The organism is Neochlamydia sp. AcF65 (assembly GCF_018342435.1).
GTDB lineage: Bacteria > Chlamydiota > Chlamydiia > Chlamydiales > Parachlamydiaceae > Neochlamydia.
In genome coordinates this window covers 1-47274 of sequence record NZ_JAEMUE010000028.1, presented here as the reverse complement: position 1 = coordinate 47274, position 47274 = coordinate 1, and the positions used below count along the sequence as shown (strand labels likewise).

The window sequence follows — 47274 nt, the reverse complement described above, 5'->3', positions numbered from 1 at the left end:
GTTTGCTTAATTGGGAGCGGTATGAATTGAAAGGTTCCTGTACCGTTCTAAGAGAGGCTTGTGGGGAAGTTCCACAGGTCGACTCACCATATTGACCACCCGCGCCCTAAAGCTCGATACCCTTTAAACCCATGGAATCTGCGAAAGGTTTCATCAGGCCATCCGGAACGAATTTTATGCCCTAGCTTTTAGGAAGAAAGTGTTTAAAAATGTTGAAGAATTACAAGAGGATGTGGATAAATAGATAAATGAATATAATAGCGAGAGAACATATACAGGAAAGTATTGTTTTGGTAAGACGTCTTTACAAACATTTTTAGATGAAAAACACTCGTGCAAGGAAAGATGCTAGATAAGTTACAACTGGCAGAAAGAGTATCTGCCAGGTAACCCATGTTTGTCAATTCCCATACTATTTATGGCAATTCAATTGAAAACTTGCTAACAGATGTTTTATAAAGATTGTGCCACTTTACATTAACACCTTGCTTTTTTATAGAGGACCACCTTGCTTGACGAGCTGATCCCAGTATTGGCACATTTCAGGAGACAAGTAGGGGCGTATGCTTTTGAAATCAGGATCTCTAAAAGGATACTCAGTGTCAATAAAAGCAAATTTTCCTGATAAAGTATAAGGAATGTTATCAGGTCTATAGCTTGATCCATTGGCGCGACTGATAATAATATAGAGTTCATTGAGTATCTCAGGCGTTACCTTACTTCTCCATGCTAAATAATTTTGTTCCTTAGGAACAAGCTGCATGTCTTGTACGATCAATATGGCCACTTTTGGGTCTACTCCGGCCGCTTTAGCAGGTGCATGGAAAGAGGGCAATACATAAATATATTTCTGGGGCACAGTAAAATGTTGAATATTTTTTTTCTTTATTACTTTTCTTACTAAATTAGCGCCTGCACACCGTCGAGCAAACCATTTCCAACCAGGAACATTACGTTTAATGCGAAGTTCAGTATCAAAATAAAGCTTAATCAAATAATCGGGTAAACTAGGATGTTTAGCTACAATGATAAAGCTTCTAGGTTGCTTGTAAAGTATGCTGAAACCTGCTTCCACTAATGTTTGCGAATTAAAGGTAACCCGAGATGTTTGGAAGATTTGATCTGCAATGGCGGTAATTTTTGAGTTAACGGGTAATAGGTAGGGAGCCAGTTCTTTTTTAATTTTATTGTTTAGCAGAGGATTATCTACAATATTTTTGCAGCTATAGGTTCGCTCTGCTAAAGTCTTATTCAATGGCTCTGAGAAGAGCTGATGTTCATCATTCAAACTTAACCATATTGAATGCACTTCTTTCTCGCATCTTTTTAACTTATCTTCATCATTTATATAATGAGCTTTCTCATATGCTTCTTTTAGAGGAAAGAGAGCAGGATAGAAAGCTACGGCTCGTGTCCATAAGAACTCAATCTCCGCAGGCTCAAATTTAAGGGGAGAATCCGAGGAATCTTCTTGACTGGTAGATTCAATATTTTCTTTCATATAAAAGAGTAAAGAAGCAATCGCTTGAATAGTTTGATCTTTTGTATCCTCAATAGCAGTGGAGACTTCAGCAAAAAGCGCCACGCAATGAAAAAGAGGTACAAATAACATAAGAAAGGCAAAAGAAGATTTAGGCTTTGTAAAGAATACCATGGTTACCATCTTATTAATAGTGAGTTGCTTAGTCTATTTTTTGTTTTGTGTCATTCACGACTATATATTTATAAGTTTTTTAAAAGCAAAAAATAAGTGACTCAAGAAGAAAATATGAATACCTAGCTGCCTTCTTTCAGAAAGCGGAGGAGCCTTAACGCTATGAATATTGGAAAAAGGGATAGGCTTTTTTTCTTAATTTTTGATTAACTATCAGGCAAGAGGGGTTTTAGCCTTGCATGCAAAATGTTTTTAGAAACAATTGGCTAGCCTTTTCTTTTATAATCTCTATTTTCTTCTCAAGTCAACCCCATCATGGCGGTACGATTGGCTACAAAAGATAGCTTCCTTTAAAAGGTCCACGCAATCGAAGCGATTAGAATAACACTCCTCCTTAGCTGGTTAACGCAATAAGAAGAGAAGCTAGGAAGACGCCAACCTAAAAGCCATTTTTCCTGGCAGACAAGGAACGTAGAAATAGATAAACCTCAACCGTTCTATCTTCTTAGAAGCAGTAACTACTCTTTTGGTACTTCTTAAAATAGCTTGATATAGAAAGAAATGCTAAGATTATTCACTATTGAAAATGGCTAGATAAAACTGCAATTATTAATTCAGGTAAGCATAGCAATAGGCTTTCCTATAGACCTAGGCAAGAACCAGTATTAATGAAGCGATAGATTATCAACTTGTTAATTTAATTATTAAAATTAAGGTATCCATTTAGGTTTTCAGCCGTAGGTTCCCTCAGACTCATCAGATACCATCCAAGTCATTTTACTGCTAAAAAAGGTTAAAATATTTAAAAAAGCAGGTAAGAATAGAGAAAAGTGAAGGTATTTACGCTTGCATACCATTCCTTCACCTTATGTTCTTCGAATGCCTACACTTTTTTAAGAGAGATTAGAAGCTATAATTTAGCATCTAGAAGCAGCTTTTCAGCTTCAGCTTCTATTTCCCATTTTTGAGCAAGCTTTAAAGCGGTGTTAATTAGTAATAACTGAGGAGATAGGGGAGAGAGAGTAGCATCATTTAAATTTTCAATTGCATCTAAAATATGCTCTCTAATTGATTCATAAGCAGCTAATTTAGAAGATGTTTGTTTAGCTACTTCGTAATATTTTTTTACTATTAAATCATGTAAAGCATCGAAATAACAATCAGCCTTAGGGCTAATATGTTGTAAGCGTCTATAAACTAGTTCAGACTTTCCTGCTGCCTCTTCTCTTGCAGAAGTGAGACAAGCTATTCCTACAATACTTGCTATTTTATTCTTTTTCTCTTGGGACAAATTAGTTTCTATTTGCTCATGCAAATTATATCCTTCGTCTACTAGATTTATAATTATAGAGTTTGCATAGCCTAATGTTTTTTTGTCTAAAGGCTCTAACAGGAAGGTTAAAAATTGTGAGATGGTACCAAATGACTCAAGCCAGGGTCGCGGAGAATCCATTAAAAAAGAGGAAGAATTTCTTATGGTTTCCTGATAAGTTCTAATGATTTTAATTAAATTAGCCAGCTCTTTTTGAGTGTAGACAAGCAATCTAGGCACTAATACCTGCTGCTCATACATTTTTTTTAAAGACAACCTTGCCATTTCTACACTTGTCCGATCGAGAGAATTTTCTATTATCTCATTATAAATGATTGCTGCTGTTAACAGGCAGGCGGGCCAATTTTTAGACTCTTTAGAATAAATATAAGCTTTGTCGATATATATACGAGAGAGTAGATGATTTATTTCATAAGTTGGCAGGGAGCTGTAGTAGAGCTCTAAAGGTGTACGGCCGTTAACCTGATAAACCTCTAGATCAGTCGATAAATACTTAATAGCTTTGTCATAACATTCATTAGCTCGCAATGAATTTTTCTCTATTTTGTTATTATCGCCTACTGCCCAAACTTTGCCTGCATGAAAGGCTGCTACACTAGCTAGATAAGGAGGGCACTGAGGATAGCTTTGAAGTTTATAATATAATTTTAAGAGAGAAGTTGTCCTGCTATCATCTTCACTTTTAGCCGAATATAAAGATTCGGCTAAGCAAAAAATTAATAATATCGCTTGTTCAGGACAGAGCTGGTCAATAATTTCATCCACCACTGCAAGGTCGCTCAGTTCATTTCTTAACATACCCATCAATATTAAATTTAACTTAGATTGAAGGATGACTTCAGGAGGGTAAGATAAATCTTGCACAATTTCTTCAAATAATTTCTTTATAAACTCTAGATTAAGTCCTCGATTTAATGGATTGAAAAAGTTTTTAAAAGCTTCTTCAGCCTGGTAGTAAATATTAATTTTTTCCAAAAAGGAAACAGGGACTACCGGAGAAAAGTGGTAAAATGTGCTTGCTTGCATTGTTTCAAATACTCACGCTAAATTTAAGCTTTAATTTTCGGCTAATGGTGTAGATTATTTTCTCAAACATTTTAAGAGAAAAAAGAGAAAAAATTTTTCTACTTTATCTAATCCTCGTCTTTTGATTTTTTCTTCCAAAAAAACTAGGCTTTAAATACATAGATGCTTTCTTAAACAGAAGCATAACAAAGCTCATTAAATTAATCTATTTCTTTTTACAGGGCGTAGAGCAAGGAAATTTACTTGTTTAGCTAATACTTTTTACTAGATTTTATGGAAAAATTAATTAATCTAATTAGCTTAGAGACATTCTCTGAATTATTAAAATCGTTTAAAATGTAGGCTGTTTAACCAGGAGCCTAATATGATAAGAAAACCTTATCCTAGCGATTTAAATAATCAAGAATGGCAAGTGCTTGAACCTATAATATGCAAGAAAAAAGCTGGCAAGCCACCTAAGCACGCTAGACGAGAGATGCTTAATGCCATCTTTTATGTTTTAAGGACAGGTTGCCAATGGACAGATCTTCCTCATGATCTACCTCCTTGGAAATCGGTCTATTCTCAGTTTTTAAGATGGAAACAGAGTAATTTATTTGAACAGATTAATACTTATTTAAGGCGATCGCTTCGCCAAAGCTTAGGCAAGTTAGCGGAACCTAGCGCAGCTATAGTTGATAGTCAAAGTGTCAAAACAACTGAAAAAAAGGGCTCTGCGGCTATGACGGTGGCAAGAAAATTAAAGGTAGGAAAAGGCACATAGTGGTGGATCACTTGGGACTGTTAATAGCAGTCATAGTAAGTAGCGCAGCTTGTAGCGACAGAGATGGGCTAAAAGCGCTATTTTATTATTTCCAGGGAAAAGTTTTATGGCCAAAAAAAATGTTTGCCGATACAGGATATAGCGGGGAAGAGATGAGATCAGAAGCAGCTTTACATGGTATTGATTTAACAATCATTAAAAGATCTAAGCTAAAAGGATTTCATCTACAAGCAAAAAGATGGATAGTAGAAAGAACATTTGCCTGGTTTGGCAAATGCCGCAGATTAAGTAAGGATTATGAGACCTTACCAAACACCAGCCAAGCGTTTCTCTACTTAGCTATGATACGTCTAATGGTAAGAAGAATAGCGCAATAAATTAATTCAGAGAATGTCTCTTAGATCTTGCTTAAAATTAGTTATCAAAGCTATTCATAGCTAAAAAAATTGTTTGTATTCTCCTAAGCTAATCCATTCTTAAGAGCCATGCTTATTATTTAAAAAATAAATTTATAACTTATATAGTATTCATGGTAGGAGGGCTTAGCTTTATCTATAGACCTTAGGAAGTATTGATAGAAGGAGCAAAGAAATTATTATTTCTTGCTCTACTCACTGAGTTATCTGGAGTCTTTGCCTTCTGCAGGATGATTTTAATGAGCTGAAAAATAGAGCGTATGTTCATTTAAAGCAGGCACAACTCACTAACACTTTTTTAAGCTCTATCCTCAGCCTAAAACATCTCTAATTTTCTTTTATTTTGAGTGAAAAACTATATTTTAATTACTTTGAAAGAATAAGCCCTCTTTGTATAGCAAATAAGTGGAGCTGCTATCAATATCTCTTTCCCTATTTAAAACAGCATCTCTTACTCCTTTTTCCTTGCATAACTCATTTCAGTTTGCCAAAATAATCTCATTCAATGAATTTAAAAGATTAAATAAATTATGAATACCTCCTCTTTTGATATAAGTTCTGAATTTAAAGTTTCACCTATGATGAGCCAGTGGCAAGCTTGCAAGCAAGCAGCAGGGGAAGCTGTTTTACTTTTTCGCCTAGGGGATTTTTATGAAGCCTTTGATGCGGATGCTGTTTTAATTGCTAAGGAATTAGATCTTACGCTTACTAAAAGAGGCGAGATTCCTATGGCAGGCATCCCTCATCACACGAGTGAGGCTTATATAGATAGATTAGTATCAAAAGGCTTTAGAGTAGCTGTGGCCGAACAAATAGGGGATCCTAAAACCACTAAAGGAATAGTAAAAAGGGAAATCGTTAGAGTTGTCACCCCTGGCACTGTCATTAATTCTACTTTATTATCCGATAAATCAAACAATTTTTTTGCTTCTATTCATCGCGTAGGAGAAGTTTTTGGACTTTCTTTTATTGATTTGACCACTAGCGAATTTAGAGTGGTAGAGTTTGAAAATGAACAAGAACTACTTAATGAAATTTTTCGTTTGCGTCCTTCCGAATGTTTGGTCTCCCACAAATTTCAATCCAAACATCAAGACTTATTAAAAAATCTTCGACAGGCGCAAGATTTTCTTTTAACAGCCCAGGAAGACTGGCGTTTTGAACATCAAACCGCTTATAACTTTTTAATCAACCATTTTGGCGTTCATAATTTGGATGGTTTTGGCTTAAGAGGTATGCTAGCCGGCATAAATGCAGCCGGAGCTATTTTAAATTATCTTCAGGACAATTTGTGCTTATCGATCGAGCATATTCAGGAGGTTCGCACCTATTCTACTTCGCAATTTATGTCTCTTGATCGTATCACGCAAAGAAATTTAGAGATTACAGCCAGCTTATATGATGGCTCTAGAAAAAGTACTCTTTTAAACATTTTAGATAAGACTTGCACTCCTATGGGTGCGCGTTTGTTGCTCAACTGGATAAAGCTTCCACTTCTTTCCATAGAAGAAATTAAGCGCCGCCAAGATGCTATAGAAGCTTTTTTTAATAATAAAGCAGCTATTGATCTAGTTAAACAATTGCTAGGGAAAGTCAGAGACTTAGAAAGATTAATGATGAAAATCAGCTCTGGCTATGCCTCACCTCGAGATTTGGTAGCTTTAAAATGTTCTTTTGAGGAATTTCCCCAGCTTAAGCAAGCCTTACAACGTTTAGCTATTTACTCAACCTTATTAGAGCAAGAAGAACAGAAACTAGAAAATCCGAGCGCAATGACAGATCTAATCGCCCGTGCTTTAGTCGATGAGCCCCCTTTAAAAATCAGTGACGGGCAGGTATTTCGTGAAGGCTATCATAATGAATTGGATGAATTGCGTTCCATCCGCCAAGATAGTAGAGCTTGGTTAGCTAATTATCAAACGCGTTTACGTGAGGAGACAGGAATTAAAACCTTAAAAGTAGGTTTTACACGCATGTTCGGTTATTATATAGAGGTGAGCAAAGGCCAATCCGATCGTATGCCCACAACTTTTCAGCGAAGACAAACTTTGGTCAATGGGGAACGTTATATCACCTCAGAGCTCAAGGAATTTGAGCAGAAAGTTTTAAATGCCGAAGAACGTATTTTAGCTATCGAAACAGGGCTATTTAATGCCCTGCGTGAAGAAATCACCAAGTATACAAAGCAAGTCTTTAGCATTGCTCAAGCTATAGCCAAAATTGATGCCCTACGTTCATTAGCAGAAGTAGCACTTTTCTATGATTATACACGGCCTATCGTAGATCATAGTAGCATTTTACAAATCATTAATGGCCGGCATCCTGTCATTGAAGCCATTAATACGGGAGAAAAATTTGTCCCTAATGACACTCTCATGGATAATGAGGCTAATCTTTTACTGCTTATTACAGGTCCTAATATGGCTGGTAAGTCTACCTATATTCGTCAGGTAGCTTTGATTACCATTATGGCGCAAATAGGTTCTTTTGTTCCAGCTAAAAGCGCTCATATTGGTATCGTCGATAAAGTGTTTACACGCATAGGAGCTAGCGATGACCTTTCCCGTGGCCAATCCACTTTTATGGTTGAAATGACTGAAACAGCAAATATTTTAAATAATGCTACTGCCAGATCTTTGGTCATTTTAGACGAGATTGGAAGGGGGACAAGTACCTATGATGGAATTTCAATCGCTTGGTCAGTAGCTGAATATTTATTAACAACGGAAGGCAGCCAAGCTAAAACTCTATTTGCAACCCATTATTGGGAGCTAACAAAATTAGAAGAACGAGTACCTGGAGCAGTCAATTATCACGTAGCCGTGCATGAAGCCGAGGATGTCATTGTTTTCCTCCGCAAAATCGTGCGAGGAAGTACAGATAAAAGTTATGGAATTCATGTAGGCCGTCTAGCAGGCCTTCCTTTACAAGTTATTGGAAGAGCTAAAGAGATTTTAGCTCATTTAGAAGAAAATGCTAATCAAAAAAGCGTTTTTGAACCTTCCAAGCCTAAAAGACAGCTGCCGGCAAAGAAAAACAAGTTTAACGAAAGGCAAATGACTTTTTTTGGATGATTTCCACTAGAAATTACGTTATTGATAATTAAATTTTTAAATATATGTTTTTATATATTTTTAATTTTAATTTGACAGATTAGCGAGTAATATGCGAATAAGAAGATGTCCTTAAAAATAAATTCTTAGGAGGTCTCTTATGGATACAAAAAAACAACATCAACAAAAAAATTCATCCCAACAATCTAACGCAAAAACCAATTCTTCCTCGCAGAAACAAGAATCGCATCAACAAAATAAAAATACTTCCACAAGTAAAAAATAAATTTCTAATGTGTTAGTGATTCCAGGAGCGTTTCTCGCTCCTGGAAGCGCATGATTTGGCCTCAATCTAATCGTCTATTTTCTTATCCCTATCCAAAGAATTTAAGTTACATAATTTTTTAAATAATTATAGATAATAACATAGATGCTAATTTGCATTTATTTAAATATTAAGATAAATTTTGATTCTCTTTAATATAATCATAATAAATTAAAAAATTCGACTAAAAGATTATCAAAGATACGAAAGATAAATTTTTTACAAAGATTGCCTTTATAAACTAAAGAGCAGTATTGCTATTTTTATATTTATTTTAAAAATTTACTGTTTAGCTTTGAAGTGCAAGCCTATCTTTAAGTTAAGTCTACCCAAGTAAAACCGCACCATGCAAACGGGCTCAAAAAAGTTCTTTTTTTAAAGAAAGATTAAAGGCTAACCAAAAGAAAAATCCAAACGTAAAAAATCTGGTTAAGCTTTATTGAGTTCGTATGTTATCGTGGATGCATGAGTAAAAAATTTTGTAGTTTAATAGCTCTTGATATTGATGGAACTCTAGCAGTAAAAATGCAACACATTCCACCGCTAGTGATTCATTATCTGACAACCCTACATCAGCAAGGAGCTATGTTTGTTTTTGTAACAGGACGAACATTTGAGTTTGGCTATCAGGTACTGAAAGAACTTCCCTTTAATTATTATTATGCCGCTCACAATGGAGCTATACTTCTGTCCATGCCGGAGCGCAGAGTCATTATTAAAAACTATTTAGACTCCTCTATTCTTCATTCCCTGGAAAAAATTTGTGAAAGCACCTTTACTGATGGGGTAGTCTATACGGGCCTAGAAGGAAACAACCTATGTTATTACCGCCCCAACCATTTTTCTCAAAACCTTCAATACTATTTAGAAAAACGCCGTCAAAGCTTGAATGAAGAGTGGATTGCTGTAGCAAATTTTAAGGAGGTTTCTTTTAAAGAATTTCCTGCCGTTAAATGTTTTGGCGATGAGAAGACAGCTCAATATGTTGCAGAAAGGATGGAAAAAAGCTTAGAATTGCATGCGCCTGTTATTAAAGATCCCTTTGGTGAGGGTTATTATATCGTTCAAGCCACTCACTCACAAGCTAATAAGGGCTATGCCCTTCGCCAGCTAATTGATCAAGCAGGATATGAAGGGGTCGTTATTGCTGCTGGCGATGATCTAAATGATCTAACTATGTTTGAACAAGCACATATTAAAGTGGCTATGGCTGATGCTCCTTTGCAGCTTAAAGCCAAAGCAGATATTATTGCTCCACCTGCTTCATCGTTAGGAATCATAAGAGGTTTAAAGGAAGCGCTTGCCCAGTAAATGAAAATATCGAAAAACACTCATCTATATCCTCTTGTTACTGTGGGAGCTCTAATTGTAGCCGATGACGGTGATATCTTGCTCGTGCACTCTTTTAAATGGAAGGTAGGATTTACCATTCCAGGAGGAAAAGTTGAGCTGGGAGAGTCCAGAGAGCAAGCGGTAACTCGCGAAGTTTTAGAGGAAACAGGATTATTTATTAAAGATTTACGTTTTGCTTTGGTCCACGATTCTATATATTCTTCTGAATTCATTAACCCTACCCATTTTGTCATGAATGACTATGTCGCACGTTTATCACCAAATTCTTCTAAAAAGCAGGTGATTCTTAATGCCGAAGCTGATCGCTACATTTGGATCGCGCCAAAAAAAGCCTTGCTATTAAGCTTAAATCGAGAGCTATATGCTTTGATTGAATGGTATATACAACACCCTTACCCAAACTTTTAATATGTTAGGAATCGTCGGATTTAAAAATTATCGTCTCTCTTGTATTATTGGTGTATACCCTTACGAACGTGAGCATCCCCAAGAATTGTCAATCGATATATGCTACGAAATAGATTTTACGCTTATCGCGCTTTCAGATGACTTATCAAAAGCTGTTTGCTATGCAAGTTTAGCAGAGTTATGCAGCCAGGTTGCCCAAGAAGGTGCTTATCAAATGCTAGAAACTTTAGCTCACGAGCTTGTTCTTAAGCTAGCAGATAAATACTCTCTTCATTGGGTAAAAGTGACGATAAGAAAGGAAAAAGCTATTTCTCTAGCATCTTGCGCATTTGTCGAGCTAGAATATGGAAATAGGCTTTCAATATGAAGTGGACATTAGTAACAGGGGGAGCTAAAAATTTAGGGGCAGCGATTTGCTTAGAGTTAGCTAAGCAAGGCCATGCGGTAGCCGTCCATTATAATGCAAGCGAGGAAGAGGCCCAGCTTGTTGTAGAAAAATGCTCTAATTACCAGGTACCTGTCCAGGCAATCCAGGGCGATTTTTCTACCTTTGAGTCTACTGAACGCTTCATTAAGGAATACCAAAGGCATTTCGCTGAGACTAAAAATTTAATTAATAATGTGGGAAATTACCTGCTCGGCTCTAGCTTAAAGACAAGCATATGTCAATGGCATGATCTATTTCAAACTAATCTACATGCTCCTTATTGCCTGATAAAAAATCTTTTACCTAGCATCAAAAAATGGAAAGGATCAATTATCAATCTTGGAGTTGCTGGCTTGAATGCAAACCGTGCAGATACTTATGCAACAGCTTATACAATTTCCAAGTCAGGTCTTTTGATGCTAACTAAATCGCTAGCTCTTGAGCTTGCCGCTGATCAAGTGCGAGTAAATATGATCTCTCCAGGATATTTAGAAGAATCTATAGATTTGCCTCATCCTCTAACAAAAATTCCTATGCAGCGGGCAGGTTATAGAGATGAGGTGGCACAATTAATAGTCTACCTACTCTCTAACCAGGCCTCTTATATCACCGGACAAAACATTGAAATTGCAGGGGGAACAAGGCTATAACGATGAAAGATGATTTACCTATTCATAACACTTTAGAACGCCAGCTTAATGAGATGGCTTTGGCAGCTGGACGTAAAAGGCAGAGTAAGCAAACTGGCTTTATTCATTACTTTTATCCTGAACCCGAAGATAACCTATCTCAAACTGTTCCTACTGCTGAAAATGTCTGGTTTATCCTAGCTTTGCTAAGGAGTAAAACAGGCGAGCAGGTAGCTGAAGCTAAAGATATTTTAGAACGCTTGCTCTACTTTCAAGATCCAATAGAAGGTAATTTCCCTGTGTACATTCATGAGTACCCTTATTGTAAGGATAGATTCATAGGGGCTCACCTTTTACCCGCGTTTTATTACATATTGAAAGAGTTCCAAGCAGTTTTAGGAGCTGACCTTCGGCATCGTCTAGAATCAGCGATAAGTCATTTGCTATCTTTTCTATTAAAAGCTTATACCGAGAAAGCTTCCACCTATTCGATAGGGCTAAAAATTGCTGCTGCTGCGAAGATGTTAGGTATTGAGTTAAAAAACACAGCATTTGAAACCTATGGAGAACAGCTTCTGCAGCAGCTTCTTTCGATGGAAATGCAGGCAGCTTGGTTTATTCCTTCTTATATTGCCGATATTTGCATTGCTTTACAGCTAGCCTATACGCATATTCAACACTCAGAATGGCTCGCTTTTTGGCAACATTTAGCAGTTACTTGGCACGCGCCTACAAAATTGTATATTGGACCATGGCTTAAACTTTATCAAGCTAAGGATGAGCCTCAGCCGACTTTATATGATCTATATCTAGGTTATTTTGGTAAAGAATTATCAAGCCGAGCATTAAAAGAAGCAGCTTACCATCTGCAGGCTGTACTGATACGTCCTACGGGAGAAATTTTGCCTGTTAAAAGTCTACCTTTCACTTTTGAAGGCCTTTGGCAAGAAAGTCGCTGGCTTACCCATCAAGAGAAGACCTTTGCCTATAGTTTGATTGATAAAAAAGCTCTTTTTAAAGGGTTCGAGGAAAATGCTTTTCATCCATTGAGCATCATTTGGGGGGACGAGCATAAAGTTCATTCTTTTGTATGCCAGAAAAGCAATTGGGAAAATCTTGAATTTAAAGCTAAGGACGATGAAATTGAGCTAGATTTTGCTTTAGCAGCTCTACCTGAATTAGAAGAGCGCGAAAAATGTCGCGAGCTATCTTTCTTTTTTGATGTTGATCCCACAGCTAAAATGAGTTTAGAAGGCCAATTAGCTTCTACTTTTGAATTAGGAGAAACCTTTATTTTAAATACTTCCCAGATAGCTTTATCATTAAGGATTATTAAAAGCTATGGAGAAGGGAAATTCATGGGCCATCTGATGCGTGGAAACCGATCGAGTCAAAGCCAGCTTAAAGGGATTAATCGTTTCCAATCCTATGATTGGAATGTATTTATTAGAACCTTAAGGCGCAAGGCCCCATGTAAACTTAAAGCCAGATTACAAATCAAGCGATGCGCAGAATAAGATTATTAGTGCTGGTTTTTCTTTGCGCTTGTACATACAAACCTCAAAGTGAAAGTTATCGGCTTTTTTATCGTCATTTGGAGCAAGCTAGCCCCAGAAAAGCATGTGAGCAAATAAGCCCTTACTTTTTAGTTGTTCTAGTGGAAGCACGGCATCTAGACTATTCATGTCCTCGGTCTTTTTTTAAAACTTTAGCTAAGCACCCTAGCGATGGTACAAAAAACGGAGATGTTGGGCATGCCTGGATTTATCTGCAGGGAGCCCTAGAGGAGGGTAGCCAAGCAGAGGGCAGCTATGTATTCTTAGAGGGAGGCCATTCGGGAGAATTAGGATATATGCAACCTCGCTATATGGAAGGAGTATTTCTCCAAGCTGAAAAGGGAGAGAAAAACCCTATTGCTTATTTATGGCAGCCACAGCAAGATGGCTTTTTTCAATACGGTCCTGGCTGCCATTATCCCACTTTTGCAGCTAAGATAAATTTAACAGCTCCGCAGTTTCACCTGATCTTAAAATTCATAAAAAATTATTCCTACTCTAACTATGCGATTATAGGAAATCAATGCTGCTCATTTGCTGCTCAAGTTGCTGCTTTAGCAGGTCTCTTTCTTGAGAGTAAAATATCCTTAAAAATAGATCCATTTTTTCATATAGGAAGCAACACAATCAGCTTATGGGAGGATCCTCTTTATTCTCAAATTACTTTCTTTTCACCGGATGTATTAGAAAAAAGCTTAATGCAAGCTGTAGCGGAAGGGCGGGCTGAAGAAGCCCTTACTTGGTATAAAAAAAAGTATCCTTTTCGGCGTCGTAGCTGGAGAAAAGAAGATTTTTTCCTATTTCCAAAACGTTACCTGCGCTTAAAAGCTCTATAATATCTTTTAAAGAAACTACTTCTGTAAAGCTTAAAAAAAGGGAATCACCTTCCTAGCCCCTCTCTCTTCTTAAAAAGAGGTTTGATTAAGTATAGGAGGACTTAAGAGGCAGCTCAAAAGGAGTATAAAAAAGCTTGCAAGTTTTCAAAAAAGCATCCATGCCTGCAGTAAACGAGGCCTATTCGCCGATGTTGTTGATTAATTTAAATATTTATTATAATTGTGTTGCATCTAGCATCAAGGTTGAATGGCTGCATAATAGCTGCTTACAACCTTGATGTTAAATTTTTCTACTCTGTTGCCTGCTCGCCAGACAAAGTAGGACTATCGACAGCTACTCCCATTGAATGTAAGCCATTGTCCACATAGATAAGAGAGCCTGTAATTGCAGAAGCCAAGGGAGAGAGTAAGAAAGCTCCCACATTCCCAACTTCTGTGGCTTGTAAATTTTTAGCTAGAGGAGCGTTAGCCTCACTATAATCAATCATGCGCTCTATAAATCCAATCGCCTTGGCAGCACGGCTGCGAAGAGGGCCTGCTGAAATTGTGTTTACACGAATGTTCCATTTACGCCCCGCCTCCCAAGCTAGGGTACGTGTATCGCTTTCTAAAGCTGCCTTGGCTGAACTCATCCCTCCTCCATATCCTGGGACAGCCTTTTCTGAGGCAATGTAAGTAAGAGAAAGAGTAGCTCCACCTGCATTAATCAAAGGGCCTAGATGGGCAAGTAAACTTACGAAAGAATAAGAGGAAGCACTAATTGCAGCCAAATATCCTTTTCTGGAGGTATCAAGCAAGCTTTTTTGAACTTCAGGCCCGTTAGCTAAAGAATGCACAAAAATATCTATTTTACCATAATCTTTTCTGATAGATTCAGCTACATCAGAGATAGTATATTCGGTAGCTTCTTTGTATCTTTTATTTTCTTTAATTTCTTCGGGCACATCATCCATAGAGTCAAAAGAGGCATCAAGTGAATATATTTTGGCTATTTGCATAAGGGAACCATCAGACAAAACACGCGATTCATCAAATTTACCGCTAGCAAAATTATTGCAAAATATTCTCATCATAGGAGTCCATGTTCCTATTAACATTTCTGCACCTGCTTCCGCAAGGGATTTAGCAATAGCCCATCCGTACCCTTGATCATCGCCTATGCCGGCAATAAAAGCTTTTTTTCCTCTAAGATCAATTTTTAGCATATATACCTCACAGTTAAAGAACGATAGAATAGAGAATTATAGGGATCTTGTAAAGGGATGTCTGCCCGTAAGCTTTAACTGCACATTTTAAGATAATAAAAGTTAATCCCAGCATACCTTCAGCTTAAAAGCCTACACTTACCAACGACATGCATTTCTTATCGCTGGGCTACTTAGATGAATAAAAAGACGCTAAATAAATGCTACTACAAATCTCTCTTATTTTTACTGACAAATAGCTTGCGCATGAATGAGAACAAAAAATATAATCTTTTTACTTTAAAACCCTCAGCTTGCAAATTTCAACACAATCTAACGCTTCTTATGAAAAAGTATTTAAAAATTTTTATTCTTCTTAGTCTAGTTATTATATGCGCTTATAGTGCAGGCCGTCTTTATTATGCTTTAACGGGAGGCTTTACGATAGGTAATATCAGCTCAGACTTGCCTTATAATGAAAAATGGGTCACACCTACCCTATCTTCTTCAGAAAAAGAAGATTTACATCACATCCTTTCTCAAAAATTTAGATATTTGGGAAAAGGATGTCAATCCTATGTGTTTGCTAGTGAAGATGGCTTATATGTTTTAAAATTTATCAAATATCAGCGCTTTCGGCCTCAAGCCTGGCTAGATTATTTTGCTGCTATTCCCTTTGTCAATCGCTATAGGCTAGCAAAAATAGAAAAAAAACATAATAAACTTAATATGCTATTTACAAGCTGGAAGATAGCTTATGAACATCTAAAGCCAGAAACAGGTTTAGTGTATGTGCATCTTAATAAAAGTCACGACTTAAAGAAGTCCCTTACTATTTACGATAAATTAGGTTTTGCTCATCAGCTTAACATGGATGAAATGGAATTTTTGCTTCAAAAGCGAGCCACTATGCTGTGCTCGACCATTAATAAGTTTGTTACCAACAATCAAATGGATGAAGCAAAAAAGCTTATCGACAACCTTCTTAAAATGATATTATCAGAATATCAGCGAGGATATGCCGACAATGATCATGCTTTAATGCAAAACACAGGAGCAATTGGCACTACCCCTTTTCACATAGATGTCGGACAGTTTGTAGTCAATCGTAATATTTCTGATCCAACCGTATATAAACAAGAACTTTTTAGTAAAACTTTTAAGTTTCGTTTATGGCTTGCTAAGCATCATCCCGAGCTAAAGGTCTATTTAGATAAATATTTACTTGAGATCATTGGTCCCCAAATGCATCAGCTTATTCCGCGGTTAAAAAATCCCCACGCCTGGTCAGTTGAGGCTTAGGAGCTCCAAGGAGCTAGTTTCTTACAAATAAATTAAGAAATGAGAAAAAATTGGATGTAAGTCTGAAGGGATAAGGCTAGCTGTCTTTATTTTAACAAAAATCTTCCCTACCATGGTTAAAAAGGGGGGCAAGGGGAAGAGCTTCTTTGGTTAATCCACCTAACCCTTATGTAAATCCTTATATATCCTGGCTTTTAGCACGAATTTATAGGGGGTTTCCTAAAGTATTGAGAAAATAAAGGGTAAGGTTACTTAAAAGAATACATTAGCAAATATGTAACATTCTAGCTTAAGAGTAAATATCTTTTAGGAAGATATAGAATTAGAACCGCAATGTTTAGAAGCAAGCCCTGCTAATATAAGCAATTCTTTATCAAAAGTATATTGATTGAAAAAAATGCTTAAAAAAAAGCCTTCTATTTTTTAATTTCCTCAAATACAAGAGGGGAGTAAGGACTAAGAAGTATGATAACACCTTATTAGTAAACAGCTTATCATGCTCATTATTTTTATACAGAAGAGGCTGCTTCTTCCCATGCTTGTAAAGCTTCTTCAAATTGTTTTTCTAGCTTCTCTTTTTGGGCTATGAATCTTTGAATTTCTTCTTTAGGGGTATGAAGATAAAAATCTGCTGCTGCCATTTTTTCATCCAGGTCTTTGATCTGCTCCTCAAGTTGCTGGCATTTTTTTTCCACTTGAGCTGCTATTTTTTCCTGTTGTGATTTTTGGCTACGTAGGTTTTTTTGTTCCTGATAGCTTGACTTTTCAGTTAGCTTTTCATCAGCTTTTATCTTTACCGGCTTTAAATTTTTACTGAGCAAATCCATTTCTCTTTTTTCAATGTATTCTACGTAACTACAATCGTAAGTTTGTACGCCGGTATCGCTTATCTCTATGACCTTTTTAGCAAGATGAGTGACAAAATGGCGATTGTGGCTAACAAAAAGGATAGTGCCCGTGTAATGATTTAAAGCTTCTAAAAGGGCTTCAATAGCTTCCATATCTAAGTGGTTAGTAGGCTCATCAAAAATTAAAACATTGCCTTTAAGGAGCATCATCTTAGCTAAAATGAGGCGAGCTGTTTCGCCGCCACTTAATAGATGAACAGACTTTTTCACATCATCGCCAGTGAAGAGAACACGCCCTAAAATTTCTCTTAGCTTTTGCTCAGGTATTTGAGGATCTTGTTCACTTAACCATTCCAAGAGAGAAAGGTTTCCGTTTACTTCACGATGATGATCTTGGGGGAAATAGGCGACTTGCGCAGCATGGCCCCATTCCCAAGAGCCTTGCTCGCACTTTAATTGCCCTGTTAAGATTTCCAATAAAGTTGACTTACCAATCCCATTAGCACCCACTAAGGCTATGCGTTCGCCCCGTTCTACTTCAAAAGAGACTTGATGTAGCACTTGCTTCGTTCCGTAAGATTTGCAAATATCTTTGGCTTTAAGAACAATGGCTCCAGACGAACGATGAGGCTCAAATTTAAGCCGAGGATATAAACGAGAAGTAGGAGTAAAGTCCAGCTCAGCCATTTCATCTTCAATTTTATCTACTAATTTCATTTTGGACTGTGCTTGCCGCGCTTTGCTAGCTTTAGCCTTAAAACGATCAATGAAATTTTGCAAATCTTCTCGGCGTTTTTCCTGCTTAGCAAAGGCTAGTTCTTTTTGCTCGACAGCAGATGCTTTAGTTTTTAAAAAATCTTCGTAATTACCTTTATAAGAAGTTATTTTTTGATGATCTAAGTCCAACATATGGTCACAAATCGCGTTTAAAAAGTCTCGATCGTGCGAACTGACAAGTAATGTGCCTGGGAAATCTCTTAAGTATCCTTCCAACCATTTGATAGAATAGAGGTCTAAGTGGTTTGTCGGCTCATCGAGTAGGAGAATGTCAGGCTTGCTAAACAAAACTTGCGCTAGTAAAACACGTAGCTTATAACCTCCTGATAAAGTAGATAAGTTTTGATGATGAATGCGGTCTGGTAGCCCTAGACCTTCCAGAATTTTGCCTGCAACACTTTCTGCCGAATAGCCATCTTGTTCTTCAATAATTTTTTCAAGATCAGCTAATAGATGACACTCTTCTTCATCAAATTCCGGTTTGTCTAAAAGGATATTCTTTTCTTCTAATGCTTTCCATAATTTTGCATTTCCCATCAGTACAGTATCTAAGATAGGCACCTGCTCATACAAAAAGTGATTCTGCTTCAGTGTACCTAATGCTAGTTGAGAAGGAATACAAAATTCTCCTTCTTCAGCGGTAAGGTCTCTAGCAAGAATTTTTAGGAGGGTCGATTTTCCTGCTCCATTTGCTCCAATAAGGCCATAATGGCTACCGGGGTTAAGCTGAAAAGATGCATTTTTAAAGAGGATTTTACCTCCAAAGCGCATAGAAAGGTTAGTCGCAGAAATCATAAGATAAAATAAGAGATTAAAAGTAAAATAAAAAAGTTAAGGGCTCTTTAAAACCTCCTAGCTATCTAGTAGGAAAGAGCCTGGATGAGAAATTTAGCTTGCTTAGCAAAGAGTTAATCACTCTTTCAAGATTTTAATAGCTTGTGAAACATTTTCTTTTGTTATCTCAGCCACGCCATATAATTTTTTACCTTTTTTAGTTTTCTCATTAACCAGAACTAATGTAGGCGTGCTGTCGATATCAAATTCTGTAGCTAGAGTCTTAAAATATTCTAAACCAAGAGCAACTTCGGAATAATTAAGTTGCGTGTAGTGAGCATCCTGCTCTTTAGCGATTTTCTCAATTTGTTCATCCGTAGGGGTTTCAGTATCACTGGAAAGCTGAGTTAAAGAATCGCGTAGCTCTAAATATCTATTCTTATCATGAACCATAAAAGATAAGTTATAGGGAGTGAAATTTAAGCTAGAGGGATGAATAGCAAAATCTACATAAGTTAAGCGAGTATTTTTCATAAGCGTAGGAACTAGCTCTTTTAATTTTGGCTCTAGCTGGCGACAAGCAGGGCAATGCCAGTCACTAAAAAAATAGGCCTCAATTTTGCTGTTTAGATTCCCAAAGACGATGCTATTTTTGATAGAATTTTCTGCCGCTTGCAATTCATCTACTTTTGCTAATCCAACTGATGCTATAAAAAAGCCGGTAATCAGAGCCATGACAATTGCAAGCACTTTGGGTAAATTTAACGCCATTTTAATCCTTTTTGAATCAGGTAGAGGTTGTTTATAGTGGTTAAAGTAGCTCAAAAGATAAGCTAAAGAAGTAATTACTATCGAAGCTGCAATACAGAGGCATAACGGACACCATTGACCAATCCATACTTTTTGAGCATAAATAAAAACTATCTCGGCTCCTAATGCTCCTGCGAGCATGACTGCCGCCATGAAAGATAAAATTTTTTTATAATAGGCTCCCCAATGTAGCAAAGATAGAACAGGAAAAAAAATCATTCCCACATATTCCAGCTGGAAACCAAATAAACGGTAATCATGTGTCGCTGCACATTCCTGGGTACAAATTTGTAGCCAAGAAATAATGGAAAATATCCCACCGGCAATGATGGCTAAACTACCAATCGCATTGAGATATTTCTGATATTTGTTAGCTGGTAAGTCTTTAGGCATCAATGAATGATTTGTACCCATATCTCCCGATATGTAAATTTTTTCATACTAAAATATTACATATTAAGTTTACTGTCAAGAGAGTTATTGGAGGCAAAAATTTCTAAATCCTATCTCAGCTATCCAGGAATATTAAAGTCGTTAGATAGCATTTTTTATGTGATTCTAAAGGGCTATCGACTTATTCATCAAAGTACTAATTAAAATAAGGGTCGAGTCTACTTTTTTAAATAAGAGTAACTTTTAAATTTTTATTAAGGGCTATAAGCATAGGAGCATCTCTTGATAAGCACTATATTTTTGCCGAAAAGCCTATTAGACTCGCTATAACTCTTTATTAAAAAATGCTTACACTTTGTTTCTAATATGTTTCAAAGAGGATTGCCATCAGCTTTAAGCCGCCATAGGTGAGGAAGCTGTCGGATCCTTGCAGGAATAGTAGTTAGCTGATTACCATTCAGGAAAAGATTTCGCAGCTGAGAAAGCTGTCCAATAGTTGAGGGAAGAGCTGTTAGCTTGTTGTAGCTTAAGTCAAGCCATTCCAGCTGGTAGAGCTGCCCGATTTCCGCAGGCAAAGCCGTTAGCTGGTTACCTTTCAGGAAAAGATTTTGCAGCTGAGAAAGCCTTCCTATCTCAATGGGAATATCGGTTAACTGGTTGTGACTTAAGTCAAGTGTTTGCAGGTAAGAAAGTTGGCCAATGACTGAAGGAAGAGAAGTAAGTTGATTACCATTCAAGGAAAGTGATTGCAGCTGAGAGAGGTGTTTGATGACTGACGGCAGATTGGTCAGCTGGCTGCCGTCTAATTTAAGCCATTGAAGTTGAGAAAGCTGAAAGAGTTCTGGCGGCAAGAAAGTCAAGCTTATCTCAAATAAATTTAAGTCGGTAATGTTTTTAACATGCTCTTCTATCCAACCTGTTAGCAGCTCTCCTTTTTGCTCTAAAGGCAGAGCTTTAATCTGTGGTTGGCATAAGTACTTGGTTCCACCTGGTAGTTCCCACCAGAGTAAAAGACGGTCAATATTCAGCAGATAGGAGGAATAATTAGAAAGAGTGAAGGCCTTGCTTTCCTAAGTATCTCTTTCAAATTCTAAGGGAGAAAGGGAGGTGACTAAGTTAAAAAGCTTTTGAAAGATATGGTTTACTTTTTCTTCAATAGTAAGATTAGGTTCAATTTTGTAAATATTATCCAAAATACCAGCTTGTTTTACTATATTCCCATTTTCATTAGGAAAATGAATCTGCATAATAGCTTTGTAAAGCGAGTTCATGGAAATAGGAGTGGTAGATGGAGGAGCAAGAGCTTGAATTTCCTTAATTGAAGAAATAGACGAAGAAGAGATTGAATTAGAAGATTGAGGAGTGACTGTGGAAAGAGAGGGGGAGTTCTGATAGATTTGCTTCAGCTTTTCAGCCACAAATTGTCTAACCTTTTTATTTTCTGCTAATAATTTTTTCGTCCATTTATAACTTACCTTTTCTTTCTCGGTCAGTTCTTCATTCTCCTGGTTCATCACCTCTTCGACTTGATTCTCTAATATTTTTTTTAGAATCAAGTTTTCTTGAATGGAAGACTCTTCTAACAGATCGAGTAAGAGTTCAGTATAGCGTTCCTTAGGAGAGTCTGTAGAAGAAAGGCCTTTTTCTTTGTCTTTACCTTTGCTCGAAAAAAGAGGAGTAACTGGCTGTGATGATGAAGAAGCTTCGGAAGAGCGTTTAAGGCAAAATTCAAGATAGGCTTGAGCTTTTTCATACGTAGGAGTTAATTGCAAAGCTTGCAGTAAAGCTTCTATAGCAGTTGCATGCTCTCCTTTTTCAGCAAGTTCTTTACCCCTTAAGAAATGTTCTACAGCTTCTTCGCTAGGCTGATGCTTAAGTTCTTCTAACGGATGAGATTCAGCCGTTTCAGCCAGTTGCCTCACCGTATAGTTGGGCGCATGCCTTTCAATAGGCGTTCTATCTAGAGGGCAAAGTTTATTGCGTGCTAAGCATTGGATGACGGTATCTTCGTTAAAGGTATGGCCACAAGGAAACAGAGTCACTGCCCGGGTCATCAACTCTCCTGAGACCGCATCTTCTATATTTTCTGAGACTGTAGTACGGAAAGCTACCTGGGTGCTAGGAGTAGAATTTGGCGGCATCATACAAGCTCCTTAAAGTTTTGTGATAAGAAATTACCTTGCCTTTTTGCCAAAAACTTACTCCTTTTCTTCTTTTTTAAGCAATTTTTAATTTTAATAGATAAAAAAGAGAAAAAAGCTTTTTCTCAATTTTATAAAGGCTCTAGCGGATTCCTTTAGCCTTTATCAATTTCATTTCAATTTTTTGCATTAGCTTCCCAAGTTTTTTGCTCACCAATTTTCTTTTATAGTCTACCGGCAGCCCTAGGTATCTGCAGGTAATTCATTTAATAACAAACGAAGGCTGTTTTTTTTCTTTATTCTTTGCTTTTGGTTCTCTTCGAATTCAATTTTTTTTCTAAGCAAGCAATTAAATTTTTAATAAAAAAATCCTCAGCATGGTTTATGTTAAAGCCTTAATTGCCTTTATTCTCTTTAAGGCCTGTTTGCTAGAGAAGTAAGGATGGCCAAAAGATTCTTTCTCAAGCTAAAAAAGCTAAATAATGTAGGATTTAAAGCCTGCATGCAAGGCTTAAAGCTCTATTGCAAGTATTTCTATCATTGAAACATTCATTAGCGAAAATTTAGAAAAGTGATGGAGAATTAAGCTTGAGGACCCCTTCTTCTAGGAGATAGCTTTTATTGCAAAGATTTGAAAGTTTATCATCATGCGTAACAATGATGATTGCTTTATCTTTTTCCGAAGCAAAATTTAAAAGAAGTTGATGAATATCTTGCGCTGTTTGCTTATCCAAGTTGCCAGAGGGCTCATCGGCAAAGATGATATCAGGATCATTGCAAAGTGCACGAGCAATCGCTATGCGCTGTTTTTCTCCACCCGATAAAAGCTTGGTATTAAAATAGGCTCGGTCTTCTAAGCCCACGCGTTTTAATAAAGCACAAGCTCTTTGATAAGCCTTACTTCCTTTGGAAATAGACTTACGAGCGATACGCGCTGGCATTAAAATATTCTCTAGCGCGGTATAGTCTTCTAAAAGATGAAAAGATTGAAAAATAAAGGCAATGTGCTGGTTTCTAATTTTTCTGCAATTAAAAGGGTTGATGGTTTGCCCAGCAATAGCTAATCGCCCAGAGGAGGGCTTTTCTAAAGTTCCTAAAATTTGTAATAGAGTGCTTTTACCTTCGCCGGAGCGTCCTGTTATCGCCACCGTTTCTCCACGCTTAACAACTAAGTTAATGTTATTTAAAATCGATACTCTAGCAGGGTAATGATAAGCTTTGCTGATATCGCTAGCTTGCAAAATAATTTCTTCCATCTTATTCCGCTCTTAAAATAGTTGAAGGTCGCAGCAAGCTTGCTTTTAAGGCAGGTACAAGGCCTGAGAATAACGAGATTAAAGCAGTAAAACTTATCACATATAATAAAGCTTCCATGCTGACTTCGTTAGGTAGGCTATCACCATAGTAGAGAGGATTAAAAGCTTCATGACCTTGGAGCCTACTTAAAAAAGTGACAAGCAACTCTAAATGCCTAAGTGTAAACAAAGCCGCTCCAATACCTATGACGCTTCCCGCTAGCCCCATCGTCATTCCACAAAACCCAAAAATACCGGCAATACTTGCTGATGATGCTCCCATGGAGCGTAGGATTCCTATCTCTAGCTTTTTGTCATTAACCAGTATAATTAGCATAGAGATAACATTTGAACAGGCCACGATAATGATCACGATGGCAATAAGCGTGAATAAGTGTTTATCACTACGCAGCTGTTGAATAATATCCTTGGTAAAATCATAGTCACGGTAGGTTTCAATCTTCCAATAAGGAGCGATGCCTGCTTCTTTGAAAGCTTGTTGCAGTTTACCATAGATTTCGTCGACTTTGCTTAAATCTGAAAAACGTAGGTTAATTCCATTGCTCTGTGCCTGACTATTATGCTGTGCAGATGCAATTAAATTAGTTAAGGCCTCGTTTACCAAAATAAACTTACCCCCAACAGGGATTAAGCCTTGATCATAAAAGCCAGCTACAAATACCTGAATGCGTTGTTCTTGCAGAGCACTGACAGTAGGAGCCTGAAAGGAAATATAGCCGCGATCACCCAGCAACACTCCCGCTTCACGAAAAGGTTTAGGTAGCAAAATCCCTTCCCCTAAAGCAGCGTCTTTAGGTAAAAACACCTTTAAATCTTCTTGCGAATTGCCTACTTTGTAAAACCAAAAAGGAGAAAGGGGAGGAGAGTTATTAAAGTGAGTTTTTATCTTAGGGTGGGCAATCAGTAAATTTCCCATAGGAATGCGTCCGCTAACTTGATGTCCTTCCATTTCAAAACTCACATCAAATAGTATTTTTTGTAGATAGAGAATTCTATCTAATGATTCCAAAATGGGCAAGGCCCTCATTTGGAAGCCACCAGGAAGTTGTTTAGGTAGCAAGGCATTTTTTTGAAGGACAGTGGGAAGAGCCCATCCAGCAGGAGGAGTTTTTAGCCAATTAACCTCAGTATACTTAAAAAAAGTTTTCAATCTTTCTCTTAAGAGTTGCTGATTAACACTATCAGCTGATGCTGGATGATCTTCTTGGATATTTTCAGAGGCAATAGAAAGGGTATAAAGTAGATTGTTAATATCCGCATCTGAAATAGGGAGCGTCGCTTTTAAAATAGCCAAATTTTCATTATCTAGAGATCCTAGATAAGTAGCCTGTGATAAGAAGGCTTGTGTTAAAGTAGGATTATTCCCAGGGGTTTTTCGAAGCATACGAAGACGCAAATTGCTCGCACAAACTTCATAATCACGTGCTTTTATGGAGGGAGAGTAAGGTAAATTCTTGATAATAGAAAAAGCTTTCTTTACAGGATCTTTAAGCGATCCGTCCTCTTCTCTATCAGGTGCAGGCCAATTAAAGGGAACTTCTACATCAAGCTGCGGGTCGTAAGGGTCCGACTGATCAGCTCGCCATTTTTCGCCGATGGTTTTCAAGGTATAGTTAGAGTTTTCGCTAATGCTATCAATTTGGTAGTAATAGGAATTATAATAAGTTTCAGTAGGCGTAAGGCGAACAGGTGCAGTGAGAGCGATTAATTTTTCTATCCAACGTTTTTCTAAACCACTTGTTACAGAAAAAAAAACTACGATTAACCACACTACAAGTGCGATGACTAATATGGAAATTAAACTAATAATAGACACAGACAATTGCCGCCAGCGGGGCCTTAAATATTTGCATGCGACAGATAATTCAAACATGCTTGTCCGTCATTAAATAGGGATTTAAAGGGAAGGGGAAAGATTTATCTTTCCCTTAAGATTATTTGGTTTCTTTAAACTCAACGTGCTTACGTACCACTGGGTCAAACTTATTTAAGGTCATTCGCTCGGGGCTATTTGTCTTGTTTTTTACTGTATGATAATGGTAGTGACTGGCGGAACTTTTAAGCTTAATTTTTTCTCTTTTTCTACTGGCCATTTTTTAAACTCCGAAAACTTTCAACATAATTTATAAACCTACTATCATATGACTAAATAGCAATTTATCTCAAGAGTTAAATGTTAAAACAAGCGCTTCCTGTTAGAAGAAATTCCCTTGCAGTAATCCCCATAAAAAGATTTCTTATAAAGGGATTAGAAGAGGGTATGGGTCGATCCTTGATAGTAGGTTCCTTATCTTTAACTCCCAAGCTTTATTAAAGAAGATGTTAAATGCTAACAACTTAATTAATCTTCCTAGGAAAAATTGAATTTAAGTTTTTAATGATTTTCAATACGGCAGATTCCACGGGAGGAGAGGGATTTGAAATTCTATTAACCCAAATATGCTTAGCTAAGCACTCACAATTTAAAGCCTATACAAATGATTTACACTATGCTTGCTGATTTACTAAGAAGCACTTTCTCTCTTTTTGCATTTATTACATTTAAATACTTGAAACTTACCTAATCGTTTTTAATACTTTCTAGTATTTCATAAAATTTTCATAAACAGGATTACCTTCTAGTATAAGATTTTTAAGATTAGGCACTTGGGGAGGGGGAGTTATTATCGACTGACTGTTAAAGGAAAGCTGCTGCAACTGTAAGAACTGTCTAAAGCTTGCAGGAATGGTTGCTAGCTGATTGTGACTTAAGTCAATCGTTTGCAGTGCAGGAAGCTTTAACTTTGCTGGCAAAACAGCTAGCTGATTGCGCCTTAAGTCAAGGTGTTGTAGACAAGGAAGCTGTCCAATAGCTTTAGGAATAGAAGTTAATTGGTTATTGCTTAAGTGAAGCGATTGCAGCTGAGAAAGCTGTGCAAGGGCTGCAGGAAGAGCATTTAACTCATTATCACTTAAATCAAGCACGTTTAGCAGAAGAGGCTCTCCTATGTCGGTAGGAATAGAAGCTAATTGGTTATGGTTTAAACTGAGGGTTTGAAGCTCAGTAAGTTGTCCAATCGTTGTAGGAATGGCTGTTAGCTGGTTGTAGCTTAAGTCAAGCTCTTGTAATTCAGAGAGCTGTCCCACAATCTTAGGAATAATATTTAGCCGGTTGTGACCTAATCCAAGATCTTTCAGCTTAAAAAGCTGTCCTACTTCTATAGGTAAAGTATTTAGCTGGTTGTGGTCTAAATTCAGTATACGAAGCGCAGTGAGCTGCCCTATGGCGGGAGGAATCATGGTTAGTTGATTGTGGCTTAAGTAGAGCTCTTGCAGTTGAGAGAGTTGCCCTAGCTGTGTAGGTAGAGTAGTTAATTGGTTGCGACTTAAGTCCACCATTTGCAACCCTGCAAGCTGTCCGATAGCGGGAGGAATAGCCGTTAGATTATTATTCACTAATGTTAGCCATTCCAGATTAGAAAGCTGCCCGATAGCTGTAGGCAGGGAGGCTAAATGATTATTATTCACGCCAAGCTCTCTAAGCTCAAAAAGCTGATCTATTTCTGTAGGTAAAGCGGTTAGATAATTATCGTTTAAGCCGAGCTGCTGCAACCGAGGAAGCTGCCCGATTTCTTTAGGAAGAACAGTTAGTCTGTTACGATCTAAGGAAAGTTCATGTAATTGAGAAAGCTGAAAGAGTTCAGGGGGTAGAACTGCTAGCTTATTATTTTCTAATGAGAGGGATTGCAGCTGAGAAAGCTGTCCAATGGCTGCAGGAAGAGTGTGGATCTGATTATGGCCTAAATACAGTTGCTGCAGCTCTGCAAGCTGCCCAATAGTTAGGGGAAGAGCTACCAGGTGATTATTTGATGCCACAAGCTTTTTAAGCTTAGAGAGGCGACCGATACACGCAGGAAGAATGGTTAGCTGGTTACCGCCTATACAAAGCTCTTGTAACTGAGAAAACTTTTCTAATTCTGGAGGCAACATGGTTAAACTGGAAAAATTTAAATCTAAATGTGTAATAGTTTTAGCATGGACTTCAATCCATTGGCTTAATAGCTCTCCTTTTTCTTTTAAAGATAAAGCTTTAATTTTTGGTTGGTTTAAGTACTCTGTTCCTCCAGGCAGCTTGTGCCATAGTAAAAGACGGTTGATATTCAGTAGGTAAGAGAAATAATTAGAATGGGTAAAAGCCCTGGATTTTTTTGGAGTCTTTTCAAGCTCTACAGGGACAAGATTGGCCGCTAGGGTAAAAAGTTTTGAAAAGATATGAACGACTTTCTCTTCAACTGAGCAATCTGGTTTAATTTTGTAGATTTTATCTAAAATGCTAGCTTGCTCTGTAAAATCCCCGTTCTCTTCAGGAAAATGAATCTGGAGAATTTCTTTGTAAAGCGAGGGCATCGAAATGTCGATGGTAGATTGAGGAGAAAGAGCTTGAATATAAGCTGGGCCTGTAGATAAAGAAGAGGTAGAAATGAAATGTTGAGGAGCTAATGGGGAAAGAGGCGAAGAGCTTGGGTAAACCTGTTGCAATTTCTCTGCTCCTAATTGCCTTACTTGGTTAACTTTTTCTAATAATTCTTCCGAATCTTTATCATCTACTTTTCCTTTACCCTTTGGCTCTTTGCTCTCCTGGCCAAATAACTCTTCCTCTTGATTATCTGATACCTTTTCTAGATTTAAGTCGCCTAGGACCAAAGAATCTATTCTTATCTTTGATAAGAGCTTAGGATCGAGCTTTTTAAAAGAGTTTCCATCATAAGCTTGAGTTTTTTCATCTGTAGGGATTGATTGCATGGCGTCTTTTTTCACTAAATCTTTTAGGAATAATTCGCATTCTCCTTTCTTAGAATTATTTTTGTCCTGCAAGAAGGCTGGTCGAACGTCATAGTTGGGTGTATACTTTTCAATAACCTTGCTATCATGAAGGCCAAGCTTATAGCAAGCTAAACAGTGAATCTCATCGTCTTTGTTGAGGGTATGCCCACAAGGCAACGAAGTAACCGCCTGCTTTGTTAGTTCTCCTAGATGAGCATCTTCTGCATTCTCTGTAGGTAGGGCACGAACAGTTGTCTGGGTACTAGAAGTGGAAGTTGGCGGCATCATATTAAGCTCCATTAAGATTTAGGTTAAGCTTTTTCTTCAAACTCAAGCCTACCTTGATTTTTTCCTAAATTGCATCGATTTATTTATGCTAAATATGATCTTTCTTTTTATTTTTTAGCAACTGTCATTTAATAAACAAAAAAATTCTAGAGGATATTATTTTAAATTAAGATTTATGCTATTACTTTTTAATGAAATCGTGTTTATACGTTCAAAGAAAAAATTAATTTTCTGAAAAAACAGGCTCTTTTCTTAAGAGTAAATCTTTATAAGCATAGAATTGGATTATGAATACTTACCAACAAATTCGCAAGCTACGATTTATACCTCAATGTCCTAGGATCATGTTAAGGGAAAGATAGGTATCGGAGCACCTTCTTAGGATGGATTAAAAAGAAAGGGAGGTAGCAGCTTCCAGTGTCAAGTCATCTCCTTTTCCTTTATGTTTATAAATATGATAAGCTAGTCCTGCTATCATAGCTGCATTATCCAAGCTTAGCCCTAGAGATGGCCAATACTGCCGGTAGCGGTTACCCTTTTCTATAAACATCTTACGTAAAGCTTTGTTATTAGTAACACCGCCACCAAAAACTAAAGTTTTACAATTATATTTTTCTGCAGCCTGTAAAGTTTTTTTTAAAATGTCAGAAAAAGCCGCATATTGAAAGGAAGCGGCTAAATCAGATTTATCAGACGTTAAGTTATAAGTATATAAAACTCCGGTCTTTAATCCACTAAAAGAGAAGTCAAATGGTTTACCTTTTACAGTACCTGCTTTTAAAGGATAGCATAAACTAGATCCTTTCTCTGCTAACGCTTCGATAGGAGGACCGCCAGGGTAAGGCAATCCCATAATTTTAGCCACTTTATCAAAAGCTTCGCCAATAGCATCATCTACCGTTTGGCCTATTAATTCATATTTCCCTATCTCGTGCATACATATAAGGCTCGTATGTCCCCCAGATAGGACAATACCAAGGCATGGAAATTCAGCACTAGGATTTGACATGAGAGCAGCATATAGATGAGCTTCGACATGATTGACGCCTACATATGGCTTGTTCATACATAGCGCTATGGTTTTAATAGCATTTAAGCCTATAAGCACAGCGCCGATCAGCCCGGGGCCATAGGCGACTGAAAAAAGATCGATATCTTCGAGTTTGCAATTGGCCTCTTGGAGAGCTTGATCGATGATGGGAAAAAGCACATCGACATGTTTACGACAAGCTAGCTCCGGAACAACTCCTCCAAACTCTTGGTGTAAATCAATTTGGGAAAAGACGACATTAGAAAGAATCTCCCTTCCGTCTTTTACTACTGCACAGGCAGTTTCATCACATGTTGTTTCAATTCCTAGGACTAACATAAGCAATATAAGTTACTACAGCGGCTATTTGTAAATCTATTCTATTTTTTATGGATGATAGCTTGGCTCAATTCAAATGCAAAAGAGGAAAAATAAATTAATGACCGATCGACAATGGATTTATCATTCTAGGCGAGCTTTTTAAAACCATTCAAGTATGCTTTTTTGACTTTAATGAATAAACTAGGCGAGAATTTAACTTGGAGAAATGCAGCTATAGCTAGCTAGCAAAAATTTTTAAGAAAAGCCACCTGAAACGCTGGCTACCCATGCCTTTATGAACTCCTTTATTTTAAGTTAGCAAGTTAAGCTATATCTCTAATCACTATCCTTATATTTTAAAATGCATATTCAACCTTTAAATATAGCGATGATTCATTTTGCCAGCAAAGATTTAGAGTTATCATCTAAAATCCATAAGGCTTTGTGAGTAGGTGTACCAACTTTTTGCACAGGGATTAGCTCGGGGTTATAGGGCCCCTTTAATGCTTGGAAGACCATATCTTCTTTGCCCTTTCCAAATACATATAGCAAAATGTATGAAGCGGCATTAATACACTCATAAGTAAGAGTCATACGCCATGTGTTTTTTTGAGGGATAAAATTACCGATAACTAAACGATCGCCTGCATGCAGGCCGCTTGTTTGAGGAAAGAGTGAGGCAGTATGCCCATCTTCTCCCATACCTAAAAGCACGGCATCAAAGTTTTTTTTCGGGATTTTAGTTTGAATCAAATGTTCGTAATGCCTAGCATTCTCTTCTATATTATTTTCAGCTTGCATCCGAAAAATATTAGCCGCTTTCAGCGGCAATGCATTAAAACCTGCTTCCATAGCATTTAAATAATTGCTTTCTGGGTGGGTGGGAGGCACGCTACGCTCATCGCTCCAAAATAGTAGTACTTTTGACCAGTCAATTCTTTCGCGATTTTCTAAAGAGGTAAGAATTTGAAAGATAGCTTTAGGAGTACTTCCTCCCGACAATGCTACTGCAAAGTAGCCCTGATTTTCAATACATGTATTTGCAAGATTAATGAATTGTTCCACACAATAAAGGAGGGCCTCTCGATAGTTTCCAGCAGCAACCAGATCTCTTCTATCATCAAACACTTGTATTTTAGTTTTCCACGAGGAATTTAGCATAAGACCTAGATATTTTTTGTTTTTTAGCCTAGCTTATCATGAATGCTTCTTAAAGCATAAAAATCTTTTTACTTATCTCTACTCATTCTAACTAATATTTTTACAATAACCCTGCTTTTTCTAACTTTAAAAATTTAGGAAGGCTAAATTAAACTCCATTTTCTTCCACTTTGGGCTAGCAATTGATTAGCCTCTTCAGGTCCCCAAGTGCCGGCGGCATAATTTGGGAAGCAGGGGGCAGGATTATCTTGCCAGTGGTGGAGGATAGGCGATAATAGTTTCCAGGAAGCTAGCACTTCATCTGCTCGTGCAAATAAGGTATTGTCTCCCGACATGCAATCTAAGATTAGCCTTTCATAAGCTTCAGGAGGGGTGGCGCCAAAATAAGATCCATACTGGAAATCCATCTTAACAGGTTGGATGGGGCTATTGATACCGGGCACTTTGCAATTAATTTTTAAAGAAATTCCTTCATCAGGTTGAATGCGTATTACTAAGACATTCTGTTCAATTGTTTTACCTGCATCATTAAAGAGAAAACCTGGTACCGCTTTAAAAGTAATAGCTATTTCGGTAGCTCTTTTAGGAAGTCTTTTGCCTGCTCTAAGGTAGAAAGGCACACCAGACCAGCGCCAGTTATCAATAAATAACTGTAGGGCAACATATGTCTCTACTGTGGATTGAGGATGCACATTTTCCTCTTGCCTATATCCATTGACTGGCTGGCCGTTAATAAGGCCGGGGCCATATTGTCCGCGGATGATTAAGCGATCCATCTGATCCATAGAAAAAGGGCGAATGGATTCAATCACTTTGACTTTTTCATTATGAATGGCTTCAGCTTTAAGGCTATTGGGAGGTTCCATACAGACAAGAGAGAGAAGTTGCATCATATGATTTTGAACAATATCTCTTAGCATGCCTGCTTCTTCAAAAAATCGACCGCGGTTGCCAATGCCTATTTCTTCTCCTACTGTAATTTGGACATTATCGACGTGGCTATTATTCCAAATAGCTTCAAAAAGAGGATTGCTAAAACGAAAGACTAAAAGGTTTTGTACAGTTTCTTTACCTAAATAATGGTCGATGCGATAGATCTGCGACTCGTTGAGATACTGAGATATTTCTTTTTGTAGCTCCTTGGCAGACTTTAAGTCGAAGCCAAAAGGTTTTTCAATAATAACTCGCGACCATTTATCAGGATTTTCTACTTCGTTATAGATAAGTTTATGTTGGCTCAGTTTTTGAATAATAAGAGGAAAAAAACTAGGCTGGGTAGATAGATAAAAAACTCTATTTCCTTTTGTTCCATATTTAATATCTAGGTCTTCAAGGAGCTTAGCTAGCCGTATATACCCTTCATCTTCATGGAATTCGGCCATATGATAATAGAGCTGCTCGCTAAAGGTATTCCACATACTCTTATCGACAGGCCTTGTGCGTGAAAAGCTATTAATTCCCTCCATCATCTCATGGCGAAAGTTCTCATCAGTTTTTTTACGCCGTGCAAAACCTACACAGGCGAAGTGAGAGGGCAGCAATTTTTCTTTATTGAGGTTGTAAAGTGCAGGGACTAACTTACGAGCAGTCAGATCACCTGTAGCACCAAAGATTACCATAATACAGGGGGGAGCCGTCCTATGAGAACGATTGACTTCTGTAAGAGCAGTCGAAAACTCTTTAGCAATCGGAAATGTAGCTGTCGACATAAAAGTCTCCTCGAAATAGATATTCTTTAGCTGTGTTTTAACAAACGGCTCGATATATTTCACTACAAATGAAGATATGATCGAAGGCCTTAATTGGTAACGACCTTAGGTAGGTTGAGTAGGTTGCGCTTGAGAAGGAGATATATTCTGATCAGATTCAACCTTTAATTGTCCCAGCGATTCAATAAATTCAAAATGTTTTTTCTCCACAGGAGTGATTGATAAGCGGGAACCTTTCTCTAAGATCTTTAGCCCTTCAAGCTGAGGGTATTTTCTTAAATCAGCTAGAGCTATAACTTGGGAAAATTTCTTTACAAACTCTACTTCTACCATCATCCAAATAGGATGATCGGGGGTAGCTTGGGGATCATAATAAGGGCTATCTTTATCCCAGGCGGTAAAATCGGCATGGGCTTCACGGCATATTCGACAAATACCTACTATACCTGAAGGCTTTGCATTTGAATGATAGAAAAGCACCAAATCACCCTCTTTCATCCTATCACGCATAAAATTGCGAGCTTGGAAATTTCGTACGCCCTCCCATTCTGAAAATCCTTCGCGTTGTAAATCATCGATAGAAAAAACCGAAGGCTCGGTTTTCATTAGCCAATATTGAGTGTTAGAAACCATATGTCCCACCATGACGTAATTTCAAATGATCAAGATAATTTTGTAGGATAATGATAGCCGCAACATTGTCAACAGATTTAGCACGTTTCTTGCGATTTAGCTTTCCTTCTTTCATCGTGCGTTCAGCTTGAACAGATGTAAGCCGTTCATCCCAAGAAACTACAGGAATAGAGAGTAAATTTTTTAACAGGCTTATAAAATATTGACTCTCATCTGCCAGGTAACCTCTTTTTCCATTCATTAAAAGAGGTAGCCCTATAACTAGCTCAAGTAGAGTATAATGGTTAGCTTTTTGATGCTCTTCTAAAAGTAAAACCAGCTTTTTAGCAGTATCGCTTGTTTTTTTTTCACAGCCAAGTGTCATAAAAGGTAGTGCAATCGTCTTAGTCTCATCGGAAACAGCGATGCCTATGCGTGCTAATCCATAGTCTAAAGCTGCGATGCGAGTGATCGAAGGCTTTTCTACTTGGAGGTCGCTCATTTTTTGGCCTGATAATCAATCATGGCTTGCACAAAAGATTTAAATAGTGGATGCGCTTGGGTAGGTTTAGATTTAAACTCGGGATGGAATTGTACACCTACCATCCAAGGATGGTCTTTAATTTCAGCAATTTCACATAATGAGGCAGATTCCAGCGTGCCAGAAATAATAAAACCAGCTTCCTCCATCTGCTCTTTATATTTATTATTAAACTCGTAACGATGGCGATGTCTTTCGGAAATTTTGTCTTTTTTATAGGCCTGATAAGCTTTCGATCCTGGCTTCAAACAACAGTTATAAGCTCCCAGTCGCATCGTACCGCCCATATCTTGCGCGACTTTTTGTTCACTTAACAAAGAGATCACAGGATTTTTTGTAAAGGGATCTACTTCGGTTGTATTAGCATCTTCCAGCTTAACTACATGCTTTGCAAATTCTACGGCCATCACTTGCATGCCAAGGCAAATGCCAAAATAAGGGATTTTACGCTCGCGACAATATTTTGCCGAAAAGATTTTTCCCATCCAGCCTCTTTCTCCAAAGCCTCCTGGAACCAGATAACCATCGCATCCTTTAATTATATTTTCTAGATCCACTCCTTCTTCTGCTAATTTATCAGCTTCATAACATTTGATTTCTAGCTTATAACCTAAAGAAATAGCCCCATGGTGCAAGGATTCAAAAACCGATTTATAGGCATCTTGATGTTGTACATATTTACCAATGACTCCTACCGTAATCGTTCCCTTAGGATGATGGATAGTATCAAGGATTTTCTGCCAATCCGCCAAGTCGACAGGTCTATTAGGCAAATGAAGCATTTCACAAATCATTGAGTCGAGATTTTGCTCATGTAGCTTCAAAGGAACTTCATAAATGCTCGATTCAACATCTGCTTCGTCGATGACTGCTCGGCGGCTAACATTACAAAAAAGACTTAATTTATCTTTAACTTCTTCGGGTAAAGGATTTTCGCAACGACAAATAATAATATCGGCAAAAATACCAATTTCTCTTAAAACTTGTACAGAATGTTGGGAGGGCTTGGTTTTAACTTCTCCTGCTGCTTTTAAGTAAGGAACATAAGTGAGGTGGATATTTAGGCATTTGCCTTTATTTTCATTATGGAATTGACGGATAGCTTCTAAAAAAGGCAGCGATTCGATGTCGCCTACTGTTCCTCCTATTTCCACTAAGACAACATCAATATTTTCTTCTTGCTTAGTACAGATATGAATACGTTGCTTAATTTCATCGGTGATATGAGGGATAACCTGCACTGTTTTTCCTAGATAATCTCCCTGTCTTTCTCGACGAATTACACTATTATAAATCTGCCCTGAAGTTGCATTGGAAGCCTGCGATAAAGGGGAGTTGGTATAGCGGTAATAATGTCCCAGGTCAAGATCAGTTTCCGCTCCATCATCGGTTACATATACCTCGCCGTGCTGATAGGGACTCATCGTACCGGGATCTACATTTAAGTAAGGATCAAATTTAAGTAAGGCAATTTTGAGCCCTTTTTTTTCAAGCAGCATTGCAATAGAGGCAGCCGTCAACCCTTTGCCAAGAGATGAACACACTCCGCCTGTTATGAACAAATATTTTGTTTGCATAATAATAGTGACTCTATTTTTTTTATATCTTCGGGATGGTCAACGCTAAGGCTTGCACTTTCGACTATCGCAGTTTTTATCTTATATCCATGCTCTAAAACTTTAAGTTGCTCAAGGTCTTCTGCTAGTTGTAGGGGAGTAGTCCCTAACTTACCATAGGTGAATAAGAATTCTCGACGAAATCCATAGATTCCAATATGTTTAAAGTAGGCCATGCGAGGATCAAATTTTGCGGAGGGATTACTAGGGATCAAAGAGCGGCTAAAGTAAAGAGCATTTCCCTGCAGATCTAAGCAGCATTTAACAACAAAGGGATTTAAAGCCTCAGCTTCTGAATGAATTTTCGTAACAGCTGTCGACATCACATTATGGGGATCTTGAAGCAGCAGCTGCACCACTTCATGAATGATGGAAGGTTCTAAGCAAGGTTCATCTCCCTGTATATTCACTACTATAGCAACTTCTTTAAAGAGAGGGTTAGCTTGTACGGCCTCTATTAAACGATCTGAGCCGGTGGGACAGCTAGAAGAAGTCATAACAACTTTACCTCCAAAGCTTTCTACATGCTCAAAAATACGATTATCATCTGTCGCCACAAAAACTTCATCTAAAGAAAGGCATTTTTTAGTATTTTCGTAGGTTCTTTGGATGAGTGATTTGCCTAAAATACTTGCTAAAGGTTTTCCGGGAAAGCGCGTGCTCCCGTAACGTGCGGGTATAACGCCGATAATTTTCGGTGATTTTGTTTCCGACATCTCTTCTCTTAAAATTTATAAAAAAGCAGTTTATTCCATTGGATCCATAAATTCAAGAGTTATTCGAAAGGGATGTTACTACCTGCAAACTGCTGCTGTTTACACGAAGAAAACTAAAGTGGATTACAGCTTCTTTTTGATAGGGGAGGGAAAAAACTTATGGAGCCACAGCCATAGAAGGCCGCTAGATGATAATTTCATAGCTTTTGCAAGTTAATAGCGCTTAAAGGTAAATTTTCCTGCATCTCTGTGGTCTTCTTATCGTATTTAGCAAGTAATTCTTCAAAATAAGGAACTAGAGGGTTTCTATAAATACTCACTACCTCTTTTTCTACGACGGGAAAAATATCGGCTACATTCTTTAAAGTAATTGTATTAACATCGCGAGCAGGCTGGTAATAAATCTCTCCGTCAGAATGATAGTCTGTCGTTGAAAGAATTTTATAGTAAATTAAGATTTTGATAATTTCTGCTAACTTGATCTTGGCTACTCCAAGCTTATCTGAAAGCTGATGAATAGTATAAGGAGAATTACCTTCACAAAAATTACGCATGCAGCTGTAAATAATCATAAGAGCTAGCACACGTCGACAAGCTAGGGTTTGAAGGGTACCTTTACGCGTAGGCGCATAATTCCATGCCATAATCTCTGCTTGGTAGGCCAATTCAGCTCCAGCTAAAATGATCATCCAACTTAAATTTAACCATATTAAAAATAAAGGTAAAGCCGCGAAACTTCCATAAATAGCCCCGTAGCTAGAAAGTTTTAACTGTATATTAATATAAAATGTTTGGATAAGTTGATAGGCTGTTCCTCCTACAAGTACGCCAAGCATTCCATATCTGAATGAAATCTTTCGATTAGGCAAAAAGAAATATAAGAAAGTAAATAGCATCCAAGTTATCAAAAAAGGAAAAAAATGAATAAATAGATATTCAAAGAAAACAGCTTTTCCAGAAATTTCTACAAAATGGGTTTTTAGATAAATAGTTAGGCTACTTGAAACGACAAAAAATAAGGGACATATAATAATGGCTGCAATATAGTCGGTAACTTTCCTTATCCAGGAGCGCGCACGAGGAATTTTCCAGATATCATTTAAAGCTTCTTCCACATTCCCAAAGATATTATAAACAGTCCATAAAAGTAATATCACTCCCACGCCAGCAATCAAGGTACTACTCGTTTCTTCCAAAAGGCTATACGCAAAGTCAATTGTATAGCTAGCAATATCGGGCTGCTTGCTAAGTTGTTCTTTGATAACTTCTTCTAAAAAGGGGGCAAAGCCGAAACCTCTTGCAAGTCCAAGAATTACGGCAAATACGGGAACAATAGACATTAAAGTAAAGTATGTTAATGCTGCTGCACGTGCGTTGCAGTCATCTTCATAAAAACTTTTAACTGTATGACAAAATAGTTTCCATATTCTTTTCATAGCTGCAGATTATATCAAACTTAAAACTTATGCAAGCACTAGCTAGTAATAACTTAAGCAAGAAAAGGATGGCTTAGCCTTTTAGTTGGTACTAAGTAGCAATATAAAACTAATATCTACACCTTGCAAGTGGCTCAACATTTTTAGGCGAGGATTTCTCTCTAGTTCTTGTATTCGTTCAGAAATTATTTTTCTAATATTGTTGGGATTATTTTAAGCCGCTTTCCTACACTAGACGCCCATTCGATCGTATACGTAGCTTTTGTCATCGTGGCTTTAGCCTAATCGTTTTTTCATCTCTTTCAAAGAAATAGTACCCTTTACTTCAATCTCTTTTAAAGCTTTTTTTGCTTCATGAATATCTTGAGCAACCTCTCGGGCTTCCAAAGTTTCTAAATCCTCAATCGGCACTACCGCTACTCGTTTCTTGTGATTGGTAAGAAGGATACGTTTTTTATGGTAATTGACCCCTCTGAAAATCTCTCCTAACTCTTTTCTTGCTTGAGTAGCTGAAATGCTTCCTATGTTCTTCATATTACCTCTCCTTTCACTCTTCACGTATAACATACCGAATATATAAAAATAAACTTATATACTCCGATAAAATATTTTATAGGCATGTAATCATTCCTCTAAACAGTTTGAAAATAGCACTTGAAAGAATCTTCGATTTCTCTTTTTAAGAAATATGAAAGGAGAGCACTAAAGTGAGCAAGTGGATAAGAGCACAAATACACATGTGCCAGGCAATAGAACTTCTTATTTGCCAAATGAAAAATGAGGAAATCTTAAGTAAAAGCTATTTTAAAGATCATTTAGGAGGCGTTTTTAAAGCCATCTTGTCATGAATATATCATAATTATAGAAGCTTAGAAATTTGAGGACTATAAAAACCTTTGTCTACAATTTTTAGAAGCCGCAGGGCTGCATAGTTTGAAACGCGATTTCCAGATTACCAAGATTGAACTGTCTTTACGCTTACATTTAATACTTTTGCAAAAATTCCTTGAGAATAATGCTTTTTCTCTCTGATTCTCTTAATGTCAATAGCCTTATATTCATTTGGAGGCTCTGGGATTACGATAAGATCTGATTTAAGCGTAATCTTTCTTTCTGAAAATGCTAAAGCTTCTTCAAGCCCTTCAAATAACTTACTCATTTTTAATCCTTTTTTTGATTGCTTTAGCTATTTGTTTTAACTCCAATTTTTCTTCTTGAGATAAGTTTTCTTGCTCATTTTTGGAATGAATGAATAACAAGAACAGGATCTCTCATTTTCTCTATTTAGATAGCATACTCTAAATCCGTTCATTTTCTCCTTTAAAAGCTGATTTTAAATGAGTTTTCCTTATTCCCTAGTTTCAGTAATTACGTCTCCTTGTTCTGGATTGTCAGCTAAGCTTTTCTTTAAAATTTCCAAAATCTTCCTTTTTTAGCTTTTTTTTCTTTATGTGCCTCGTAATCCCTTCTCCGAATAATTTTTGTCTGCACAATATGTTTTTTCGTAATTTAACAAAGCCCTCCGAATAAGCTGTTTCTATTACTGCTCATTCTATAACTTTAAAAAACATGATTTATTAGGAAGATTTTGCAGCCATAGGACTATTGGGTAAGATTCCCGAATATTCTTTATAACCAAAAACATTGACTCGCGCATTCTTCCTAGCCAGAGGCTTTGGTTTCACAACAATATCAATATCTTGCCCGAGTAAATTTAAGAAATGCATTAAGCGTTCTATGGAGAAACCTGCCAGCTTTCGATGCAACAATGCAGATACTTTGGGTTGATTGATTTGCATAATTGTTGCAGCTTTCTGCTGGGTAAGCTTTCTTTTTTTTATGATATTGTCAATTTCCCATGCCAATTCGGCTTTAGTGAGTTCTTCTTCTGCGTTAGCAATTCCAATATCTGCAAAAATATTGTCACTACTAATTTCAAATTCACTTCCTTCTATCTCTCGTTGTTTTTTTTTAGTGACCATGTTAGTTAACCTCTTAATTTAAGCGTGTCAAGCCACTCTTTATATTTTTGATGCGCAGTCCTCAATCTTTGCTCAACTAGATCAATCTCTTGCTTTGGAGTTTTAATGCCCGTCTTTGATTTTTTTGAAAAGCATGAAGAATAATAACAGTTTTTTCCATTTGAACCGTATACACTGTTCGATAGCTACCTCGGGCATCACTTTGGACGATTTCAACCACAAAACCACCCACAAATCCCTTAAGAGGTTTAGCGTCTCTATGTTTTTCACCTTTTTGAGCAATGTATAAAGCATGGCCCATCTCGTTCCTCACTCTATCAGGAAATTCCATAAAGTCTTTTTTGCTAGATCCCATCCAAATAATCGTTTTTTTTTGATCCATTATCTCTCCATATAAAAATTATCCCAAAATTGGGATAACTCCTCAAGAGGAATCTAACAGCCAATCATAAAAAAGATTTAAATTTTCTCTATAATCATCCTAAGTATTTAGCAAAAATGTTTTTTTATCTCTCATCCACTGGAGGATAAGCTTCCTCTCTTCTTTGCTTGCTAACTATACAATCCATTATTAAAAGTTTCTTTTTTACATGCCAGGAATCCATCTGTTGTTTTAGGTCCATAACGTCGTGCACTATGCATTCGGCACGCAATAAATGGGAATTAGTAAAAGTTGGGCATGTTGAGAAAATGCTAAACGTGTCAAATGTCCTAATTTTTAATGCTAACAATCTAAGCTCACGGCAAAAAAACGCAACTATTCATGTTTAAAGCAGCTTTAGCCATCAGTTAATTATAAAAAGTAAGTTTTTCGGCTTTATCTATCGCTCTATCCTTTAGGAATATGTGACAGATTGACACTCTCCAACAGTCAAAAGCGTAGGTTTCATAATTAACTGGTGGCTAAAGCCGCCTTAAACCTGAATAACTACAAAAAAACTTGCATGAAACTAAAATTTTAACTATTTTTCTGTGAGTGAATAAATCAAAGAAAGGGAGCGAATTATTCGCCTCTTTCCCGGTTGTTTAAGGCCCATTTTTTCTATAAAATAGTATTAAATTAACCAAAGAGTTCGTTATGTCTATATCTATTCAACGAGATTTTCCTGAAATCCAACGGTTTCAACAACTAGGGGGCGTCGATTGGGAAACCCTTAAAAAACAATATGTTACGACTTTACGTCCAGAGAAGGGAGCTCAGGAGCAAGCCGCTCAAAAGATGCAAGACCACATAGAGGACCGCGACATAGTCGACTATGCCAGTTACCGAGAAGCAATTTTAAGAATATTCCCTCCTTCTTATTTTAATTTAGACGCAGAAATAGCAGGCAAGATATCGAAAACGCCTACTGATAAGTATACTTTTACAGCGAAATGGTATGAATTTGTAGTCACAAAAAAAACAATTCATGCACCTACAGATTTAGAAAAGCCGCAAAAGTGCAAGATTGCTATTAAAGCGCCTGGTAGTCGCAAATTAACCTCTGATATTGATACTTCTATTCTGACTACCTTTATAGGAGAAAACTCTTTTTTTGAACGTGCAGAAGCAAGAGTTAAAAAAGAAGGGTACGAGCTTGAAGGTCGCATTACCAATGCTATTATTGATGGTTTTTATAGCATTTCGGAAGAACTATTTGATATGACCTCTGCTTCCCAGCGAGATTCTAATGCTTATACAGATACCATAGCCAAAGATAAAGAAATCTATCCAAAATTTCTTCATGATGAAGAAAATAATCCCTCAATTCAAGGTACGAGGCTTTTTTCTGAAGAAGAATTTACCAAAATATTTAAAGAATATAAATATCAAAAACATGTTCAAGAAATGGCGGCTAGTTTATTTTCCCTGCAAGCTAGCTTGGAGCAAGAGGAATGGCAAACATTTAAAGATCTTGTTAAAAGAAGGTTAAGCAAAATCATTAAGTCAGAATTGCCTAAAGATGCCCAAGAAACCCACATCCCACTCTGCCAGCAGGATTATGATACCATTTTCCAAGGGGTAGAAAATATACGCAGCCACCATTTAGCCAAACTTAATGCTAAAATAGGGGAGCTAAGACAATTAGATCCTCTACCAGTACGTGCACAAGACATTACAATTGCAGCTCTTAACAGGCTTTATGTTGAACATTTAGAACAATGCACAGATTGCTACGAACAAATCCTAGCTTTAAAGAGTAAAAGAAAGCCTTTAATAGATGAATTAGAGAGAAAAAAACAAGCATTAGATAAAGAATTGGCCGCCTTAAAAAAATTAGGTGATAGCAGTGATGATCCAGATATCCAAGAGATCATTGAAAAAAAGCAAAAGAACTGCGCTTTATTAGAAAAGAAGTGCCAAGAATTAAGAGATTCACTACGTCAAAACATTATAAAAACAGCCCAGCTGCAAACAGAGCATCAAGGTTATCAAATCCTAGCAAGCACATTTGCTAATGAAGCTTATGTTTGCCGCTCAGCTGTGTATCATGTCGTAAATGGACAAAGTGGTGCCACAAGCCTTCCTATCTCACAACAAACTTTACTAGGCTCAGCTCTGCAGCAAGTAGGATTTAAACTTTTACATAGTAAAGAATTAACGCATAAAAGTTATTCTCCTGAAGAGGTCGCTTATTATACAGCCAAGTATGGACAGCGGCTTTTTAACCTTGTTTTTAGTGGACGCAATGCAGAACTTGAGGATGATATCATAAAACCTTTAGCCAAAGGTAAAAAACGAGAAGATTTACCTGAATTTACCTATCTTAAATCTGAACGGATAAAAAACAATGCTTATAGCACTTTTAAACGAGAAGAGTTAGCTCTCCTAAATGATCAAGCAAAAATCATCCAGCGTATTAAAATGGACTCTGCTATTTTAGATGCTGAAAAGCCTAGAAAAACGCTTGAATTAATACAAAAATTATATCCTTTTTCTACCGAAGAGGAAAAAACGCGTTATTTTGAACAGGAGAAAGAGCTTTATTTATCGATTAGCGCTAAATTAATCGGCCTGGTTTGCGCTTCTAGATTAGAGCAAAAAGGGTATCTATGGGGAAAAAATCTGCTGATCCCTTTGCAAAATACAACTGAGGAAAAACAGCTGGAAGGCCAGGTTTCTGTTATTTCCTCTCCAGTCCCTTTACAGCCTCCCGAGCCTTTGGAAACGACCGGTGGAGGGAGTGCTATAGATGAATATCATCAGCTAAGTCCACATGCAAGAAACTTGGTGATGGGCACGAATGGAGGAAAAGCAAGAGTAAACCACATGACTCAGCAATCTTATTCTCAATCTGCAGTTGTAGCTAATCCTTCTGAAGAAACAGCTCGAATGCTAGCCGCAGGGGTATTTGGAAACAACCCAAAGTAAGCAGCTCATCAGAACAAAGCTCTGCTGATGGGTTAGATTGTTGTGAGCACAGTCTTAATGCCTTGCAAACTAAGCCTGGGCTTTTCAATGTCCAGGCTGTTGGTAGAGGAATCCATTTAGAACAAAATGCAACGCTGCTTATACACTCTAACCCTATTATTCAATATCATCCATTGCAGCCCTTATCTCAGGCAACCCTAAATCCACAAAGTCTCTCTAACTCTCTTCGAAGCCTTTACTTTTCTCAAAAAACCCTTTCTATTTTTAGGATTAAAGTAGAACAAGAGTGGGAATTTAAGGTTCATTTAGAAGAGATTTATGTACGTTTAGGGATAATTGAGAGTAAAGAAAGAATAAAACGCGACCAAGCACTTGATAAGCACTCCGATTACCTACAAGATGGCTGCATTCCCACCTTTGAGACCATCTATAAGCTTAAAAAGAATATTGAGATCGAGCATCTTTTTAAACATGAAAGCTTTAAAAATAAGAGCGCTAAAAGAACTTACATCCAAGGTGCAGCCGGAATTGGTAAGAGCACATTATGCCACTACATTGCCTATCGCTGGGCCAAAGAGGAGCTTTGGCAAAGCCTCTTTTCCTACCTTTTTTGGATTCCCTTAAGAAATCTTACCTTAAGAAAATATCCTGCCGATAAAGAGTATACTCCCGCTGATCTTATTGCTAGGGAATATGCAGGCAAAATTGATTCGAGGGCAATTGAGGCTTGTATAAATGATGCCACTTTGCGAGAGAAAACTCTTCTTGTTTTAGATGGTTATGATGAACTTTCTGCAGAAGCTCAAGGAAACACCAGCCTGGCTACAGCCTTTAAGGAGCTAAAAGAGTTATTCCCTCATATTTTAATTACCTCAAGACCTGGAAGTTGCTCTTTTAACCGTTCTTGTGAGCTAGAGCTTTTAGGCTTTGATAAAGAAGGGGTCGAGCGTTATATCGATAAATTTTTCAAACAAGTTCAAGCAGAAGAAAAAAAACAAAAACTTTACCACTTATTACAAAGCTCTCCCCAGGTCTTAAGTCTTGCGCAAATTCCCATTAACTTGACTCTTCTTTGCTGCCTTTTTAACGAAGATCCCGAGGTTTTTGATTCTGATCAATCCATTACAATGACGGCTATTTATGAACGGATTGTTAATTGGATGTATAAATGGTTTCTTTTTAGAAGAATTGACCAGGGCCATTCCAATCAAACCAAGGAGAAAATTCTTGCAGAGAAAAATCTTCGCCGCAATCAAGAAGTTGCCAAAATAGCCAAAGCTTTTGAAGAAATGGCTGATTTTGCTATGAAGAAAAATACTCTTTATCTAGAGGAGAATGAAATTGATCACTTTAGAGGTAAGGCGATCACTTCCAATGAGCTTACCGATTGTGGACTTATCCGCATTCCAGAAGAAAAAGGCTATTTTATCCACTTAACCTTTCAAGAATTTTTAACGGCTTCAAAGATTGCTAATCAGTATCTGCGAGGAAAAAATCGGCAAGCATGCCAAGATTTTATGCGTAATTATAAGTTTGAGCCCCGTTATAGCCTAGTTTTGCGCATGATTGCTGGCTATCTTTCTTTGTCTACTTCACGTAATCGGCTTTATTTAGATTTAAATCCGCTACAATCTTTTTTTGATGATCTCTTTGCTGAGCCTCACGATCTAGCTATCAGGAGCGAACTCAATTTGATTGCAGAGTGCTTTGAAGAATGCCAAAAACCCGCTCAGGTAAGACAGTACGAGGGCTTTATTGAGCTTGTAAAAGACTGTATTACACATCTTTCCTCATTAGATTTAAATTTTGAGGGATTGCTCAGAAATAAAAATCTATTTAATCATCCTAAAATAACGTGTACTATCGAAACGTTTTTATCCCAACCTAATACCATAGAAAATATGCTAAAAATCTTACTAAAAATCACAAGTACAGGGCAATGGTTACCTGCAGAAATAGTAAGATTGATTCTTAAGATTATTGATGACCCTGATAAAGAAGAAGATGATGATGTCAGACGCTGTGCTACTTATGTCCTAGGAGATGTGATACGGCAAGGAGGCGAGATCGCTAAGGAGATGTTAGACATCCTCATCCAACTTCTCAAGGAGGGTGATTCTAATATTATCAGTTCTGCTGCCTATGTTCTAGCACAAGTGGCAGAGCAAGGAGGCGAGATTGGTAGTGAAGCGCTAGATGCTCTCATTCAAATTCTTAAAGAGAACGATTTTAAAGCCAAATATTATGCTGCCTATCCCCTACGAGCAGCAGCAAAGCAAGGAGGCGAGTTTCCTAAAGAAGCGCTAGATGCTCTCATTCAAATCCTTAAAGAAGGCAATTCTTATGCCAAACGCTATGCTGTCGATGTTCTAAGAGAATTGCTGGAGCAAGGAGCCAAGATTCCTAAAGAAGCGTTAGATGCTCTCATTCAAATTCTTAAAAAAGACAATCCTAGATCCAAACGCTATGCTGCCTATGTCTTAAAAGCAGCGGCAGAGCAAGAAGCAAAGCTTCCTAAAGAAGCGATAGATGCTCTCATCCAAATTCTTAAAGAGAGCGATTCTAACGCTAAAAGTTGCGCTGCCGATGCTCTAGCGATTATTGCTAAGCAAGGAGCAAAGCTCCCTAAAGAAGCACTAGATGCTCTCATCCAAATTCTTAAAGAGAGCGATTCTAACGCTAAAAGTTGCGCTGCCAATGCTCTAGCATTTATAACAAAGCAAGGAAGCGAGGTTCTTGATGGAATGCTACATACTCATATCCAAATTCTTAAAGAAAACGATGCTAAAGCCCAACACTCTGCTGCGGATGTTCTAAGAGAGTTGTTAGAGCAGGAAGTAAAGCTTCCTAAAGCAGCGTTAGATGCTCTCATTCAAATTCTTAAAGAGAACCCTTCTAACGCCAAACGCTATGCTGCCGATGTCTTAAAGGCAGCGGCAGAGCAAGGAGCAAAACTCCCTGAAGAAGCACCAGATGTTCTCATCCAAATCCTCAAAGAGGGCGATCTTGATACTATACGCTCCGCTACCCACACCTTAGTAGTAGTAGCAAAGCAAGGAGGCGGGTTTCTTAAAAAAGCGTTCGATGCTCTCATCCAAATTCTTAAAGAAAACGATTCTTATGCCAAAGGCCATGTTGCCTATGTCTTAGGAGAAGTGGCAGAGCAAGGAGCAAAGCTTCCTGAAGAAGCATTAGATGCTCTCATCCAAATTCTTAAAGAGAGCGATTCTAACGCTAAAAGTTGCGCTGCCAATGCTCTAGCGATTATTGCTAAGCAAGGAGCAAAGCTTCCTGAAGAAGCACTAGATGCTCTCATCCAAATTCTTACAGAGAGTGATCCTGAAGCCAAAGGCTATGCTACATATGTCTTAAAGGCAGTGGCAGAGCAAGGAGCAAAGCTTCCTGAAGAAGCACTAGATGCTCTCATCCAAATTCTTAAAGAGAGTGATCCTGAAGCCAAAGGCTATGCTGCATGTGTCTTAAAGGCAGTGGCAGAGCAAGGAGCAAAGCTCCCTAAAGAAGCACTAGATGCTCTCATCCAAATTCTTAAAGAGAGCGATTCTAACGATAAAGAATGTGCTGTCGTTGCTCTAGGAGCTATGGTGAAGCAAGGAGTAAGGCTTCCTGAAAAAGCGATAGATGTTCTCATCCAAATTCTTAAAGGGAATAATTTTATTATCAAAGATCATACTGCCTATGTCTTAGGAGCAGTAGCAAAGCAAGGAGGCAAGCTTCCTAAAGAAGCGCTAGATGCTCTCATCCAAATTCTCAAAGAGGGCTGGGAATTCAATGATGGCTATGCCGCTTATGCTCTAGGAGCCATAGTAGAGCAAGGAAACGAAATTGCTAATAAAGCGCTAGAAGCTCTTATTCAAATTTTCGAAGAGGGTGACCCGTATGCAAAAATGCCTGCTATCGAGGTCCTAAAAAAAGTAGACAAAAATGCTTTATTAAAAAAGAGAATCAAAGGATTGACCTTAATTGCTAAGATTTGTTTCTTTACTGGGAATAGCTTATCAGTTAAAGGCCAGATACTTCAAATTTCTGATAAAAGGATAGCTTGCTTTTCCAAGCGTAAACTAAAGCTTACTTACGATGAATTAATAAAAAAGCTACCCGAAGAGCTTGCTTTATGGCGGAAAAGATTAGATAGCTTTAGCCAAACTAAAATTTATAAATAAGTTACAAATCAAGTTTGAGTTTCAAAAGGATTGTTGCTCCTAATCTTAAAATATTGGCACAAAAGCAAAGCTTCTCAAAATGATACAGAGCTTTCTATATTAACCCACATTCCGCAAGTTAATTTCCATTAGCATATAATTTCTGAAAAGGAGGGCCTAAAACCTGCAAAATATGCCTCATATTAGGAGTTAAATTAAGGAT

The 47274-nt window shown here is 37.5% G+C and carries 33 protein-coding genes and 1 pseudogene; 11 read left to right on the top strand and 23 right to left on the bottom strand.

What is annotated here, in order from left to right:
• Window positions 1-493: 493 nt before the first annotated feature.
• Both NEOC65_RS02665 and NEOC65_RS02660 read right to left on the bottom strand, forming a co-directional pair.
• The gene (locus NEOC65_RS02665) at window positions 494-1654 is read right to left on the bottom strand and encodes a hypothetical protein (RefSeq protein ID WP_213155630.1); all 1161 of its coding nucleotides are present in this window, start codon (window positions 1652-1654) and stop codon (window positions 494-496) included.
• A 910-nt stretch (window positions 1655-2564) separates the two neighbouring features.
• The gene (locus NEOC65_RS02660) at window positions 2565-4013 is read right to left on the bottom strand and encodes a hypothetical protein (RefSeq protein ID WP_213155629.1); all 1449 of its coding nucleotides are present in this window, start codon (window positions 4011-4013) and stop codon (window positions 2565-2567) included.
• A gap of 364 nt (window positions 4014-4377) precedes the next feature.
• Between NEOC65_RS02660 and NEOC65_RS09775 the strand changes: the two are divergent.
• From NEOC65_RS09775 to NEOC65_RS02615, 8 genes and pseudogenes are all read left to right on the top strand, one after another.
• Window positions 4378-5153, top strand: a pseudogene (locus NEOC65_RS09775) (IS5 family transposase).
• A gap of 569 nt (window positions 5154-5722) precedes the next feature.
• On the top strand, window positions 5723-8266 hold the full coding sequence (gene mutS / locus NEOC65_RS02645) for a DNA mismatch repair protein MutS (RefSeq protein WP_213155627.1): 2544 nt from the start codon (window positions 5723-5725) through the stop codon (window positions 8264-8266).
• A 769-nt stretch (window positions 8267-9035) separates the two neighbouring features.
• Complete coding sequence (locus NEOC65_RS02640; RefSeq protein WP_213155626.1) at window positions 9036-9881, top strand: HAD-IIB family hydrolase; 846 nt, start codon at window positions 9036-9038, stop codon at window positions 9879-9881.
• Complete coding sequence (locus tag NEOC65_RS02635) at window positions 9882-10331, top strand: NUDIX domain-containing protein (protein WP_213155625.1); 450 nt, start codon at window positions 9882-9884, stop codon at window positions 10329-10331.
• On the top strand, window positions 10294-10698 hold the full coding sequence (locus NEOC65_RS02630) for a dihydroneopterin aldolase (RefSeq protein ID WP_249298990.1): 405 nt from the start codon (window positions 10294-10296) through the stop codon (window positions 10696-10698). The genes NEOC65_RS02635 and NEOC65_RS02630 overlap by 38 nt, the downstream gene beginning before the upstream one ends.
• Window positions 10695-11408: an SDR family oxidoreductase gene (locus tag NEOC65_RS02625; RefSeq protein ID WP_213155623.1), complete on the top strand. Its 714-nt coding sequence runs from the start codon at window positions 10695-10697 to the stop codon at window positions 11406-11408. Before NEOC65_RS02630 ends, NEOC65_RS02625 begins: the two co-directional genes overlap by 4 nt.
• A gap of 2 nt (window positions 11409-11410) precedes the next feature.
• Complete coding sequence (locus NEOC65_RS02620) at window positions 11411-12904, top strand: hypothetical protein (RefSeq protein WP_213155622.1); 1494 nt, start codon at window positions 11411-11413, stop codon at window positions 12902-12904.
• A gap of 8 nt (window positions 12905-12912) precedes the next feature.
• Complete coding sequence (locus NEOC65_RS02615; RefSeq protein WP_213155621.1) at window positions 12913-13779, top strand: hypothetical protein; 867 nt, start codon at window positions 12913-12915, stop codon at window positions 13777-13779.
• Window positions 13780-14069: 290 nt separating this feature from the next.
• Here NEOC65_RS02615 and NEOC65_RS02610 read toward each other — a convergent pair whose 3' ends face one another.
• Complete coding sequence (locus NEOC65_RS02610) at window positions 14070-14984, bottom strand: enoyl-[acyl-carrier-protein] reductase (protein WP_213155620.1); 915 nt, start codon at window positions 14982-14984, stop codon at window positions 14070-14072.
• A gap of 177 nt (window positions 14985-15161) precedes the next feature.
• On the opposite strand from NEOC65_RS02610, the gene NEOC65_RS02605 reads away from it, so the two are divergent.
• Window positions 15162-16265 carry a hypothetical protein gene (locus NEOC65_RS02605; protein WP_213155619.1) on the top strand — a complete coding sequence of 368 codons (1104 nt, stop codon included), beginning with the start codon at window positions 15162-15164 and terminating at the stop codon, window positions 16263-16265.
• A 509-nt stretch (window positions 16266-16774) separates the two neighbouring features.
• Here the strand turns inward: NEOC65_RS02605 and NEOC65_RS02600 are convergent.
• The 20 genes from NEOC65_RS02600 to NEOC65_RS02505 all read right to left on the bottom strand — a co-directional run bounded on the left by NEOC65_RS02600 (window position 16775) and on the right by NEOC65_RS02505 (window position 39921).
• A complete protein-coding gene (locus NEOC65_RS02600; RefSeq protein WP_213155618.1) occupies window positions 16775-18685 on the bottom strand; it encodes an ABC-F family ATP-binding cassette domain-containing protein in 1911 nt (636 codons plus the stop codon).
• 117 nt (window positions 18686-18802) lie between these two features.
• Window positions 18803-19888, bottom strand: a complete 1086-nt coding sequence (locus NEOC65_RS02595; protein WP_213155617.1) for a thioredoxin domain-containing protein — start codon at window positions 19886-19888, stop codon at window positions 18803-18805.
• A gap of 350 nt (window positions 19889-20238) precedes the next feature.
• On the bottom strand, window positions 20239-20757 hold the full coding sequence (locus NEOC65_RS02590; RefSeq protein ID WP_349305286.1) for a leucine-rich repeat domain-containing protein: 519 nt from the start codon (window positions 20755-20757) through the stop codon (window positions 20239-20241).
• Window positions 20758-20937: 180 nt separating this feature from the next.
• A complete protein-coding gene (locus tag NEOC65_RS02585; RefSeq protein WP_213155615.1) occupies window positions 20938-22011 on the bottom strand; it encodes an RING finger protein in 1074 nt (357 codons plus the stop codon).
• 560 nt (window positions 22012-22571) lie between these two features.
• On the bottom strand, window positions 22572-23264 hold the full coding sequence (locus NEOC65_RS02580) for an ABC transporter ATP-binding protein (protein WP_213155614.1): 693 nt from the start codon (window positions 23262-23264) through the stop codon (window positions 22572-22574).
• A 1-nt stretch (window position 23265) separates the two neighbouring features.
• Window positions 23266-25197, bottom strand: a complete 1932-nt coding sequence (locus tag NEOC65_RS02575; RefSeq protein ID WP_213155613.1) for an ABC transporter permease — start codon at window positions 25195-25197, stop codon at window positions 23266-23268.
• A 61-nt stretch (window positions 25198-25258) separates the two neighbouring features.
• The gene (rpmG, locus tag NEOC65_RS02570; protein WP_079979843.1) at window positions 25259-25417 is read right to left on the bottom strand and encodes a 50S ribosomal protein L33; all 159 of its coding nucleotides are present in this window, start codon (window positions 25415-25417) and stop codon (window positions 25259-25261) included.
• Window positions 25418-25904: 487 nt separating this feature from the next.
• Window positions 25905-28415: a leucine-rich repeat domain-containing protein gene (locus NEOC65_RS02565; RefSeq protein WP_213155612.1), complete on the bottom strand. Its 2511-nt coding sequence runs from the start codon at window positions 28413-28415 to the stop codon at window positions 25905-25907.
• A 388-nt stretch (window positions 28416-28803) separates the two neighbouring features.
• Entirely contained in the window at window positions 28804-29784 is a 981-nt protein-coding gene (gene tsaD / locus NEOC65_RS02560) for a tRNA (adenosine(37)-N6)-threonylcarbamoyltransferase complex transferase subunit TsaD (protein ID WP_213155611.1), read from the bottom strand.
• A 375-nt stretch (window positions 29785-30159) separates the two neighbouring features.
• Entirely contained in the window at window positions 30160-30927 is a 768-nt protein-coding gene (gene pgl / locus NEOC65_RS02555; protein ID WP_213155610.1) for a 6-phosphogluconolactonase, read from the bottom strand.
• Between the two features lie 143 nt (window positions 30928-31070).
• Window positions 31071-32636: a glucose-6-phosphate dehydrogenase gene (gene zwf / locus NEOC65_RS02550; RefSeq protein ID WP_213155609.1), complete on the bottom strand. Its 1566-nt coding sequence runs from the start codon at window positions 32634-32636 to the stop codon at window positions 31071-31073.
• A 105-nt stretch (window positions 32637-32741) separates the two neighbouring features.
• Window positions 32742-33269 (bottom strand): EVE domain-containing protein, encoded by a 528-nt coding sequence (locus NEOC65_RS02545; RefSeq protein ID WP_213155608.1) that lies wholly within the window; start codon window positions 33267-33269, stop codon window positions 32742-32744.
• On the bottom strand, window positions 33259-33750 hold the full coding sequence (ruvX, locus tag NEOC65_RS02540; RefSeq protein ID WP_213155607.1) for a Holliday junction resolvase RuvX: 492 nt from the start codon (window positions 33748-33750) through the stop codon (window positions 33259-33261). The genes NEOC65_RS02545 and ruvX overlap by 11 nt, the downstream gene beginning before the upstream one ends.
• The gene (gene pyrG, locus NEOC65_RS02535; protein WP_213155606.1) at window positions 33747-35366 is read right to left on the bottom strand and encodes a CTP synthase; all 1620 of its coding nucleotides are present in this window, start codon (window positions 35364-35366) and stop codon (window positions 33747-33749) included. Before pyrG ends, ruvX begins: the two co-directional genes overlap by 4 nt.
• A complete protein-coding gene (kdsB, locus tag NEOC65_RS02530; RefSeq protein WP_213155605.1) occupies window positions 35342-36121 on the bottom strand; it encodes a 3-deoxy-manno-octulosonate cytidylyltransferase in 780 nt (259 codons plus the stop codon). The genes pyrG and kdsB overlap by 25 nt, the downstream gene beginning before the upstream one ends.
• A 197-nt stretch (window positions 36122-36318) precedes the next feature.
• Window positions 36319-37557 carry a YihY/virulence factor BrkB family protein gene (locus NEOC65_RS02525; protein WP_213155604.1) on the bottom strand — a complete coding sequence of 413 codons (1239 nt, stop codon included), beginning with the start codon at window positions 37555-37557 and terminating at the stop codon, window positions 36319-36321.
• A 276-nt stretch (window positions 37558-37833) separates the two neighbouring features.
• On the bottom strand, window positions 37834-38091 hold the full coding sequence (locus NEOC65_RS02520) for a type II toxin-antitoxin system prevent-host-death family antitoxin (RefSeq protein ID WP_213155603.1): 258 nt from the start codon (window positions 38089-38091) through the stop codon (window positions 37834-37836).
• A 418-nt stretch (window positions 38092-38509) separates the two neighbouring features.
• The gene (locus tag NEOC65_RS02515; protein WP_249298988.1) at window positions 38510-38716 is read right to left on the bottom strand and encodes a helix-turn-helix domain-containing protein; all 207 of its coding nucleotides are present in this window, start codon (window positions 38714-38716) and stop codon (window positions 38510-38512) included.
• A 418-nt stretch (window positions 38717-39134) separates the two neighbouring features.
• Window positions 39135-39539 (bottom strand): helix-turn-helix domain-containing protein, encoded by a 405-nt coding sequence (locus tag NEOC65_RS02510; protein WP_213155602.1) that lies wholly within the window; start codon window positions 39537-39539, stop codon window positions 39135-39137.
• A 76-nt stretch (window positions 39540-39615) separates the two neighbouring features.
• Complete coding sequence (locus NEOC65_RS02505) at window positions 39616-39921, bottom strand: type II toxin-antitoxin system RelE/ParE family toxin (protein ID WP_213155601.1); 306 nt, start codon at window positions 39919-39921, stop codon at window positions 39616-39618.
• Between the two features lie 696 nt (window positions 39922-40617).
• On the opposite strand from NEOC65_RS02505, the gene NEOC65_RS02500 reads away from it, so the two are divergent.
• Together NEOC65_RS02500 and NEOC65_RS02495 are read left to right on the top strand one after the other, a co-directional pair.
• Window positions 40618-42891 (top strand): hypothetical protein, encoded by a 2274-nt coding sequence (locus NEOC65_RS02500; protein ID WP_213155600.1) that lies wholly within the window; start codon window positions 40618-40620, stop codon window positions 42889-42891.
• A gap of 62 nt (window positions 42892-42953) precedes the next feature.
• On the top strand, window positions 42954-47072 hold the full coding sequence (locus NEOC65_RS02495; RefSeq protein WP_213155599.1) for a HEAT repeat domain-containing protein: 4119 nt from the start codon (window positions 42954-42956) through the stop codon (window positions 47070-47072).
• Window positions 47073-47274: the final 202 nt, after the last annotated feature.

Excerpts from the sequence above, each read along its gene's own strand:
- NEOC65_RS02510 (WP_213155602.1), bottom strand. The coding sequence starts at position 39,539 with ATGGTCACTAAAAAAAAACAACGAGAGATAGAAGGAAGTGAATTTGAA.
- mutS (WP_213155627.1), top strand. The coding sequence starts at position 5,723 with ATGAATACCTCCTCTTTTGATATAAGTTCTGAATTTAAAGTTTCACCT.
- NEOC65_RS02625 (WP_213155623.1), top strand. The coding sequence starts at position 10,695 with ATGAAGTGGACATTAGTAACAGGGGGAGCTAAAAATTTAGGGGCAGCG.
- NEOC65_RS02500 (WP_213155600.1), top strand. The coding sequence starts at position 40,618 with ATGTCTATATCTATTCAACGAGATTTTCCTGAAATCCAACGGTTTCAA.
- NEOC65_RS02505 (WP_213155601.1), bottom strand. The coding sequence starts at position 39,921 with ATGGATCAAAAAAAAACGATTATTTGGATGGGATCTAGCAAAAAAGAC.
- rpmG (WP_079979843.1), bottom strand. The coding sequence starts at position 25,417 with ATGGCCAGTAGAAAAAGAGAAAAAATTAAGCTTAAAAGTTCCGCCAGT.
- pgl (WP_213155610.1), bottom strand. The coding sequence starts at position 30,927 with ATGCTAAATTCCTCGTGGAAAACTAAAATACAAGTGTTTGATGATAGA.
- NEOC65_RS02640 (WP_213155626.1), top strand. The coding sequence starts at position 9,036 with ATGAGTAAAAAATTTTGTAGTTTAATAGCTCTTGATATTGATGGAACT.
- tsaD (WP_213155611.1), bottom strand. The coding sequence starts at position 29,784 with ATGTTAGTCCTAGGAATTGAAACAACATGTGATGAAACTGCCTGTGCA.
- NEOC65_RS02595 (WP_213155617.1), bottom strand. The coding sequence starts at position 19,888 with ATGGGTACAAATCATTCATTGATGCCTAAAGACTTACCAGCTAACAAA.
- kdsB (WP_213155605.1), bottom strand. The coding sequence starts at position 36,121 with ATGTCGGAAACAAAATCACCGAAAATTATCGGCGTTATACCCGCACGT.
- NEOC65_RS02515 (WP_249298988.1), bottom strand. The coding sequence starts at position 38,716 with ATGAGTAAGTTATTTGAAGGGCTTGAAGAAGCTTTAGCATTTTCAGAA.
- NEOC65_RS02545 (WP_213155608.1), bottom strand. The coding sequence starts at position 33,269 with ATGGTTTCTAACACTCAATATTGGCTAATGAAAACCGAGCCTTCGGTT.
- NEOC65_RS02600 (WP_213155618.1), bottom strand. The coding sequence starts at position 18,685 with ATGATTTCTGCGACTAACCTTTCTATGCGCTTTGGAGGTAAAATCCTC.
- NEOC65_RS02565 (WP_213155612.1), bottom strand. The coding sequence starts at position 28,415 with ATGATGCCGCCAACTTCCACTTCTAGTACCCAGACAACTGTTCGTGCC.
- NEOC65_RS02580 (WP_213155614.1), bottom strand. The coding sequence starts at position 23,264 with ATGGAAGAAATTATTTTGCAAGCTAGCGATATCAGCAAAGCTTATCAT.
- NEOC65_RS02585 (WP_213155615.1), bottom strand. The coding sequence starts at position 22,011 with ATGATGCCGCCAAATTCTACTCCTAGCACCCAGGTAGCTTTCCGTACT.
- NEOC65_RS02610 (WP_213155620.1), bottom strand. The coding sequence starts at position 14,984 with ATGCTAAAAATTGATCTTAGAGGAAAAAAAGCTTTTATTGCCGGCATA.
- NEOC65_RS02605 (WP_213155619.1), top strand. The coding sequence starts at position 15,162 with ATGAATAAAAAGACGCTAAATAAATGCTACTACAAATCTCTCTTATTT.
- NEOC65_RS02525 (WP_213155604.1), bottom strand. The coding sequence starts at position 37,557 with ATGAAAAGAATATGGAAACTATTTTGTCATACAGTTAAAAGTTTTTAT.
- NEOC65_RS02620 (WP_213155622.1), top strand. The coding sequence starts at position 11,411 with ATGAAAGATGATTTACCTATTCATAACACTTTAGAACGCCAGCTTAAT.
- NEOC65_RS02660 (WP_213155629.1), bottom strand. The coding sequence starts at position 4,013 with ATGCAAGCAAGCACATTTTACCACTTTTCTCCGGTAGTCCCTGTTTCC.
- NEOC65_RS02665 (WP_213155630.1), bottom strand. The coding sequence starts at position 1,654 with ATGGTATTCTTTACAAAGCCTAAATCTTCTTTTGCCTTTCTTATGTTA.
- NEOC65_RS02575 (WP_213155613.1), bottom strand. The coding sequence starts at position 25,197 with ATGTTTGAATTATCTGTCGCATGCAAATATTTAAGGCCCCGCTGGCGG.
- zwf (WP_213155609.1), bottom strand. The coding sequence starts at position 32,636 with ATGTCGACAGCTACATTTCCGATTGCTAAAGAGTTTTCGACTGCTCTT.
- NEOC65_RS02635 (WP_213155625.1), top strand. The coding sequence starts at position 9,882 with ATGAAAATATCGAAAAACACTCATCTATATCCTCTTGTTACTGTGGGA.
- pyrG (WP_213155606.1), bottom strand. The coding sequence starts at position 35,366 with ATGCAAACAAAATATTTGTTCATAACAGGCGGAGTGTGTTCATCTCTT.
- NEOC65_RS02520 (WP_213155603.1), bottom strand. The coding sequence starts at position 38,091 with ATGAAGAACATAGGAAGCATTTCAGCTACTCAAGCAAGAAAAGAGTTA.
- ruvX (WP_213155607.1), bottom strand. The coding sequence starts at position 33,750 with ATGAGCGACCTCCAAGTAGAAAAGCCTTCGATCACTCGCATCGCAGCT.